55 protein-coding genes and 1 riboswitch (1 of these 56 cut by a window edge) are annotated in these 57,671 nt (G+C 37.4%); of the genes, 33 read left to right on the forward strand and 22 right to left on the reverse strand.

Going from position 1 to position 57,671, the window contains the following annotated elements; translation table 11 throughout:
* Positions 1-41: 41 nt before the first annotated feature.
* From BMW36_RS08405 to BMW36_RS08420, 4 genes are all read left to right on the forward strand, one after another.
* Positions 42-707 (forward strand): hypothetical protein, encoded by a 666-nt coding sequence (locus BMW36_RS08405; protein WP_089740429.1) that lies wholly within the window; start codon positions 42-44, stop codon positions 705-707.
* A gap of 179 nt (positions 708-886) precedes the next feature.
* Complete coding sequence (locus BMW36_RS08410) at positions 887-2,443, forward strand: BCCT family transporter (protein ID WP_089740430.1); 1,557 nt, start codon at positions 887-889, stop codon at positions 2,441-2,443.
* A gap of 356 nt (positions 2,444-2,799) precedes the next feature.
* On the forward strand, positions 2,800-3,984 hold the full coding sequence (locus tag BMW36_RS08415) for an MFS transporter (protein WP_089740431.1): 1,185 nt from the start codon (positions 2,800-2,802) through the stop codon (positions 3,982-3,984).
* Between the two features lie 69 nt (positions 3,985-4,053).
* Positions 4,054-4,824, forward strand: a complete 771-nt coding sequence (locus tag BMW36_RS08420) for a TerC family protein (RefSeq protein WP_089740432.1) — start codon at positions 4,054-4,056, stop codon at positions 4,822-4,824.
* A gap of 33 nt (positions 4,825-4,857) precedes the next feature.
* Here BMW36_RS08420 and BMW36_RS08425 read toward each other — a convergent pair whose 3' ends face one another.
* Complete coding sequence (locus BMW36_RS08425; RefSeq protein ID WP_089740433.1) at positions 4,858-5,772, reverse strand: DMT family transporter; 915 nt, start codon at positions 5,770-5,772, stop codon at positions 4,858-4,860.
* Positions 5,773-6,011: 239 nt separating this feature from the next.
* On the opposite strand from BMW36_RS08425, the gene BMW36_RS08430 reads away from it, so the two are divergent.
* The 7 genes from BMW36_RS08430 (at position 6,012) to BMW36_RS08460 (ending at position 12,764) form a co-directional block, all read left to right on the forward strand.
* On the forward strand, positions 6,012-6,320 hold the full coding sequence (locus tag BMW36_RS08430; RefSeq protein WP_089740434.1) for a PTS sugar transporter subunit IIB: 309 nt from the start codon (positions 6,012-6,014) through the stop codon (positions 6,318-6,320).
* A gap of 22 nt (positions 6,321-6,342) precedes the next feature.
* Positions 6,343-7,632, forward strand: coding sequence for a PTS cellobiose transporter subunit IIC (celB, locus tag BMW36_RS08435; protein ID WP_089740435.1), 1,290 nt, complete (start codon positions 6,343-6,345; stop codon positions 7,630-7,632).
* A gap of 22 nt (positions 7,633-7,654) precedes the next feature.
* Positions 7,655-7,960 carry a PTS sugar transporter subunit IIA gene (locus tag BMW36_RS08440; RefSeq protein WP_089740550.1) on the forward strand — a complete coding sequence of 102 codons (306 nt, stop codon included), beginning with the start codon at positions 7,655-7,657 and terminating at the stop codon, positions 7,958-7,960.
* A 14-nt stretch (positions 7,961-7,974) separates the two neighbouring features.
* On the forward strand, positions 7,975-9,363 hold the full coding sequence (locus BMW36_RS08445; protein WP_089740436.1) for a glycoside hydrolase family 1 protein: 1,389 nt from the start codon (positions 7,975-7,977) through the stop codon (positions 9,361-9,363).
* Positions 9,364-9,561: 198 nt separating this feature from the next.
* Positions 9,562-9,894, forward strand: coding sequence for a DUF4288 domain-containing protein (locus BMW36_RS08450; protein WP_089740437.1), 333 nt, complete (start codon positions 9,562-9,564; stop codon positions 9,892-9,894).
* A gap of 44 nt (positions 9,895-9,938) precedes the next feature.
* Positions 9,939-11,861: a BglG family transcription antiterminator gene (locus BMW36_RS08455; protein ID WP_089740438.1), complete on the forward strand. Its 1,923-nt coding sequence runs from the start codon at positions 9,939-9,941 to the stop codon at positions 11,859-11,861.
* Positions 11,862-12,107: 246 nt separating this feature from the next.
* Positions 12,108-12,764 carry a reverse transcriptase-like protein gene (locus BMW36_RS08460; protein ID WP_089740439.1) on the forward strand — a complete coding sequence of 219 codons (657 nt, stop codon included), beginning with the start codon at positions 12,108-12,110 and terminating at the stop codon, positions 12,762-12,764.
* A 72-nt stretch (positions 12,765-12,836) separates the two neighbouring features.
* Here BMW36_RS08460 and BMW36_RS08465 read toward each other — a convergent pair whose 3' ends face one another.
* On the reverse strand, positions 12,837-13,643 hold the full coding sequence (locus tag BMW36_RS08465) for a VLRF1 family aeRF1-type release factor (RefSeq protein ID WP_089740440.1): 807 nt from the start codon (positions 13,641-13,643) through the stop codon (positions 12,837-12,839).
* A gap of 203 nt (positions 13,644-13,846) precedes the next feature.
* Between BMW36_RS08465 and BMW36_RS08470 the strand changes: the two genes are divergently transcribed.
* Both BMW36_RS08470 and BMW36_RS08475 read left to right on the forward strand, forming a co-directional pair.
* Positions 13,847-14,278, forward strand: a complete 432-nt coding sequence (locus tag BMW36_RS08470; RefSeq protein ID WP_089740441.1) for a YndM family protein — start codon at positions 13,847-13,849, stop codon at positions 14,276-14,278.
* 11 nt (positions 14,279-14,289) lie between these two features.
* Entirely contained in the window at positions 14,290-15,177 is an 888-nt protein-coding gene (locus BMW36_RS08475; protein WP_089740442.1) for a manganese catalase, read from the forward strand.
* Between the two features lie 44 nt (positions 15,178-15,221).
* On the opposite strand, the gene BMW36_RS08480 is transcribed toward BMW36_RS08475, so the two are convergent.
* The 5 genes from BMW36_RS08480 to BMW36_RS08500 form a co-directional block, all read right to left on the reverse strand.
* Positions 15,222-16,574: an amino acid permease gene (locus tag BMW36_RS08480; protein WP_089740443.1), complete on the reverse strand. Its 1,353-nt coding sequence runs from the start codon at positions 16,572-16,574 to the stop codon at positions 15,222-15,224.
* A gap of 60 nt (positions 16,575-16,634) precedes the next feature.
* Positions 16,635-17,261, reverse strand: coding sequence for a LysE family transporter (locus tag BMW36_RS08485; protein ID WP_089740444.1), 627 nt, complete (start codon positions 17,259-17,261; stop codon positions 16,635-16,637).
* A 155-nt stretch (positions 17,262-17,416) separates the two neighbouring features.
* Complete coding sequence (locus BMW36_RS08490; RefSeq protein WP_089740551.1) at positions 17,417-17,983, reverse strand: DNA-3-methyladenine glycosylase I; 567 nt, start codon at positions 17,981-17,983, stop codon at positions 17,417-17,419.
* 122 nt (positions 17,984-18,105) lie between these two features.
* Positions 18,106-19,965 carry an FtsX-like permease family protein gene (locus tag BMW36_RS08495; protein ID WP_089740445.1) on the reverse strand — a complete coding sequence of 620 codons (1,860 nt, stop codon included), beginning with the start codon at positions 19,963-19,965 and terminating at the stop codon, positions 18,106-18,108.
* A 15-nt stretch (positions 19,966-19,980) separates the two neighbouring features.
* Positions 19,981-20,745 (reverse strand): ABC transporter ATP-binding protein, encoded by a 765-nt coding sequence (locus tag BMW36_RS08500; RefSeq protein ID WP_089740446.1) that lies wholly within the window; start codon positions 20,743-20,745, stop codon positions 19,981-19,983.
* Between the two features lie 185 nt (positions 20,746-20,930).
* Here BMW36_RS08500 and BMW36_RS08505 point away from each other — a divergent pair, with 185 nt between their 5' ends.
* A complete protein-coding gene (locus tag BMW36_RS08505) occupies positions 20,931-21,497 on the forward strand; it encodes a TetR/AcrR family transcriptional regulator (RefSeq protein WP_089740447.1) in 567 nt (188 codons plus the stop codon).
* A 59-nt stretch (positions 21,498-21,556) separates the two neighbouring features.
* Entirely contained in the window at positions 21,557-24,661 is a 3,105-nt protein-coding gene (locus tag BMW36_RS08510) for an MMPL family transporter (protein WP_089740448.1), read from the forward strand.
* Between the two features lie 97 nt (positions 24,662-24,758).
* Here the strand turns inward: BMW36_RS08510 and BMW36_RS08515 are convergent, their stop codons facing one another.
* Both BMW36_RS08515 and BMW36_RS08520 read right to left on the reverse strand, forming a co-directional pair.
* On the reverse strand, positions 24,759-25,394 hold the full coding sequence (locus BMW36_RS08515) for a FusB/FusC family EF-G-binding protein (RefSeq protein ID WP_089740449.1): 636 nt from the start codon (positions 25,392-25,394) through the stop codon (positions 24,759-24,761).
* 90 nt (positions 25,395-25,484) lie between these two features.
* Positions 25,485-25,748: a CD3324 family protein gene (locus BMW36_RS08520; RefSeq protein ID WP_089740450.1), complete on the reverse strand. Its 264-nt coding sequence runs from the start codon at positions 25,746-25,748 to the stop codon at positions 25,485-25,487.
* Between the two features lie 300 nt (positions 25,749-26,048).
* On the opposite strand from BMW36_RS08520, the gene BMW36_RS08525 reads away from it, so the two are divergent.
* The 5 genes from BMW36_RS08525 (at position 26,049) to BMW36_RS08545 (ending at position 31,866) form a co-directional block, all read left to right on the forward strand.
* On the forward strand, positions 26,049-26,750 hold the full coding sequence (locus BMW36_RS08525; RefSeq protein ID WP_089740451.1) for a polyphosphate polymerase domain-containing protein: 702 nt from the start codon (positions 26,049-26,051) through the stop codon (positions 26,748-26,750).
* Between the two features lie 19 nt (positions 26,751-26,769).
* Positions 26,770-27,459: a DUF4956 domain-containing protein gene (locus BMW36_RS08530; protein ID WP_089740452.1), complete on the forward strand. Its 690-nt coding sequence runs from the start codon at positions 26,770-26,772 to the stop codon at positions 27,457-27,459.
* Positions 27,460-27,478: 19 nt separating this feature from the next.
* Positions 27,479-29,605: a carbohydrate-binding domain-containing protein gene (locus BMW36_RS08535; protein ID WP_175480388.1), complete on the forward strand. Its 2,127-nt coding sequence runs from the start codon at positions 27,479-27,481 to the stop codon at positions 29,603-29,605.
* 154 nt (positions 29,606-29,759) lie between these two features.
* The gene (locus BMW36_RS08540; protein ID WP_089740454.1) at positions 29,760-30,437 is read left to right on the forward strand and encodes a response regulator transcription factor; all 678 of its coding nucleotides are present in this window, start codon (positions 29,760-29,762) and stop codon (positions 30,435-30,437) included.
* The gene (locus tag BMW36_RS08545) at positions 30,424-31,866 is read left to right on the forward strand and encodes a HAMP domain-containing sensor histidine kinase (RefSeq protein ID WP_089740455.1); all 1,443 of its coding nucleotides are present in this window, start codon (positions 30,424-30,426) and stop codon (positions 31,864-31,866) included. Before BMW36_RS08540 ends, BMW36_RS08545 begins: the two co-directional genes overlap by 14 nt.
* Before the next feature lie 50 nt (positions 31,867-31,916).
* Here BMW36_RS08545 and BMW36_RS08550 read toward each other — a convergent pair whose 3' ends face one another.
* On the reverse strand, positions 31,917-32,570 hold the full coding sequence (locus BMW36_RS08550; protein ID WP_089740456.1) for a 4Fe-4S cluster-binding domain-containing protein: 654 nt from the start codon (positions 32,568-32,570) through the stop codon (positions 31,917-31,919).
* Position 32,571: 1 nt separating this feature from the next.
* Positions 32,572-34,518 carry an anaerobic ribonucleoside-triphosphate reductase gene (nrdD, locus tag BMW36_RS08555; RefSeq protein WP_089740457.1) on the reverse strand — a complete coding sequence of 649 codons (1,947 nt, stop codon included), beginning with the start codon at positions 34,516-34,518 and terminating at the stop codon, positions 32,572-32,574.
* A 697-nt stretch (positions 34,519-35,215) separates the two neighbouring features.
* On the opposite strand from nrdD, the gene BMW36_RS20185 reads away from it, so the two are divergent.
* Entirely contained in the window at positions 35,216-35,413 is a 198-nt protein-coding gene (locus tag BMW36_RS20185; RefSeq protein ID WP_139180304.1) for a hypothetical protein, read from the forward strand.
* A 299-nt stretch (positions 35,414-35,712) separates the two neighbouring features.
* Here the strand turns inward: BMW36_RS20185 and BMW36_RS08565 are convergent, their stop codons facing one another.
* Positions 35,713-36,651 carry a nuclease-related domain-containing protein gene (locus BMW36_RS08565; RefSeq protein ID WP_175480389.1) on the reverse strand — a complete coding sequence of 313 codons (939 nt, stop codon included), beginning with the start codon at positions 36,649-36,651 and terminating at the stop codon, positions 35,713-35,715.
* Positions 36,652-36,733: 82 nt separating this feature from the next.
* On the opposite strand from BMW36_RS08565, the gene BMW36_RS08570 reads away from it, so the two are divergent.
* From BMW36_RS08570 to BMW36_RS08580, 3 genes are all read left to right on the forward strand, one after another.
* Entirely contained in the window at positions 36,734-37,090 is a 357-nt protein-coding gene (locus tag BMW36_RS08570) for a nuclear transport factor 2 family protein (RefSeq protein WP_089740460.1), read from the forward strand.
* Between the two features lies 1 nt (position 37,091).
* On the forward strand, positions 37,092-37,853 hold the full coding sequence (locus BMW36_RS08575; protein ID WP_089740461.1) for a DUF817 domain-containing protein: 762 nt from the start codon (positions 37,092-37,094) through the stop codon (positions 37,851-37,853).
* Between the two features lie 233 nt (positions 37,854-38,086).
* Positions 38,087-39,052, forward strand: a complete 966-nt coding sequence (locus BMW36_RS08580; protein ID WP_089740462.1) for a LacI family DNA-binding transcriptional regulator — start codon at positions 38,087-38,089, stop codon at positions 39,050-39,052.
* A gap of 36 nt (positions 39,053-39,088) precedes the next feature.
* Here BMW36_RS08580 and BMW36_RS08585 read toward each other — a convergent pair whose 3' ends face one another.
* Complete coding sequence (locus BMW36_RS08585; RefSeq protein WP_089740463.1) at positions 39,089-39,619, reverse strand: YceI family protein; 531 nt, start codon at positions 39,617-39,619, stop codon at positions 39,089-39,091.
* A 137-nt stretch (positions 39,620-39,756) separates the two neighbouring features.
* On the opposite strand from BMW36_RS08585, the gene BMW36_RS08590 reads away from it, so the two are divergent.
* Together BMW36_RS08590 and BMW36_RS08595 are read left to right on the forward strand one after the other, a co-directional pair.
* Positions 39,757-40,080, forward strand: coding sequence for a winged helix-turn-helix transcriptional regulator (locus tag BMW36_RS08590; protein ID WP_089740464.1), 324 nt, complete (start codon positions 39,757-39,759; stop codon positions 40,078-40,080).
* A 219-nt stretch (positions 40,081-40,299) separates the two neighbouring features.
* Complete coding sequence (locus BMW36_RS08595; protein WP_089740465.1) at positions 40,300-40,974, forward strand: uracil-DNA glycosylase; 675 nt, start codon at positions 40,300-40,302, stop codon at positions 40,972-40,974.
* A 77-nt stretch (positions 40,975-41,051) separates the two neighbouring features.
* Here BMW36_RS08595 and BMW36_RS08600 read toward each other — a convergent pair whose 3' ends face one another.
* A complete protein-coding gene (locus BMW36_RS08600) occupies positions 41,052-41,837 on the reverse strand; it encodes an ion transporter (protein ID WP_089740466.1) in 786 nt (261 codons plus the stop codon).
* Between the two features lie 95 nt (positions 41,838-41,932).
* Here BMW36_RS08600 and BMW36_RS08605 point away from each other — a divergent pair, with 95 nt between their 5' ends.
* The 6 genes from BMW36_RS08605 (at position 41,933) to guaA (ending at position 50,452) form a co-directional block, all read left to right on the forward strand.
* On the forward strand, positions 41,933-42,379 hold the full coding sequence (locus tag BMW36_RS08605) for a hemerythrin domain-containing protein (protein ID WP_089740467.1): 447 nt from the start codon (positions 41,933-41,935) through the stop codon (positions 42,377-42,379).
* 108 nt (positions 42,380-42,487) lie between these two features.
* Positions 42,488-43,855 (forward strand): TrkH family potassium uptake protein, encoded by a 1,368-nt coding sequence (locus BMW36_RS08610; RefSeq protein WP_089740468.1) that lies wholly within the window; start codon positions 42,488-42,490, stop codon positions 43,853-43,855.
* Positions 43,856-44,109: 254 nt separating this feature from the next.
* Entirely contained in the window at positions 44,110-45,063 is a 954-nt protein-coding gene (locus BMW36_RS08615; protein WP_089740469.1) for an AAA family ATPase, read from the forward strand.
* Positions 45,060-46,331, forward strand: a complete 1,272-nt coding sequence (locus BMW36_RS08620; RefSeq protein ID WP_089740470.1) for a DUF58 domain-containing protein — start codon at positions 45,060-45,062, stop codon at positions 46,329-46,331. The genes BMW36_RS08615 and BMW36_RS08620 overlap by 4 nt, the downstream gene beginning before the upstream one ends.
* A complete protein-coding gene (locus BMW36_RS08625; RefSeq protein ID WP_089740471.1) occupies positions 46,328-48,538 on the forward strand; it encodes a transglutaminase TgpA family protein in 2,211 nt (736 codons plus the stop codon). Before BMW36_RS08620 ends, BMW36_RS08625 begins: the two co-directional genes overlap by 4 nt.
* Before the next feature lie 185 nt (positions 48,539-48,723).
* A riboswitch (purine riboswitch) is annotated at positions 48,724-48,825 on the forward strand.
* A gap of 106 nt (positions 48,826-48,931) precedes the next feature.
* Positions 48,932-50,452, forward strand: coding sequence for a glutamine-hydrolyzing GMP synthase (gene guaA, locus BMW36_RS08630; protein WP_425431936.1), 1,521 nt, complete (start codon positions 48,932-48,934; stop codon positions 50,450-50,452).
* A 56-nt stretch (positions 50,453-50,508) separates the two neighbouring features.
* Here guaA and BMW36_RS08635 read toward each other — a convergent pair whose 3' ends face one another.
* The 7 genes from BMW36_RS08635 to BMW36_RS08665 all read right to left on the reverse strand — a co-directional run bounded on the left by BMW36_RS08635 (position 50,509) and on the right by BMW36_RS08665 (position 56,086).
* Positions 50,509-51,720, reverse strand: a complete 1,212-nt coding sequence (locus tag BMW36_RS08635; RefSeq protein ID WP_089740473.1) for a site-specific integrase — start codon at positions 51,718-51,720, stop codon at positions 50,509-50,511.
* Between the two features lie 38 nt (positions 51,721-51,758).
* A complete protein-coding gene (locus BMW36_RS08640; protein ID WP_057987222.1) occupies positions 51,759-51,944 on the reverse strand; it encodes a DUF3173 domain-containing protein in 186 nt (61 codons plus the stop codon).
* Between the two features lie 515 nt (positions 51,945-52,459).
* On the reverse strand, positions 52,460-52,714 hold the full coding sequence (locus tag BMW36_RS08645) for a helix-turn-helix domain-containing protein (RefSeq protein WP_089740474.1): 255 nt from the start codon (positions 52,712-52,714) through the stop codon (positions 52,460-52,462).
* Positions 52,698-53,135, reverse strand: a complete 438-nt coding sequence (locus BMW36_RS08650) for an RNA polymerase sigma factor (RefSeq protein ID WP_089740475.1) — start codon at positions 53,133-53,135, stop codon at positions 52,698-52,700. Before BMW36_RS08650 ends, BMW36_RS08645 begins: the two co-directional genes overlap by 17 nt.
* 435 nt (positions 53,136-53,570) lie before the next feature.
* Complete coding sequence (locus BMW36_RS08655; RefSeq protein ID WP_089740476.1) at positions 53,571-54,473, reverse strand: protein-ADP-ribose hydrolase; 903 nt, start codon at positions 54,471-54,473, stop codon at positions 53,571-53,573.
* 13 nt (positions 54,474-54,486) lie between these two features.
* The gene (locus BMW36_RS08660; protein WP_089740477.1) at positions 54,487-55,332 is read right to left on the reverse strand and encodes an SIR2 family NAD-dependent protein deacylase; all 846 of its coding nucleotides are present in this window, start codon (positions 55,330-55,332) and stop codon (positions 54,487-54,489) included.
* Between the two features lie 115 nt (positions 55,333-55,447).
* Positions 55,448-56,086, reverse strand: a complete 639-nt coding sequence (locus tag BMW36_RS08665) for an NAD(P)-dependent oxidoreductase (RefSeq protein WP_089740478.1) — start codon at positions 56,084-56,086, stop codon at positions 55,448-55,450.
* A 188-nt stretch (positions 56,087-56,274) separates the two neighbouring features.
* Between BMW36_RS08665 and BMW36_RS08670 the strand changes: the two genes are divergently transcribed.
* A complete protein-coding gene (locus tag BMW36_RS08670; RefSeq protein WP_089740479.1) occupies positions 56,275-56,709 on the forward strand; it encodes an Rrf2 family transcriptional regulator in 435 nt (144 codons plus the stop codon).
* Between the two features lie 388 nt (positions 56,710-57,097).
* Here the strand turns inward: BMW36_RS08670 and BMW36_RS08675 are convergent, their stop codons facing one another.
* Positions 57,098-57,671, reverse strand: partial view of a conjugal transfer protein gene (locus tag BMW36_RS08675; RefSeq protein WP_089740480.1) — the 3' portion only. 338 nt of this gene lie beyond the right edge of the window; 574 of the gene's 912 nt are visible here — the last part of the coding sequence; its start codon lies off the right edge, out of view — the gene reads right to left on this strand; it ends in the stop codon at positions 57,098-57,100.

The raw sequence follows: 57,671 nt of genomic DNA on the forward strand, positions 1-57,671 counted from the left end.
GAAAAATTTGAGCGAAGTCGATCGGAAGCGGTCTGAAATCCGTGGCGTCCAGAAAAATTCGAGCGAAGGAGTTCAGGTATGGTCTGAAAGCCATCGCGCCCGGAAAAATACGAGTGAAGTCGTTCAGATGTAGTCTGAAAGCCTTCGCGCCCGGAAAAACACGAGCGAAGTCGTTCGAAGATGGTCTGAAAGCCTTCGCGCGCGGGAAATTTGGAGCGAAGTCGTTCGAAGATGGTCTGAAAGCCTTCGCGCGCGGAAAAACACGAGCGAAGTCGTTCGGAGGCGATCTGAAATCCGTGGCGTCCAGAAAAATTCGAGCGAAGGAGTTCAGGTATGGTCTGAAATCCGTCGCGTCCGGAAAAATTGGAGCGAAGTCGATCGGAAGAGGTAAAGCCGTCGCGCCCGGAAAAATACGAGCGAAGTCGTTCGGAGATGGTCTGAAAGCCTTCGCGCGCGAGAAATTTGGAGCGAAGTCGATCGGAAGCGATCTGAAATCCGTCGCGCGCGAGAAATTTGGAGCGAAGTCGATCGGAAGCGGTCTGAAATCCGTCGCGCCCAGAAAAATTGGAGCGAAGTCGATCGGAAGCGGTCTGAAATCCGTCGCGTCCGGAAAAATTGGAGCGAAGTCGATCGGAGGCGGTCTGAAAGCCATGGCGTCAGAAAAATCGAAGCGAAGGCATTCAAACGTAAGCACTGCAAACCGGTGACAGAGAATCGAATATAAATCAACAAAAACTGGTGGTTCCAAGCGAATTTTATTGCTCGGAACCATTTTTTTATACGGTATTTGCTGGTTATTTTCCAGCTTCTTTTTTTGTTTGAAATTTTCTTTGAAGTGGTATCAGTTAACTATGCGAAATACCAATCACAGTAAAGGAGAGATAGAATGAATAAAAGGAGTATATTTGAGAGTTGGAAATTAATTGATTTTCGTATATTCATTCCTGCTATGCTATTTATCATCGCAATCTGTATTCCTTTCTCCTTATATGAATCAGAGTCACTTGAATTATTAAATGCTATATTTGATAAATTAGTTGATGTTTTTAGCTGGGGCTATATCTGGTATACGATTATCCTGTTAGGGGCAGGTTTATATTTGTCCTTTTCAAAGTATGGAAAAGTAGTACTAGGTGATCCGAATGAGAAGCCGAAATTGTCTTTATTTGAATATGCGTCCATCCTGATTGCAATGGGTGTCGGTTCGACTATCATGCGGACAGGTATGGTGCAGTGGACACAGGTTGCTATCGATCCGCCGTTTGGAATTGAAGCAGGTTCGCAGCAATCGCTCTTATGGGGGAATGCTTACAGTATGTTCTTATGGAGCTTTCAAGTATTTGCAATATTTGTTATGGCTGCACCGGCAATGGCTTATGTCATTCATGTGAAAAAGCGTCCGCTTATGAGAATTTCTGAGGCGTGTCGCACCATTTTTGGTGATCGTTTTACAGATGGAATTGGTGGAAAGGTGCTGGATGTATTATTTCTTGTTAGTATCCTGTCAGGGGCTGCGGTAACATTGGGACTAGGTACACCTATTATTACATCAAACGTATCCAGTCTGTTAAATATGGAAGTTACATTTGGTTTAACAATGACAGTGACCATAATCTGGGTTCTGCTTTTTTCTATTAGTGCATATTTAGGTATTGAAAAAGGTATTAAACGATTGAGTACGTTTAATATTTACTTAGCTGGCGGTTTGGCAGTATTTATCTTAATCGCAGGACCGGGAATTTTTATTTTAGACTTTTTCACAGATACAGTCGGTCATTTGTTTTCTAATTATTTCAAGCTTTCATTTTATACAGATTCTGTTGCAATGGAATCAACGACTCATATACAAAGCCATATGATTTTTTGGTTTGCTTACAGTGCGACATGGGCAATGCTTCACAGTATATTTGCCGCAAAGATCTCCAAAGGACGAACGGTAAAAGAAATGATCCTGACATATTTACTGGCACCTACCATGCTGTCATGGGTTGCCACAGGAGTTCTCGGGGGGCTGGGTGTGCATCGATATTTAACAGGAGAAGTGAACGTGCTTGATATAGTACAAAGCACTGAGGCAGTCAATGTTATACCGGAAATATTGATGACCCTGCCATGGTCCGGACTAATTATGTTAGCATTTGTCGTTGTATCAATGGTTTTCTTAACTACAACATTAGATTCAACCACTTATACAATTGCCGCTTATTCAAGTAAAAGAGATATGAGTAAATATGAGCCATCTCGTAATTTAAGAATCATAGTTGCAGCTATTATTACTGTACTTGCACTAATATTAATGCAAATAGGTGGACTCGCCCCATTGGAGGTTATCTCCGGTTTAATGGGTATTCCGATCATAATTATTCAATTTTTGACAATATACGCTGCAAAGAGAATGATGGATGAAGATAAAGCATGGATATACAATGTGAGAAAAAAATAACTCTGATTAGTAAGAAAATATCCTATGATAATAACATCATATAATCTAAACATATAGGAGGAATAAGAGCTCTTAACACATCAATCAGCAGGTTGGTGAGTTAGAGCTCATTTTTTCTTTATGCCTGCCATATTGATAACGCGATTCTCTCCCTTTGATGACCGAACTCATAGATAAATTCCTGAATGTTGTGAAAAAGACCGAAAACGTGCATTTTATTTCCTCTTTGTCGAAAAGAGGCGTAAAATATTATTTAGGGTATCGAAATTTATTTTATTTAGCGCTGAAATAAATAAAAAAAAGAAGGGGTAACCATTTTAAATCAGGAACAGTTAACAAAACGCAATCTTGGGATTATGTGGTTCGCAAATTTTTTTATCGCCTCAAGTATGACAATGGTCATACCTTTTCTGTCCTTATATATTGAAACATTGGGCAATTACTCTGATGACTTTGTCCAAAAGTGGTCAGGCTGGGTGTTTGCTATTACATTCTTCACAGCATTTATTGTTTCACCGATATGGGGTAGATTTGGCGATCGACATGGTCGTAAGAAGTTTTTGATGATAGCAGGGTTTGGTCTTGGAATTTGTGTTTTTCTAATGGGGTTTGTGACAAATGTTTATCAACTGTTTATTTTACGCTTCTTCATGGGGTTTTTCTCAGGATTCATTTCCATGTCTCAAGCATTTATTTCTACACAAACACCGAAACATATTGCAGGTAAAGTATTGGGAACATTGCAGACAGGTAATGTCACAGGGAGTTTACTTGGACCGCTGATCGGTGGAGTACTGGCGGATTCCATAGGATATGCGGCTACTTTTCAGCTGACATCAATTACATTGTTTGCAGCTTCTTGTTTTGTTTTATTAGGTATTAAGGAAATTAGAGTGGAAAAACCGCCCGGGGAAAAGGCGAACTATTCCTCTGCAGCAGTTTTGAAACATATTATTTATCAGCCTGTGCTTGTGATGGTGATGGTCGTATCAATGTTTGTCCAAATCGCTAATTTCAGCATACAGCCAATATTGTCTTTGTATGTTGATCAGATTCATGGTTCCGCAAATATTGCGTTTTTCTCCGGAATCGCCTTTTCAGCAGCAGGGCTAGGAAACCTGTTTATGTCAAGAAGTTGGGGTAAATTAGCAGATCGGGTAGGGTATGAGAAAATTATTATCTTACTCGTAATCTTATCTGCTCTATTCTTCTTTCCGGGAGCTTTAGTAACGGATATATGGCAACTGATCATTGTTCGTTTCCTGCTGGGTATGGCCATTGGTGGTATCATCCCGCTCCGGACCGCTTATATCAGGCAAGTAACACCACTGAATATGCAAGGAGAAGTATTGGGATATAACACAAGCATCCGGTTTTTAGGGAATATTATAGGCCCAATTTTTGGTGGGTGGGTCGCAGGATTATTTTCCATATCAGCAGTATTTTATTTTAGCAGTGCGATCTTACTCTGCAGCGGGGCAGCATTCTGGATAACAGTTAAAAAACAAAATAATGCACAGGATTCTTTATTGCATTCCTGAAATAAATAATATCAGTCCAATAGTTGAAACTAATGGTTAGAAGGAAGTTTAAAAGAGGGGGAAAGCTAGTTGGAGTCAATATGGTTAGAATATGGATGGACTTTACTCGTGTTAATAGGTTTAGAAGGACTGTTATCTGCAGATAATGCACTCGTATTAGCAGTTATTGCAAAACATTTGCCAGTAGAACAAAAGAAACGAGCGATTAATTATGGGATAATGGGGGCATTCGTTTTCCGATTTGCTGCATTATTTGTCATTTCCTTTATAGCAAATGTCTGGCAGGTACAAGCGATAGGGGCTCTCTATCTTATCTACTTAGGTCTTAAACATATATTGCCACGATCAAACAGTGCGGGTGATGAAGAGGAAAAAGAAAAGCTGGCAAGAGGGAAAGGTTTCTGGCCAACAGTGGGACTGATTAGTTTAGCAGACCTGGCATTTGCGGTTGATTCCATTCTCGCAGCCGTAGCACTTGCCTTAGCTCTTCCGGATTCACCATTACCAGATTTCGGCGGGATGGATGGTGGCCAATTTATCATCGTCATACTCGCAGGTATTTCTGGTTTGATCCTCATTAAGTTTGCCGCAACATGGTTTGTAAAATTGCTTGATACAAGACCGAGACTGGAAACTACCGCATATGCGATTGTTGCATGGGTGGGGATTAAGTTAGCGGTTATTACTCTATCCCATCCAAAAGTAGGTATACTGGATGTGCATTTCCCTCATAGTACAATCTGGACAGTGATATTCTGGGGTGTCCTGGCTGTAATTGCTGCAAGTGGCTGGATTTTGTCAGGAAAACATCCTGTGAAAGAAGATGAGGGAATTATCTGATAAAAGCTGTCCTGAGCTGAGGACAGCTTTTATTTATGAATTAATATTCCACATATTAGAATGGACAACTTTTCTCTTGCGTTGAAATACTATGATAAAGGTAGAAGAGATGACAAGGATAATTCCACAAAGTTGGAGCATCGTTAATGTATCTTTAAAAACAAGGACACCGACAAGAACAGCAACAATGGGCTCCATTGCTCCGAGAATTGCGGCCTTACTTGATTCAATATAAACAAGCCCGCACGTATAAAGCAGATAGGCGAAGATCGTTGATACAATAGAAACACCGATGATATTACCTGCTACTTCCATTTTCTGCATCACTTCAAATTTCCCCCATATACCACTGACTGGAAAAATAAAGATGCTTCCCATCATGAGCGCATACACCGTAATTGTAAGGAAGTTATAGTGATGGCTGACAACTTTCCCGATAATACTGTATAAAGCACAGAAAAATGCAGACAAAAGTCCCAGGATAACACTTTGAAAAGGTATTCCTGCATTCCCGCCAGGTATTAGCTGAATGGCTAAGGCACAGCCGAAAAGTGTGAACACAAGGGAGACCGACTTCCTTGTGGTGATTTTTTCGTTAAAAAGAATATGAGACAGAATAGCAACAAACACGGGAGACGTATAGAGTAAGACAACAGCAATCGATAAGGAGGTTTGATCTATCACTGTAAAGTAACACCAATTAAATATGACAATACCCAGAACCCCTAGACCGATAAAATGAGGAAGATGCTTTATATTAATTTTTAAAAACTTCGGTGCGAACAATCCTAATAATAATACAAGGATGAGAGCAGAAGTTGTTAATCGAAGTGCAACTACTTCCCATGCAGAAAATCCATACTGATAAAGTCCCTCTACAAATAACCCTGTTAATCCCCAAAAGCTGGCACCGGCAATTGTCATGAAATAAGCCAAATAGTTTTTCATACGTTCCACCTTCTTTTCTCTCTATTTACAAAAAGGTTTCTGTATTCTCTGTTTCTTAAGTATTGGCATTATAACATATATAACGGTTAAGTAAATGAGATATATAAATAAATTGGATTGTAACCGTTTGTAATGATTTCCTATTCATGACGGAAAAACAATATGTTCAAATCGATTTGCATTCGATTTAAAATATGATTAAGAACAAAATACTACAAAAAATTCAGGAGGAATTATTCATGAAGAATATTTTATTAGCATGTTCATCAGGAATGTCTACAAGTCTATTAGTGTCTAAAATGGAGGAAGCTGCGAAAGAGCAGGGGATCGAAGTGAATATCTGGGCAGTAGGTCAGGATAAGGCCACAACAGAAATGGAGAAAGCAGATGTTTTGTTAATTGGCCCGCAAATGCGTTTTATGAAAAAGAAATTTGCTAAAGTTGCTGATGAAATCGGTTTACCTCTAGATGTTATTGATCCGGTTGCATATGGCAGGGTTGATGGAGAAGCAGTACTAAATAAAGCGTTAGAGCTTATCGGTGACTAAGACCTATAAGGGGGAGAAAAAAATGAATAAATTTATGGAGTTTTTGGAGAACTTTTTACTGCCAATTGCAGATAAATTAAATAATAATAGATATTTATCTGCATTGAGAGATGGCTTCATGGTTGCATTACCGCTTATAATTTTCGGATCAATTTTTGTGGTTATTGCAAACTTTCCATTTCTGGATAAAATTTTAAGTGAAGATGCATTGGCAGCATATCAAAATGCTTTAGGGCCTGCATCTGCTGCAACACTTAGTATTATGGGGATTTTTGTTATTATAGGAATCGGCTATAAATTAGTAGAACAATATGAACTTGATGCAATTTATGGTGGGGTTGTTGCACTTGCAGCTTTCTTAATCCTGACCCCGCAGGTTCTGGAAGGTGTTTCGGGAGTTATTCCTACATCTACATTAGGCGCGCAGGGGATGTTTTTAGGTATCTTTACAGCCTTTATTTCAGCAGAACTGTATCGCTTCTTTGTTCAAAAAAACTGGACAATAAAAATGCCACCAGGTGTCCCGGGGGCAGTATCAAGGTCATTTAGTGCACTAATACCTATCACATTAACATTATCGGTATTCTTAATTATTCGTATTATTTTCAGTTATACGCCATTTGAAACAGTGCAGAATTTCATCTATACCGTTATTCAGGAGCCATTAACAGTTTTAGGAAGTGGTTTGCCAGCAACTATTGTTGCAGTATTGTTAATTCAAATATTCTGGTTTTTCGGATTACATGGCCAGATCATTATTAACTCAGTATTTGATCCAATCTGGTATGCGTTAAATGATGAAAATCTGAAAGCGTTCCAGGCAGGTACGGAATTACCAAACATCGTTACGAAACAATTCATTGATACATTTTTAGTAGGTATGGGCGGGTCTGGTATGACTCTGGCTGTTGTTATACTCATTTTCATGATTGGACGAAGCAGACAATTGAAAGAGTTAGGTAAACTCGGCGGTCCGGCTGGTTTCTTTAATGTAAATGAACCGATTATCTTTGGTTTACCAATTATTATGAATCCAATTATTATCATTCCATGGTTGCTCGCACCTGTGGTGATAACAGTAATCACCTATTTTGCTATGGCAATTGGTTTAGTACCACCACCGGCTGGTATTATTGTTCCATGGACTACACCACCAATCTTAAGCGGCTTTCTTGCAACAGGTAATGCATGGCAAGGGGCAGTTCTGCAAATATTCAACTTATTTGTTGTAGGTCTCATCTGGTGGCCTTTCTTAAAAGTATTAGACAAGAATTACTATGAAACAGAAGTGAAGAGTGAAAAATCAGCATAAAAAGAGTATTAGAGGTGAAGGAATGGATACAGTTACAGAAATCGCTTTTCAAATAATATTGTATGCGGGGAACGGAAGATCCAGTGCTATGGAGGCTATTCAACAGGCGAAGGATAACGACTTTGAAGGGGCAGACCGGTTAATTAAAGAGGCAACAGAAGAATTAGGAAAAGCACATGGTTACCAGACAAAACTTTTGCAGGAAGAAGCAAGTGGTGAAGGTGCTAGTGTTAACGTGATCCTGGTTCACTCACAAGACCATTTAATGACAGCAATGACTGTACGTGATTTAGCGATTGAGATTATTGAAATATATCGCAATAAATAATAGGAGGGGAAGGAATGACAGTACAATACAAATTTCCGGAAGGATTCTGGTGGGGCAGCGCAACATCCGCCACTCAGATCGAAGGTGCAGCAAATGAAGGTGGTAAAGGTAAGAATATATGGGACTACTGGTATGAGATTGAATCGAATCGTTTTTTTGAAAATATAGGACCTGAAGTAACCTCAGATTTTTACCATCGTTACAAGGAAGATATCAAGCTGATGAAGGAAATAGGTCATAACACCTTCCGTATGTCTATTTCATGGGCTCGGTTGATTCCTGGTGGACGGGGAGAAGTTAACCAGGATGCTGTAACTTTCTATAATAATGTGATTGATGAACTGCTGGCAAACGATATCGAACCATTTGTTAATTTATTCCATTTTGATATGCCTATGGAATTGCAGCATGAAGGTGGATGGGAAAATAGAAAAGTGGTAGATGCCTTTGTGGAATATGCGAAAGCAGCATTTGAGTTATTTGGTGACCGTGTAAGTAAATGGTTTACTTTTAATGAACCGATTGTACCTGTAGAAGGTGGATATTTATATAATTTCCATTATCCAAATGTTGTTGATGCCAAGCGTGCAGTGCAAGTAGCTTACCATACTGTCATTGCAAGTGCTAAAGCGGTGGAAGCATTCAGAGAATTTAATATTGCTAATGGTAAAATAGGTATTATACTAAACTTAACGCCTTCTTATCCGAGAAGCAATAACCCTGCAGATATGAAGGCATCAAGAATTGCTGATCTGTTCTTTAATCGGAGTTTTCTAGATCCTGCGGTTTTAGGAGAATATCCTCTCGAGTTAATCGAACTGTTAAGAGAGCACGGGCAATTACCTGAGACACAGCCAGGAGACAAAGAATTAATTAAATTGAACACTGTAGATATTCTAGGTGTGAATTACTACCAGCCACGTCGGGTGAAAGCGAAGGAAACATTGCCGAATCCGTACAGTCCGTTTATGCCGGAATGGTTCTTTGATCATTATGAAATGCCTGGACGTAAAATGAATGTTTATCGCGGATGGGAAATCTACGAAAAAGGTATTTATGATATTATGATCAATTTGAAGGAAAACTATGGGAATATTGAATCCTTTATATCTGAAAATGGTATGGGAGTCCAAGATGAACAGCGTTTTATCCAAGATGATGAAATTCAGGATGATTACCGGATCGAGTTTATTCGTGAACATTTAAAATGGCTGCACAGAGCAATTGAAGAAGGCTGTAATGCGAATGGATATCATTTATGGACTTTTATGGATAACTGGTCATGGTCAAATGCTTACAAAAACCGTTATGGTTTTATTTCGGTGAATATAGAAACACAAGAACGCACATTAAAGAAAAGCGCACACTGGTTTGAAGAAGTATCGAAAAACAATGGATTTTAGTTATCGTAATAGGAGAAAAGGGGGCTGATTTGTATGATCAGCACCTTTTCTGTATAAAATAAAATTTTCCAATTATACGACAACTCTTAACGAAATTGAAATTATGCCAAAAATGGTAATGCACTCGTGCAAGAACAGTAAAGAAATTGTTAAAAGAGAACAGTTTAAAAGATGATTTTTTAATATAGGAGAAAAAGCATGAAGATATACTCAGTAAAAGTACTCTTTGAATCTACTGTAGTACCAAACATTCATTCATCTAAAACATTCGAAGAAAGGATAATATTGATAAAGGCTCGAAAGCGTGGTGAAATAGAACCCAAAATTCGTAGTCAATTTGTTGATGATACTTACAAAAATGCAGAAGGTGGAAAAACTACATGGACTTTGGTAAGAATTCTCGATATATTCGAAACTGTTGATACATTTGAAGGAGATATTAATTTCAAAGAAGTTTACAGCCGATTTTTACCGTTTGATAAGCATATTGCTGCGAATGAAGTAATAGAATTGTATTCCCTCGACAAGTAAGTAAGAACGGTGTTTATGCTATGGAATGAAAGGAGAGTGTCTGTATGTTGAACTCTCGGTTGAAAACGATCTTACGTGAATTAATGGCAGAGGGCGGTCCTGTTACAAGTACTTATCTCGCTAATATTAACAATGTTACTGCACGAACTACCAGAGATGATATGAAGAAGCTTGATGATATATTGAAAGAATACGGTGCTGCAATAGAAGCAGTAATGGGAAAAGGATATCGCCTGGAAATAATTGATGATAATAACTTCAGGCAATTTCTGCAATCAATCTTTAAATATGAAGAGAAGAATAATAATAATTTGCCAAAATCGCCGAAGGAACGGGCTGCCTATATAATTAAGCGATTACTGTTAATAGATGGCTACCTAAAGCTTGAGGATTTAGCTGATGAATTGTTTATAAGTAAATCCACTATTCAAAATGATATTAAAGAAATAAGAAATACATTATTGGACTATGGTCTGTCACTGGAATCCAAGCCGAATTACGGTTTAAGAGTCGAGGGAAATGAAGTGATGCTCAGATTTTGTATAGCTGAATATGTCTTTGACCGGAAAGCGCCAATTCCAGAAGTACACTTGGACTCCATTTCCCAATCTGATATTGAAAAAATATCATCCATTATCCTTAAAGCAATTGAGATAAATCATATTACTTTATCAGATATTGCAATAAATAATTTAGCTATCCATATTATGATTGCATATAAGCGGATGAACAGCGGTTATCAAGTTACACTTGTTCATCAGGATATGAAGGAAATTACTGAACAGGCGGAATATAAAGTGGCTAAGGGAATTGTTCAGGAGGTGGAACAAACCTTTCAAGTGAAATTTCCGGAAGTAGAAATAGCTTACATTGCTATTCATTTACTTGGCACAAAGATGTTGACACAATCAAGTGAGTTGGTAGAACAAGTAATGGATCAGTCGGTACTCGATCTTGTTAACATTGCACTGGAAAAAGTTGAGGAAAAATTGCAGCTGGGGATAAAAGATGATAAAGAATTGATTATGGCCCTGCACTTGCACCTGAAACCAGCAATTAATCGCTTTAAATTTGGAATGAACATAAGGAATCCCATGCTTGATGATATTAAAAGGAACTACCCACTTGCCTTTGAAGCAGGAATTATTGCAGGATTGGCAATTGAAGAGGAGACTGCTACCAAGATCGACGAGAATGAAGTAGGATACTTAGCGTTGCATATTGGTTCTGCTATTGAACGGAGAAATTTAAAAACCGGCCCGAAGCGGTGTTTGATCGTCTGTGCATCCGGATTAGGAACTTCACAATTAATTTACTACAAGCTTAAATCACAATTTGGCCAGCATCTGGATGTGATTGGATCAACGGAATATTATCAACTGCATCAATATAACCTGCAAGAAATTGACTTCATTGTTAGTTCCATTCCTATTCCAAAGAAACTCTCCGTTCCAGTAATAGAAGTAAATGCCATTCTGGGCGAAAATGATATTAGTAAAATTGAAGAGCTCGTATTAGAAGAAAAGCAAGCAATTGATCATTTTATACGGAGAGAACTAACTTTTGTTCATCATCCAACACTTGACTCCAAAGAGGCTGTACTCGAATATATTGCGTCAAGGTTAACAGAAGCCGGATTAGTGGATGAGGGCTTTCTGGAAGCTGTTTATGAAAGAGAGCAAGTTGCACCAACATCATTTGGTAATTTGGTAGCGATTCCACATCCGATCACACCTAAGACGGAAAAAACGTTTCTGACGATCTGTACGCTGCCTAAACCAATAGTATGGCATGATAAACCTGTACAATTTGTTTGTCTGCTATGTGTTAAGAAAAACAGCCAGGAAGATCTGCAGGCAATGTACAAGTGGCTTGGTAAGATTATCGATAGCCGTACAATCGTCCAGCAATTAATTAAAGCAAAAAACTTTGATGAAATCAGAAGGATATTAAAAGAATATTATTAAAAAATAGAGACTTACAACTATTAGGGAACATAGTGGGAGTCTCTTTAATTTTTCGGTTTCTAAAAAGAAACACAGATGAAGTTTTGATAAAATAGTAAGGGGAAGATAATATACAGGTTATATCCCGTATAACAGTGAAAATACACACCGGGTATTAAATTCAATTAGATTTAATTATTTAATCTTTTTTGTGACATAATATTACAGAAAAATTCTCCTCTATGGAGGACAGGGTGGTTTATAGAAATGAAAATCCGTTTGGAAGTAAAATATCGTACAACGAATGGAGTAGTAACAGAATTTCAATCATCGGAAATGAGTCTGGAAAACAGTATAGCTGTTGCGGAAGACTTAATGAAACTAAACCGGTTAGCGGACATCCAAATGACCGATTCATATAACAGCAGCTGGACATTAAAAGAACTAAAGAAGTACCTGGAATCATTGGAGGAAGAACCACATGATATACATATGTATTTTGATGGTGGTTTTGATCGTAAAACAATGAAATCAGGTCTTGGTTGCAGTATATACTATAAACAAAACGGGAAAAATTACCGAATAAGGAAAAACGCTCTGGTGAGTGAACTGGGTACAAATAATGAAGCAGAATATGCGGCATTGCATTTTGGCCTGAAGCAGCTGGAAGAGATGGGTGTCCATCACATGCCTGTCAAGGTCCATGGGGATTCCAAAGTAGTTATCAATCAGTTGACAGATGAATGGCCCTGTTTAGAAGATACATTATTTGAATGGATGCAGAGGATCGAGAAATTGATAGATAAATTAGGTTTGGAGCCTGAATACCATGCCGTTTCAAGAAAAAAGAATCAGGAAACAGATCAATTAGCAACACAAGCGTTACAACAAATTGAAATAGATAGCAGGAAAGAAGTGGAATGACAAAACAGGAGAGTCTGCGGGACATCAGCCGGGGGCGAAACCCTTTCACAGCCGGGTTTCGCCCTTTCCCAATTACTTCAATACAACTTCATTAATGATTTTCATCTCTTCATGATCAAGCATGTTCTTACCAACTACTTTAGTTACTTTTTTATTCATATTTTCTTTTAAATCATTTACTTCCTCTTTATCCCCAACTAGATAAATGTTTTCCCAATTTAAGCCTTTTGCAAACCGGTCCAGTGTAGAGGCAAGACTTTTATACCAGCGATATCTGTTCGCATCGAATCGCTCTTTGAATTGGTCTGGCTGTGAGTTTCTTCCACCAGGTCCTAATGAAGCTTGTCCGCGCGGTGGCCCGGCGTATTCCCGCCAGTCTTCAGTTTCTATATCAAATTCGAATACATGGGAATCCTTTAATGATCCTAATTCCGTATCGAGAACTTTGACAGCTTCCTTTTGAGTAAGAATAATCCCTGATTTCGGGAATGTATCGTACATTTCCTTCAGCTGGTCTGTGTGTGCAACATCATCCCATTCGAATACTGTCTTTACTGGTAATTGGAACTTCTCCGCAAACCAGATAGATCCATCTCCTGTAGCAAAAATGACTACACTTTTTGCCAAACTCTGTTCATTTTCTTTTATATACTTTTCAACTTTCTCTTTAACTGCCCAAAAATTCCTTTTTTCATCAGAATCGCCATCTTCTTGTAAGTAACTTTCAAAATTTCGTAAGCCATTCTTTAGATGAATTTTCCATTCTCCACCTTGTTGTTCAGGATCAGCACGGTCTGTATTCAAATACATCGTAAAGATTCGATTCGGTTTTCCTAATCGAACATTTTCCAACTTCTTTATTTCTTCGTGAAGGTTCATTAACGCACTACTCCTTTTTAAATAATTTTGCTTACATTTTACTTGTAACCGGAAAGCACGGGAGTGAAACCTAAATAACTGCAAATGTTTATATTAACTGATACAGAGAATTACGGAAATATTCGAAATAAAATTCAGTATTTTTGTATATGACAAAGATATATACAAAAGATAGAAAAGATAAGAAATGGAGGTGTCAATTTTTGAATCATATAAAATTAATGATGGTAAAATTTCTGCTCAGTTTAGTGTTACTTTTTATTATCTTAGGAATGGGGTTTGATGTATCATTCGGAAATGTATTTCTTATCACTCTTGTACTGGGGGTTGTCTCATACTTTATTGGTGATAGGATAATTTTGCCTAGAACAAACAATATGGTAGCTACATTATCCGACTTCATACTCTCATTTGCTGTTATTTATTTGATGACAGATGCACTGACAGTAGGTGATGGTGTGCTTCAGGCGGCTTTTATTTCATCTTTAGGAGTTGCTTTGTTTGAATACTTCTTCCATAAATATGTTGCAGCTAATAATAAGGAAGAAGATGAAAGGATCTCTGTAGACACTCGACAACTAAATATGGAATCTTCTGAAGAGATTTACCCATATGAAGAAGATAAAAAAGAGTAGGAGGTTGGAACATGTTTTATCATGTGAAAGAATTGCAATATAATGCAAAGCCTGCAGCCCCTGATCCTGTTTATGCCAAAAAACTGCAGGAGATATTAGGTGGGCAATTTGGTGAAATGTCTGTTATGATGCAATACTTATTTCAAGGCTGGAATTGCCGTGCTGAAAGTAAATACCGGGACATGATTCTGGATATTGCGACAGAAGAAATTGCTCACGTGGAAATGATTGCCACAATGATCGCTCAGCTGCTTGACGGAGCTCCTGCAAATGACCAGGAAGAGGCAGCTAAAAATCCCGCAGTAGAAGCGGTGCTAGGTGGAATGAATCCTCAGCATGCTATCGTTAACGGGTTAGGAGCACAACCGAACGACAGTGTCGGTTACCCATGGACAGCTAGATACACTATAGCAAGTGGTAACTTGTTAGCAGATTTCCGCGCAAATTTAAACGCGGAGTCTCAGGGACGCTTACAGGTATGCAGGCTTTATGAAATGACGACAGACACAGGTGTAAGGGATATGCTTTCATTTTTAATTGCCAGAGATACAATGCATCAGAATCAATGGATGGCAGCGATTGAAGAGCTTGAACAAACACAGGGAGCAATTGTACCTAGCTCATTTAATCAGGAATATGAAAAACAGGAAGTTTCCTATTCTTTTATGAACTTTTCTGCAGGTGAAGAAAGCAGTACAGGAAGATGGGCAAACGGTCAGACATATGATGGACAAGCAAATTTCGAATATGTACAGAGTCCTCAGGCAATGGGGCAGAAACCAGCTTTACAGCCAGCACCACCCTATATTCATGGAACACCACCATTGGATTTAAGAAAAGCACAAGGTGCAGGAAAGCTGGAACCAAATACTAATCAAAACCAACAAGGATTCCATTAAAAAAAACCACCAATTGGTGGTTTTTTTGATTGGGGTCCGAATTTTTAAGCTTCTTTTTTCTTATTCCATCTTCTGTTCATCCAGACAGTGATAGCGCCAATAACAGCGATCAGCAGCAGACTAATCCAGAAACCGGGACGGACACTTTTTTCCATTAAAGTACCTGAAACAGCAGCAGCAATAAGTACTAAACCAATTATTGATACTGCTTTCTGAAGCAGGCGGGGCTTCTCTAATACTTTTAAAGAGGAGATGATGATAAAAGCCCAATTATAAAGAAGCAATATCCCGGCAGCTGTTGTTATATATTCATATATCTTTTCAGGCAAAAGTAAAGCTGTGATAACAGATACAGATAAACCGCCTGTTGCAAGCAATAATGAAGGCAGAGGTAATTCCTTCCACCTTTTTATCTTTTTAGAAAAGACCTTTGGTGCATCCTCATCTTTCGCTAATGTTACAAGCAGTGTAACCACCCCGAACAGTGCAGCAGTCATTGTAGAAAAACCGGCGATGATAATTGCCCCATTAAAAACATGAGGGAAAAAGGCTAATTTATAGTCAGCTAATGCTGTAACAAATGGACTTTCTTTCTGATCAAACGCACCAACAGACACCATAGCCACCGCTAGTCCGAGGGATAAAATATAAATGAATGTGAGTAAAGAAAGCATAATCTTCCCAGCTTTTGGGGCATCTTCCTTGTTTTTTAAACGGATGGTCATAAGGCCAATGACTTCTATACCCCCAAACGCATAAAAGGCATAGATTAGGGAAGCCCAGAATCCTCTAAATCCTTCAGTGAAAAACTTATCTGCAGAATCCGGAAGTCCGGGTTTTTCGTCAGGACCACCCGGAATCCAGCCAATTAAGGCAATAATGGCTAGAACGATAAACATAAAAATAGCTGCTGTTTTAATAATAGCGAACAAGTCTTCCACTTTATCAAAACCCTTTGTCCCTAACAGAATGACTGAAATAGAAAGCAAGGAATAAATAGCGGCAAAGACCCATAATGGCAAGTCAGGAAACCAGAGCCGGGTTAGAATTGATAATGCAATAAGCTGGCTACCCATAATAAGAATACTGGAACACCAGTAATTCCACCCACAGCTGAAACCCGCCCATTTCCCGTAAGCTTTTTCTGCATAGTAACAGAAAGATCCTTCCTGAGGATCCTTTGCGGACATTTTTGCGAGTAAATTAAATACAATATAGGTCCCAGTGGCGGCAAGTAAAAATGATAAAACAATTGATGGTCCAGTGAGACTTATCCCGATGCTGGAACCGAGAAAATATCCTGTACCGATCGTACAGCCGACACCGGTTAATGCTAATTGCCACCATTTCATGTCACCTTCATTAGGGGAAGGCTTCTTCCTGGTTGCTGAACTCATGATTATTCTCCTTCTTAGCTGTAATTAATCATTATAGTATGTCCCCAGTAAGGCAGCTTATTAAGAAAATAATAATTGAAAAGCCTGGTAACCAAAATACACAGCAAATCCGATCAGTGAAATACCTGTAGTAACAGAAATAACTTTTAATGTTCGATTTGTTAGAAAATGACGGAAACCGCTTGAGACAAGAGCCATGGTGAAATCCCAGATAATTAAACCAAGGATGATGGCGAACGTGTACAGTAATAAGTGTAAATGATCATACTTATTTATTGTGTTAGCTAATACAGAGCCATAAATCCCTAACCAGAATAAAATGGATAATGGATTACTTATCGTAATCAGAAATCCTGAAGTAAAGGTTTTTAGCAGGCTGTCTTTTTCACGGTCATGGTTCATCTCGATTTTTTGTGAGCTATAAATACTTTCGATACCTGTGTAAAACAGTACAAATGCACCGAAGGACCATAAAAAAGTTTTCACAAATGGAGTTTCTAAGAAATGAACCAGTCCCAGAAATACTGCAAGAATAAAGAACATTTCTGCAAAAAGTGCCCCTATGGCAATTGTCCAGGAATGGAGAAAACCGTTTTTAATTCCTTGATTTATTTGAGCTGCATTCAATGGCCCAATTGGTGCAGCTAAAGACAAACCGAGGAAAATATAACTGAGAAAAATTGCCAATTGTATACCACCTCTCCAAAAATATAGCTAGTCCCATTTTTATTCATTTTGTCAGGAACATAGAACATATTTAATAATGGAGAGGAGTTATTAGGGGGCAGGATAGGGGATGCATTGCTGACCCAATGACGTGGTAAAGTGGGAAAATTAATTTTTTAATTTTTTCTATTTTTTGTATGATAACTGCAGCTGGTTATATGATCATCAACCATTCCAATTGCCTGCATAAAAGAATAAATGATGACAGGGCCGACAAACTTAAAACCCTCTTTCTTTAAGTCTTTGCTGATCTGCTTAGATAATTTAGTTTCTGCTGGTATATACTGGTCAGTTTCCCAGTGATTAATAATTGGTTGATGATTCACATATTTCCATAAAAAGTTGGCAAAACTTCCATACTCACGTTGTATTTCTATTATCGCATTAGCATTATTCCTAACTGAATCAATTTTCTTTAAATGTTTAATTATAGAATAATTTTCTTTAATATAAAGTAAATCATTATCTGATAATTTGGAACAATATTCTATGTCAAAATGATGAAATGCCTCTTTATAGCTGTTCCGTTTAGACAGAACAGTGTTCCATGATAACCCTGCCTGTGCTCCTTCAAGTGTCAGCATCTCAAATATGTATTGATCATCCTCAGAAGGTACACACCATTCTTTATCATGATATTCCACCATTACTGGATTATTTCCTGGCCATAAACATCTTTCCATTAGCATTCTCACTTCCATTCTCATCTTTTGTTCTAACTATAACATGAAGAGGAAATATTAAAAATAACCAAGCTTTCCCTGCCAGGAGAAGCTTGGTTATTTATAGGGGGCTGGATGCCCGTCTATGATTTCTTTGGTAACACAATTCTTTTGTACATTTGAACTGTCAGCAGATAATATGTTAAATAAATAACAAGGAACAGTAATATCGGGATCCAGATTTTGGTATATGGTTCAATTAATATAATCGAGAACATTTCCATCCCTACTATTACATGAACAAAACCAAGCAAGCCGGGGAACAGGAAAATGAGAAATAACTCTTTATAAATGGAAGCAGATAGCTTCGAACGTCTCACACCAATTTTTCTCAGCATGTTATACCGGCTAGTGTCAGCAGTTGCACTTGATAGTAATTTAAACATCAGCACACTTGCCATCATCATCAGAAAAGCAATACCTAGAAATAAACCCATAAAGATAGTTCCATTGGCAATTGCCTTTAAAGAAGTATAATTTTCATATTTGCTACCGGTCATATCAGGTATTGAACCGGTATATGCCAAGCTGACTTCCTGGTTGTGTTCATCGATTTTTTCTAAAGCAACACTCTTTTCTGTAAAGTTTTCCAAACGCCCAACAGTTACTGTCTCTATTTCCGCATCTATCGCAGAGAACTTAGTCTCATCGACAATATATATTGTTCTGTCTCCAAATATACGAGATGTTGCTAACAATTCACTTCGTAAAGCTGTTGCCCAGTCGTCTGATATCATTCTTTCTTCTGTTTCTGCTGTATCAGAATATTCATCAAGAGGGAGTGGATCACTAACCCTTACAGTTCTGGTGAGTTCCTCCATATTACCTGTAAATTGTTGAATGAACGGAGGGTTATTCAGTAAATCGTCTTTTAAAAAGTATACACCTTCATCAGATACTTTATATGTGTAATCGTTCTTTTCCTGAAAGTCCCAATTCTTAAACTCCTGAAGCTGTTCTTCTGTAGGCTGATAGACAGCGACATCATTCGCATACATCAATGATGTCTGTATCTCTATATTGTGGTAAAAGGATAAACTTGCTGCCATCGCTCCCAATCCCAGAGCAACTAACATAGTAACTGTACCTAATACTTTTGTCAGCTGGCTGATCCTGAATTGCAATTGAGCGAAAGTAAAGGAATTTAACCCTTTATCATTCAATGTTCGAATCGACTTCAACCTTCTGATGATAAACGGTAATAAAGACATAAAGAAAAAGTAGGTACCAAATGTAATGGTTATGGCAGCAGCTATGACACCGAAATGAAGAAAAGTTCCCATATTAATCATTACATAGTACCCAACTCCGATAAGGATGATTGAAATTACTGTTCCCGCAAAGATTTTCCATCCTTTTCTCATTACAGGATCTGCCTGCTGTGGAGCACGGACTAAGTCCAGAACAGATTTACTGGCAATCTTCAAAGCATTTACAAATGCTGTTAGCATGAAGAGAATCGCATAAAAGATAACAGTTGTAATCAATGAGGAGGAATAGAATGCTTCAAATCCTTCCCCACTGAAATTAAGCTGGTTCATTAACATCCTTGCAGTCAATTGAGATAGACCAATACCAGCCAATATACCGATGATTAAGGAAATAAATCCAATTAATAATGTTTCAAAGAACATCATCTGAGTGACTTTTCCTTTTTTTGCGCCCAATGTCATATACATACCGAGTTCTTTTTGCCGTAATGTTAAAATGAAGGATGTAGCATAAAATATATAAAAAATGGTAACCATCGCTAAAATAAATGTTCCAACATGAAAGACAAATACGATCGAAGTTATCAGGGCATTTGCCTCAAGGAAGGATTTATTCTGAGCTAATGTTTGAAACATATAAAAAATTGCAATGGAGACAGTTAATCCAAATAATAATACAATATAGTCTTTCCACATTTTTCTCATACTTGATGTGAGCAATTTCCATAACATAATTGTACGCCCCCCTTACGCCTGATCTAAGCTGCTGAATTCAGCTAATACATTTAGAATTTGCTGGTGAAAAGCAGCTTGATCTTCCGTGCGGCGTATTTCTTTATAAATTGTGCCATCCTGTATAAATAAAATCCGTTCACAGTAACTGGCGCTTAATGGATCATGGGTCACTAACATAATAGATACACTATGATGCCTGTTTAAATGTTCCATAGTCTCCATTAAACTGCGGGCATTTTTTGAATCGAGCGCTCCGGTAGGTTCATCAGCTAATATTATTGCAGGTTCGTGAACAAGTGCTCTAGCGGCTGCCGCTCGTTGTTTCTGTCCTCCGGAAACCGCAACAGGGTATTTTCCTAATATGGATTTAATACCAAGTTTATCAGCAACCTGATGGACTAGTGGCCTTATGTTCTTTGATGCCACTCCCTGAAGAGATAATGGTAATGCAATATTTTCATAAATCGTTAAGTTCTCCAATAAATTAAAATCCTGAAAGATAAATCCGAGTTCTGCTGAACGGAAGTCAGCTAATTCATTTTGTTTCATCATTGTGATGTCTCTTCCGGCAATTTCGATTTTCCCTGAAGTTGCTTGATCTAATGTTGATACTACATTTAATAGCGTTGTCTTCCCTGCACCAGATGGACCCATAATACCGACAAATTCACCTGGATAGATGTCAAAAGAAACACCATCGAGTGCTTTAAAGCTGTTCTCAGATTTTCTTCCGAATATTTTTTCAACATGGTCGACATGCACTACTGGTTTTGTCATAATTAAATACCTCCTGAAATGTTCATTCGCTTATGGTAACATTGTAATAACAACAGGCAGGAACACCTATTGATTTTTCTTTCAATCAGCTTACAATTTTGTAAGGTAGCAATCTTTATTGACTTTTATTTAAAATTGTCTATAATAAGTGAATGAATATTCATTCCGGATAGGGAGGCGAGAATATGTCTAAAAATAAACAAGAGGATATTTTTCAGGCTGCTATGGAACTGTTTGGTAAAAGGGGTTATGATGGGACAACCGTACCGATGATAGCAGACAAAGCTAAAGTAGGAGCTGGAACTATTTATCGTTATTTTGAAAATAAGGAATCTCTCGTTAACGCACTTTTTGTAAAGTGTGTGGAACAGTTTTTTGATGCAATCCGCAAAGATTTTCCTCAAAATTCTGAAGTCAGACAGCAGTTTAATCATATCTTCAGGAGAATGTTTGTTTTTGCCAAGGATAATAGTAATGCATTGCAGTTTATTAATTCACATGATGAAGGATATTATTTAAATGAGAAAAGCAATCAAACCTTTCAGGATTTTCTCGGATTCTTCCGCAATGTAATCGAGGAAGGGATTGACCAGGGAGTTATCCGTCCTCTGCCAACGAATGCACATATCGCTATTGTATATGGGGCTTTTGGTATGCTGTTCAGTCATATTCAGTCAGGCAGGATGGAAGAAACACCGGAATTGTTAAATGAATTGGAAGAAAGCTTATGGAATGCTATCAGAGTCAATTGATTCTGTAGCTATATTTAAATAGGAATGAATATTCATTCCTGAAGAAAGGTGAAAATTAAATGCACAAATTTAAAAATTGGAGAAGTATTTCTTTTTTACTATGGATAGCAATCTCTGTCATAATGCTAACCACAATGCCGAACATGAATCAGTTAGTCCAGGAAAAAGGACAAATAACTATTCCCGATACTGCACAAAGTTCTGTAGCAAATGAAATGATAATAGATATGCATGAAGATGGCGGCGAAAGTTATGGGATAATCGCAGTTTTTCATAGCCGAAGTGAAGCAGCACTGACTGAAAAACAGAGAGGTGAAATTGCTGATACCATTAACAAGCTGTTAGAACAACAAGAAGAACTTGGTATTACGGAAATTTTAACACACTTAGATAGTGAAAAAATGGAAGAGCAGCTTGTCTCAGAGGATGGAACGACTATTCTGGCACAAATTTCTGTAAATCAAAATGTTGGAGAAATTGACGAGGTTGCTGATTCATTAAATAAAGTAATCGATACAAACGGGGTGGAAACTTATTTAACAGGAAGTGAATTAGTAAGTAATGATTTTGCCAATTCCACTCAGGATGGTGTGAAAAAAACTGAGATTATTGCAGTGATCTTTATATTAGTTGTATTAATTATTGTTTTCCGTTCACCAATTGTACCAATTATCTCGCTATTAACTGTCGGGGTGTCCTATTTGGTCTCAATGGGTGTAATCGCACAAATTGTAGATAAATTCGATTTTCCTTTTTCTAACTTTACCCAGGTGTTTGTTGTCGTAGTCCTGTTTGGTGTAGGGACAGATTATAATATTCTTCTTTACACCAGGTTTAAGGAGGAATTAAGCAGGCAAAATAGTGCCTATCATGCAGCTAAAGTAACCTTTAAGTCTGCAGGAAAGACCGTTTTATACAGTGGGCTGGCAGTATTGATTGGATTCTCCTCATTAATCCTTGCTAATTTCTCTCTATATCAGGCGACATCAGGGGTAGCGATTGGTGTTGCTGTATTGTTACTGGTATTAACAACATTAAATCCATTCTTTATGGTTTTATTAGGAAAGAAAATGTTTTATCCGATCCGAAATTTTAAAGGACATGGTGAAAGCCGACTATGGGGATTTTTGGCGAAAAATACCATTTTGCGACCGTTTCTCGCCGTTATTCTTGTACTTGTGATCACTGTTCCCTTCATTTTTAAATATACTGGAACACTTAACTTTAATGATTTGTTTGAAGTAAATGACAAGTATGAATCCAAACAAGGAATTAATGTGATTGAAGAACATTTTCCACCAGGGTTTTCTTCACCTGGGACATTAGTTATCAAGTCTGATGACAAATTGAATCAAGCAAAAGCTATGCAGACAATTGATGAATTAACTGAAAAAATTGCCAAGTTGGATGGTGTAGCAGAAGTATATTCGGCAACACGTCCAACTGGTGATAAAATTGATGAATTATATATAGATAAACAGGCAAATGAATTAGGCTCAGGGATCGATGATGCGAATAATGGAATAGGTGAAGTGAATAATGGATTATCATCGGCACAGGACCAAATGAGCAGTAATAAGACAGAAGACCTTGCCAATGTGCAGAAGTTAATTGATGGAACGAATGAATTGGAAACCGGAGTGGTGAGTTTAGGTGAGGCAATAGCACAGTTGACAGAAGGATTTAATGGCGGGGTGACTGGTGCAGAGAGTCTTGAAACAGGATTATCAACCGTTCATGATAATGTAGAAAAGTTATCTGGTGCCACTTCTCAATTATTGGATGCTTACAGCCAGTTAGAAACAGGGTTGAACAATTACAGCGAGTACTTTGACAGTATGGCACAGGCTATTGATGGCGCCATTTCGGGTTATAACCAGATTGAATTATTAATGAGTGGTTTTGTTGAAGCAAATCCCGATATGGCAAATGATGAGAGTATTCAACAAACGATTGGCATCGCAATTTCTGCTCAAGAACAATTAAGTGAATTAGCAGAACAGTTGGAGCAGTTATCGATACAACATCAAACGGTTATGGCATCTTTTGCGGAAGCAAATGGCTCGCTGTCAGTTCTAAATGACGGGCTTATCCAGTTGCAAACTGGTGTGGAGGAATTAGAAACAGGGGCTACCGAATTAAAAGAGGGTCTAAGTAAAGGAGCGGAAGGCTCAGGACAGATTGTTGGAAAAACTGGTGAACTTCAGGCAGGTTTAACGCAAATTAATGATGGCCAGACGCAACTGTTAACTGGTTTAAGCAGCTTACAAGATAAAATGGCTGAATTGCAAACTGGTTTGGTTGCAAGTACCGATGGTTTAGCAGAAATTAGTGATGGACTAAATGATGCGGAAAGTTATTTAAATGATTTAAGTGAATCGAATAGTAGTGAAAAATTCTATATTCCAAAAGAAGTGTTAGAGGGAGAAGAGTTCCAGGAATCTTTAGACACATACATGTCGGATGACCGGACGATAACAACCCTTAGAATTATTCTGGATGTTAATCCTTATTCAAGAGAAGCAATGCCAATTGTTGCGAATATTAATAATTTGGTTGAAACACAGCTTGAGGGTACTGAGCTTGCTGATGCGGAAGTTGCTATTGCAGGAACTACCGCTACGAATGCTGATTTAAAAGAAATAACAGAACAGGATTTTCTCAGAACAGCAACCATCATGTTGATTGGGATAACACTTGTATTGATGTTAATCACATGGTCGGTCTCCCATTCACTATTTATTATTGGTTCATTAGTTTTAGTTTACTTTACATCACTTGGAATTAGTGAACTAATCTCTACGCACCTTTTAGGTGTGGATATGTTAAGCTGGAATGTGCCTTTCTTTAGTTTCATTATGATTATTGCATTAGGGGTAGATTACAGTATCTTTTTAATGATGCGCTATAATGAAACAGACGGAGACCCGTCAACAAAAATACTGGAGGCATCTCGGCATATAGGTGGTGTAGTATTATCCGCAGCACTTATCCTTGGTGGGACATTTGCTGCACTGATTCCTTCAGGTGTATTGACACTAATTCAAGTCGCTGCTGTAGTAATTACAGGGTTAGTCCTGTTAAGTATAGCGGCAATGCCAATATTACTGCCAGGCTTAATGGAAGTAACAAATAAATTAAAATTGTTTAGGAAGAAAAAATAAATGAGGAGGTCCCGATAAAACAGAATACCAATATCCGAGCGTTCGGATCAACATCATCTGATCGCTCGGAAAAATTGTGGTTAACCTAATTGACTGGTTACTTCAAATTCTCTAAGAAATCATGCAATTTATCTTTACTTTTCAGGTTGTGATTACATACAGCACTATCTTTACAAATATAATTTCCTTTTTTGGAATATGTCCCCCGCATTTTTCCTTTTTTCTCAATCGTAAATAGTGAAACTTCCTCTAGCCCATTACAAATGGAACAGATCCCTTTATGGGCAGAGGGTTCCAAAAAACCGGAAATCCCAGCTAATTTATTCTCTTTTGGAATGAGCATATAAGTTCTATTCGTTCCCAGGTCCTCCCATCGGAGATAGACCGTTTCTTTTAAGTCGACCAGATTCAAATCAGGCTGTTTTAATTTTTTCACTTTGGGAAAAGCCTTTTCCACCGTTTTTTCAGAAACTAAAGGAAACGGTATAACAAACTGTTTCACGTATTGAAGGAAACTCTCATAGTCTTCTCTATCCTGAATAGATTCCATTTTAATCAATACTTGCTTTTGTTCATCCGTTAATTCATCAAATAGATTCATCGTTCGTTCAATTGACATTTCCCTGACTGCGTTTACCACACCTTTGTCAGTTGAGTTTGCTTTTGCTTGCCCAATTGTACGTGCTTGTTCCTTAATATAATTAAATTGATCTGCTTGTATAAATGCTTCCATCTTTGACACCCTTTCTGTTTATTATTGTAACAAATCCCAACAAAAATGCTATGGCAAGAATGTATCTAAAACATTCCTGCCATAGCGATTCTATTTTTTGTATACAATTTTTTTAATGGTCTCGATGGAAAGTGCGTATTCGTCAGCTAAATGATCAATTAAGGCACCTTTACGAAAAGCATTCCTTATTTGTTTATTGCGTTCATCGTAATATTGCCGATTTCCGGAACGGCTTCCCCAACTTTGCCGGTCAGATTCTCTTTTGGGTATATAAATCATTTCCCCCTGAATATATTCCTGTAACCTTTCCAACAACTCTTCCGGCAATACCTCATGTGCTTTCACATATTTCATAATTGGCCAGCTCCTTATATTATTCTTTCTATAAGGGCAAAGCCTAGTTTGTAATAAGGCGATCTCTACATTTGGCCCATACAAAGTATCGCCTTAACTTCCAGGCTCTGCATGGGCAAGCAATAACTCTGGCAATGAGAAACAAATTGCCATAACCAACACCTCCATTTTATTTAATTTTACTCCATCGAACCGTAAATGTGGAGTTTCTGTGTAAAACTTAACAAAGAATTTACTTGACATCTTCCTGACGTATTTCTCTTGTAAAGTATATTTTGTAAGCGAAAGGGGGAAGAAATAATGCCTATTCAAAGCTCCTTTAACCCAAAAGGAAGGCAAGAGATGAAACATGCTATTTCTGTTGCAGAATACAAAGTATTACGAAATAAATTACGTCATTTTATGCAAATAGATTCTAATGCAGGTGCTGACGGAAAATATTACATTCGTTCTGCTTATTTCGATAATTTCGAGAATAAAGTGCTAACAGAGAAAAAAGAAGGCTATCTGGATCGAGATAAGTATCGGGTAAGAATTTATGGGAAAAGTGATGAAACTATTAATCTCGAAAGAAAAAGTAAGAGAAATAACCTTACGTTTAAATCAAAATGTCAGATTTCAAAAAAAGAGTATGAGAAGATGCGGGCAGGTAAGATTGCCTGGATGGAAAATGATCCACGTCCGCTGATCAGAGATTTATACTTCGAAATGTACTACCATCAGATCAGGCCTGTGACAGTAGTCGATTATGTAAGAGAACCGTATATTTATCCATTTGGAAATGTCCGGGTCACATTTGATCTTAAAGTTCAGACAAGTATAAGAAATACAGATATGTTTCGGATAAATCTGCCAATGGTTGATGTGCTGGAAGGTCATCTTGTTATATTAGAGGTGAAATATGATGAATATCTACCGGAAGTAATTAAACACTTGCTTCAACTATCAGATACGAGACAGGAAGCATATTCCAAATACCAATTAAGCAGAATGTACATTTAAATAAAAGGAGAAGAAAAAAATGAATACAGAAACAACAAATTTTTCAGATATATTTAAATCCAGCTTTTTAGAGAATACTGCATCTTTCTCAATCGTTGATGCATTACTGGGCTTAGCAGCCTCTTTTATCGTCGGATTGTTTATTTACTTTATTTACAAGAAAACATTTAATGGAGTGATTTATTCCCACTCTTTTAATATCTCACTCGTGATAATGACAATGGCTACATCTCTTGTCATTATGGGAATCAGTCAAAACGTGCTGTTGTCACTCGGTATGGTTGGTGCATTGTCAATAGTTCGTTTCCGTACACCAATTAAAGACCCGATGGATTTAGTTTACTTATTCTGGTCAGTAATCGCAGGTATTTTAAGTGGAGCCGGTTTTATCCTTTTGGCAGCAATTGGCTCAGCGGCTATCGGTCTTATCATTGTATTGTTCGCTAATAAAATCAGAGTGGAAAATCCTTATTTATTAGTGGTGAAATATACGGACGATGAAGCAGGAACTGAAGTAGAGCAATTAATACAATCATATGCAAAAAAATTCAGCTTAAAGTCAAAATCTATTATGCAAGATAGTGATGTGGAAGTAACTTATGAAGTCCGCGTGAAGGAGAATGATAGTCAGATACCTGCGGAAATTTCAAAAATCAATAGTGTTCAGTCTGCAGTTATGTTGAGCTATGATGGAAACTTTACAGCGTAATCGGAAAGGAAGAGGTAGGATGCTTAATCAAAAATTGAAAATAATCTTTCCTTTTCTCAGTTTGATCATTGTCTCTATGATTATCTTAAATGGCTGCAGTAACAAAGCAGCTGAAGAGATTAATGTGGTTAACAGTATCGTCTCCTATGACGGAGACGATACATATACAGATTGGGAAGAGGATGAAGCAACATATATTAATTTGGATGAGAATGATATTACGGTGGAGGACAATAATAGTATTTTAGTAAATGATAATCAGATAGAAATCCATACATCTGGAACATATGTATTGGAAGGAACATTAACAGATGGACAAGTTGTCGTAGATGCAGAAGATGATGGTACGGTCCGTTTAATTTTAAATGGTGTAACGATGGAGTCAAGCACCAGCTCACCGATTTATGTGAAGCAGGCAGAAAAAACAGTTATCTCTATAGAAGAAGGGACTGAAAACTATTTGTCTGATGCTGCAGAATATATCTACTCAAGTGATGAAACAGAGGAACATTCGGCAGCCATTTACAGTAAAGATGACCTTACAATAAACGGTGCAGGAAATTTGACAGTAGAAGGGAATTTTAATGATGGAATTACAGGCAGAGATGTTCTGAAAATAGTTGGAGGAACAATTAATATCACTGCAAAAGACGATGGAATCGTAGGGAGAGACATCTTTGCTTTAAAAGATGCTGATATCACCATAACAGCACAAGGTGATGGAGTGAAATCAAGCAATGATTCTGATGCAGATAAAGGAAATGTTGTATTAGAGAATGGTTCATTGACGATAGACGCTGCGGGTGATGGAATTCAGTCAGAAAATACCGTTACAGTAGTTGAAGGTGAATATAATATCACTGCAGGAAGAGGAAGTCCTGAGACAATAGAAGTGCAAGAAACAATGGGTGGTGGATTTGGTGGCGTAAGAAGAGGGGATTTTTCAGCTGAAGATGGAGAAATACCTGAAGAGTTTCAGGATGGCGAACGTCCAACCCCACCTGCAGGAGAAGGAATGATACCGCCTGAAGGTATGGAGGCAGGTGAAGTACCGGAAGCTTTTGCGGAAGGAGTACCGCCGACAGGAACATCAGGTGAGGAGCAGTCATCAACTGAACAGACGGAAGGTGATATTTCGACTTCTACTGATTCAACAGATGAGGGAACAACAGAAACAGAAGAAACTCCGAGTACAAAAGGGATCAAAGCAGTGAATGAACTGACTGTTTTGGGAGGAACAATTTCCATCGATTCATATGATGATTCAGTGCACAGTGATTTAGATGTTATCATTGAGGGTGGAACAATGGAAGCTTCAACAGGTGATGACGGAATTCATGCAGATGGTAATGTCACCGTTGCAGGTGGTAATATTGCGATAACTAAAAGTCTCGAAGGAATTGAAGGAACTGACATTAGTGTAACGGATGGCAAGGTTTATGTTACAGCAGAAGATGATGGGTTTAATGTAAGTGGAGGAAGTGACGGTTTAGAGATGGGCCAAATGGATATGGATGCAACGAATTCCACCACAGCTGAATTAGAATCTACAACAGAAGAAAGTGGCCAGTTATTAATTGAGGGTGGTTACATTTATGTGAATGCCAATGGAGATGGACTGGATTCAAATACGAGTGCAACAATGACTGGTGGTACAGTATTAGTATACGGGCCAACCAATTCAGGGAATGGAGCACTTGATTATAACCAATCATTTGATATAACTGGCGGGACTTTGATTGCAGCTGGAAGCAGCGGTATGGCACAAGGCGTTTCTGATACATCCAGCCAGGCAACCGTGATGATGACATTCTCTGAAATGCAGGAAGCTGCAACATCCGTCTCTATCACAGACAGTAATGGAAATGAAGTAGCGGCTATTGCCCCGGAGAAAGAGTTTCAAATGCTTCTTATTAGCAGCCCCGACTTAGAGCAAGGTGAAACTTATACTGTTTCAACAGGCAGTGTATTTACTGGTGAAAGTACGGATGGACTATATATAGATGCTAATCCTGAGGGCGGGACTGATATTGTCGAATTCACGGCAGAAAATGTCATGACATATGTAAATGAATCAGGAGTTACAGAGCAATCCGGCGGGATGCAAGGTGGCTTTGGAAGAGGTATGGCAAGACCAGGAGAATAGATAAAGATGAGACGTTTCCTGTATCAGGAAGCGTCTTATTATAATTTAGAAAACAACACAGATAACCATCCACCTTTGTCCTCTAACATCCTCTCGACATATTTCTATGTTAAAATAGCAATTGATAAGTTGAAGGAATTGGAGAGCGCGAACAATGGAAAAAATTCTGGTTGTTGAAGATGAAGTTGCGATAAGTAAGGTTTTGCAGGCATATTTAAAAAAATCCGGTTTTGAGATAGAGATAGCAATGGATGGTGTGACAGCATTAAATAAATTTACAGAAACTAAACCGAAATTAGTTTTATTAGATGTAATGTTACCAGGAAAAGATGGCTGGCACGTTCTAAAAGAAATCAGGAGTATGAGTGAGTGTCCTGTCATTATGCTAACAGCTTTAAGTGATGTAAACTATCGCTTAGATGGATTAAACGGGGGAGCAGATGACTATATTGCCAAGCCATTTTCGGGGGAGGAAGTGGTTGCAAGAGTACATGCAGTCTTACGCCGTTATGAGAAGGGAGATCGCCCGATCAGGCGTTATGGTCATTTGCAAATTGACCATGAAGCTCATCGGGTAGTCCTCCATCAAAAAGAAATTGAATTAACACCAAGAGATTTATCGTTATTAATATTTTTATCAGAGAATCCAAACAAAACTTTCACGAGAGAACAGCTAATTGAACATGTATGGGGCTGGGATTATGATGGTAGTGACAGGGCGGTCGATTTATCAATTAAACGACTAAGAAAAGCTCTAAAAAACTGGCCGGAAACAGAAGGAGAAATAAAAACACTTCGAGGAGTGGGGTATCAGTTAAGTGTTCACGAATAATAAAAAAATACCATTACAACGTTATTGGACATCACGTTTTTTGTTAACATTAATTATTGGGTTGGCAATAATAGCAATAGTATCTGCTTTTTGGATCAAGCATACAACTTTGGAAAATCGTCTGAGGATTATGGAGTTTATGGCAGAAGAAACGGCGAGAAGGATTGCTAATATGGATGAAGAAGAGTTGCCTCCCGGCATGGATATGCACCGCTTTTTAGAAGGTGAGGGCAAATTTTTTGATATGGAAGGAAAGCCTAGTATTTACGTAACAGATACAGATGGGACAATTATCTATGAAAATTTACGGGAAATGCTGGAGAATGAACAAATACAACCATCACTGATAGATAATGAGGAAGAAGTTCAGAAAGTTAGCGGTAATGATGTGACTGGTGATTTTTATGTCATTAAAAAACCGATTGAAGAAAATGAAACAATTAGAGGCTGGGTTTTTTATATAGAGTATAAAGAAAAGCTGGCAAAAGTAGATCAGGCATACGGTCAATTAACAGTGATGATCATCAGCCTGCTCATTTTAGGATGGATTGCAATATATATTCTAGCTGGACGATTAGCCAAACCGATTAAAGAAGTAGCTAATGCAGCTAAACAGATTGAAGAAGGAGATTACCAAATTGAACTTTTAAATGAAGCAAAAGAAGAAGAAGTCGATACTTTAATTCAATCTTTTAAAGAAATGGCGCAGAAGCTGGAAAAATTAGAAGCGTTAAGAACGGAATTACTGGCTGGTGTATCACATGAGTTAAAAACACCAGTAACTTCCATCAGTGGTTTATTGAATGCAGTAAACGACGGAGTAGTGGAAGGGGACGAAGCGAAGGACTTCCTGGAATCATCTATTAAGGAAACGGAAAAAATCAAAAAAATGGTTGAGGATTTACTTGCTTTTAATACCTTTGCAGCAAATGCTGTTCCGGTCTCCATCGATAATTTTTTAATCAATGATCTTATTAAAGAGTCTGTGAGTTTATGGGAGAAATCACAAGGCAAGGAGTCTGCAACATCAATTGAGATGAGTTTACTTCAAGATGATTTAGAAGTAGAAGTTGATCCGGTCCGTTTCCAGCAGATTATGACTAATTTGCTCAATAATGCGACTCAGGCAATGTTGGAAAATAAGCAAATTAAGATAGCAGTTACTTCAAGTGAAAATAAAGTCCTTATCGATGTGATGGATAATGGGATGGGAATCCCTGAAGCGGACCAGCTGTATATTTTTGAACGTTTTTACCGTGGAGACAATAAGAAACACAAAGTCGGCGGACTTGGCTTAGGATTGCCTTTTAGCAAAATGATCGCACAAGTACTCGGCGGAGATTTAGTTCTGATAAAAAGTGATCAGACAGGAACGGATTTTCGGGTTATTCTTCCTGTTTATTCCGGAGGTGGAAATGAGGTATTTTAGGAGAGCATGGGAGGAAGATACCATGCTCTTAATTGATATGAAACGTTTCATTAAGGATGCATAAATTCATTAAGGAAATAAGGTACACTACTTCTAAAATGATCTTTTCTTTCTTCAACATAATTTCTAATCTCATCAAAAAAGATATCTGCTAAAATAGGATATTTTACTGTCCGAATCTGATCTATGGAAGAGTTATGTTCAATTACATGATCAATACTTAGAAGCAGTTTTTCTATCAGTCTTCTGTTTGGAGTTATCCCCATAACATCCCGGAAGATTTGCTTGTCATTTTCTGCGTTTAATACGTGATAAGGCAACTTCATATCGATGTGAAAACCGTCTGCTAAGTTTTCTGTTAGCAGTTTCTTTATCTTATCAGGATATACTCCACATGTAGTTATAATAATCTTACCGTTAAAAATATTACGGACTTGCTGGAGCAACTTCTCTATCTCACTCACTTTATCTATTAAAAATTCCCCGCCGCTAAACATGATAGCATCAAAGAGAAATCCGCTTTTTTCTAAATAATTGAGCAATTCTTCTTCGGTTTTATACTGTTTTGGTGTATTGGCGACGATTTCCTCATAGTTATGGCAGCCATAACAATGCAGTAAACAGCCTGAAAGGGAATGAACAAGCAATGTTGTGTGATCTGGTAAGTCAGTAAATGTCCGGATAAAATTGTTATAAAACTTCACCTTATCTCACTCCATGTGAAAAGGAGATTTCCTTTTCTTTCAATCGCTTCCGCTCATTCCAATCATGTCTTCTTGCCTTTGACCAGAAATTATATTTTCCTTCGTAGTAACCTTTTTCATTTACTGCGATATTATTTCTGGCAATCATTTTTAAATAACCAATCACACGACTAAATGTAGCAATATCTGTTGATTCACAGGTTGGGCATGCATTAACATTTTTTGCATCCTCAGCGATAATCTTTTGTCCGCAGTCCATGCAAGAAGTTATTGTTGGAGTTAATGTAATATAGTTGATCGGTTTTTGAAAGATTCTATCAATATAATGAGCGAGTCTTTCTGGAGAAACCTTTGCTTCCAAGAAGTGGTGGAGGACACTTCCTGATGTCGCATATCCCTGAAACTCTGCACTGTTTTCTAACTGGGCCAAGAAATCCTCTTCAGAAAATGGTGTCATACAGCCACTTGTTAAATAAGGGTTTTCGCCTTCACCCTGTGTGAATATTTTTCTACCATTCTTCTCTGCCCATTTTTTATCGTGTCTCGCTAATTTGATCGCAGCATTTTCTGCTGGCGCATATTCTATGCCGCAAGCTACTTTGTCCCGGATAATAAAATGGTTCACAATTTTCGTCATGTATTGCATTAATTCATGCGCAACCAGTTTTCCATGAGAATCTTTTATTCCATTTTCATAGCCAAGATTAATTAAACCTTCATGCATCCCGGTAACCGCAAAAACATTGAAATAGTTTTTCAGATTATGATTATATGAGAAAAATGTTGGGAATAATTCTTTATTCTGCTCAATCCATTTTCGTTTAGCCATGTGGGCATCCTGCATCACTTCCATGAATTCTGCCATTTTTTGTTTTGCTAAAGATATATCGTCACCATACTCGATTAAGAGGCGATTCATATTCAGGTTGAGGACTTGGACGGCACCAGTTGAACCGGTAGATGAACCGAAAATACCTCCTCCAGCCTTTGATAATGTTTCTAGATTAATTTGCAGGCGACAGCATAAGCTTCTGCTGACTTCTGGATCCTTCGGCTGAATCATTGGGTTAAGCTTTTTGTAATAAGCATCCTCAAAAGGTTTAGATTTGAAATTCTCAAAATAAACACCGCCCCAGTTATACATCTTATCAAGCAGCTCAAGGAACATCGGATTATTATAATTGAACTCATCATCGATTTGCACGGTTAACAGCGGGAAGGTAAATGGAATGCCGTCACTGCCTGTCCCTTCGCTCATTACATCTATAATGGCCTGGTTGATGTAATCAAAATATTCACAAGGAATATCCTTATATTTTATCGGTTTTGGTACACCGCCAATCACGACATACTCCTCTTTTATTTCTTCAGACGGTTTGCCAAATTCCAGCGTAATATTAGAAAAGCTGCTTTGGGCCCCTGATCTAAGTGGCATATTTAATTCCCAAATAAGACTCTGGAACATTTGTTTAAGCTCGTCTTTTTCATATGTATGGTTGTGGAGTGCTTCATCATGTAAATAAGAAGCAGCTATTGTTGATAATTGTGCGAGCATTACAGCCCCTGATACTTGCTGGGATATGAGTGTAACAACATTACTGAAATGTCTTAATAAGATGGATAACCGTTTTGTTGGCTTTGATGTAATCATGTTTTTTGCAAGAGTAGGAATCCCCTTCATTGCAATGTCGAGACAACTAATGGATACGCAATACGGAGCAAGTTGTTTATCGTGCACATATACTATTCCCTCGTCATATAGTTCTTTTATTCTTGGTGGCAGAACGTTTTGAAATAAAAACCGCTCCTCTGCGTAATTGTTGAGATTGTGTCTAAGAAGTGGCAGAGAATAAACGTAATTACTATTTTCCCGCTTCAGGTAGTCTGCTTTTTTATCCTCTGAAGCTGAGGTGAATTTCTGGATAATCTGTTCACTATTTTCAAACATAATATAACTCCTTCCTGTTTTCTGTGAATTTAATTTAACACAATATATTGTGCGTGTATGTGATAGATATCACTATATGTGGTTTTGGAGCTGGGTGTAGATAGTTAGAAGTTTTGCAGAAGAGCGTGGTGGGAGTTGCAAAAAGAGTAGGTGAAACGCAAGAAGAGAGCGAAAGTTGCAAGAAGAGCGCTGAAGTTGCAAGAAGAGCGCTGAAATTGCAAGAAGAGCGCTGAAATTGCAAGAAGAGCGCTGAAATTGCAAGAAGGGAGCGGAAGTTGCAAGAAGAGCGCTGAAATTGCAAGAAGGGAGCGAAAGTTGCAAGAAGAGAGCGAAAGTAGCAAGAAGAGAGCGAAAGATGCAAGAAGAGAGCGAAAGTTGCAAGAAAAGCGCTGAAATTGCAAGAAGAGAGCGAAAGATGCAAGAAGAGCGCTGAAGATGCAAGAAGGGCGCTGAAGTTGGAAGAAGAGAGCGGAAGTTGCAAGAAGAGAGCTGAAAGTTGCAAGAAGAGAGCGAAAGTAGCAAGAAGAGAGCGAAAGATGCAAGAAGGGCGCTGAAATTGCAAGAAGAGCGCGAAAGTTGCAAGAAGAGCAGGTGAAGTTGCAAGAAGAGCGCTGAAATTGCAAGAAGAGAGCGAAAGTTGCAAGAAGAGCGCTGAAATTGCAAGAAGAGAGCGAAAGTTGCAAGAAGAGCGCAGAAATTGCAAGAAGAGAGCGAAAGATGCAAGAAGAGCGCAGAAATTGCAAGAAGAGAGCGAAAGATGCAAGAAGAGCGCAGAAATTGCAAGAAGGGCGCTGAAGTTGCAAGAAGAGAGCTGAAATTGCAAGAAGAGCGCAGAAATTGCAAGAAGAGCGCAGAAATTGCAAGAAGAGCGCTGAAATTGCAAGAAGAGCGCTGAAATTGCAAGAAGGGAGCGGAAGTTGCAAGAAGAGAGCGAAAGATGCAAGAAGAGCGCAGAAATTGCAAGAAGAGCGCTGAAGATGCAAGAAGAGCGGTGAAGATGCAAGAAGAGCGCAGAAATTGCAAGAAGAGAGCGAAAGATGCAAGAAGGGCGCTGAAATGCAAGAAGGGAGCATAAGTTGCAAGAAGGGAGCAAAAGTTGCAAGAAGGGAGCAAAAGTTGCAAGAAGAGAGCGAAAGTTACAAAAAGAGAACAAAAACTGCAAATAGAGCACGAATTTGCAAAATGTAATAACATTTATTTTTTTTGAATTAGAGGGGATAGATCATATCTTCTAAATTTATATCCCCCAGTTGATGGCAGCTCTAGCTGATTCAACATTCTGCTGGTTGTATATACGGAATCCAGCTGTAAGAACCACTTTGCTTGTTTATTATTTATCATATTGCCAAACAAGTAGTAAAAATCTTTCAATGCAGAGATATGAGCTTGATGGTCTCTAAACTGGCATTTGCGGCAAATCCATTTTCCGTAATACCATTTCATTAAAACAGGTTTGCAATTGGGGCAAAATACGCCATTCCTTATAGAGCGGAAGTCTGTAATAAAGTCATATTTCCTGTCTTGATGAAGTGAGAGAAGTTTTTTTCCTAACCCTCGTAATTGATCAATTGATAATATGGGATCACGGAACATCTTACTCAATTCCGTTAATCGAAAAGGTAATCTCTGGAGAGGGAGCATGTCTTCATGGTGGAAGGAAAGATGGGCTTTACGATGCGTAAATGCTACTAATGTGTAAATTGGGATGGGCGGGTAACCTAGCTGATTTAATAAAGAGGTTAACTGCTGTTTTTGCAGTTCTGCCTGTATTAAGGGGTGATCATAAATACTTTCTTCTTCCGAATCTTTCAGCTGAATGAGCTGATTCGCTTCATTGAAATACAGCTTTCCTTTAAGGTGTTTTGCTTCAAGGATCAATAGGAAGGTACGGAATAATAGCAAACTATCCATTTGAAAAAAATGTCCATTGTAAGGAAGTCTTAATCCATAGAGATCTTGATGAGAAGGAAGTGTAGCTAAATCAATAAAGTAAGGTAAACTGGATTCTCCAAGAAAACCTGCAAGTTCTTTTCCATATGCTAAAATTCTCTCAGGTTCCAGCTCATGGGAGCGGGATTGCAAAATTTCCAAGTGGCTTAGGTGGGGAGTTTTTTCAGGGGATTTTAAAATCAAAAACATCTCTCCGATCTTTTTTCCATATTATAACACAGGGCTTGGATATGATATACTAAAATCAAAAATGGGAGTGAGATAAATGGAAACAGAAAAACAAGCTTTTTTCCGTGAGTTTAACGAAGCATTTGTAAAAGGAGATACAGATCTCATTTTATCAAGTGTGACTGATGATATTACATGGCGTATGGTCGGAACAGATACGATTAAAGGAATCGATGCATTAAGAGAAGCATTGCAGGGGATGGAAAGCAGTAATCAATTCGAACTGGAAATTGAGTTTATGATTACAAATGAGAAAGAAGCAGCGCTCAATGGATTGATCCATTCAACTAATCGGGATGGCGAACAGCGACATTACAGTTTTTGTGATATATATCGTTTAAAGGAGAAGGATGGAAAAATAAACGAGATTATTAGTTATGTTTTAGAGGTATAGGATGAAACAGCTTTGGACATTCGGTATAGAACAAGCAAAATCCTGTTTGTTTGCTGTAGTGATCTTTTCAACATTGGCGATCACACAAATGATCGAGCTCTCTAATCGCTATGACTGGATTTTATTAATTTGTATCATTACACAAATAATTATGCTGGTAACTCATCTGGAAACATGGGATGAACTAAAGGTAATCTGTGTTTTTCATATAATTGGGTTGGCATTAGAGATTTACAAAGTACATATGGGATCATGGAGTTATCCGGAAGAAGCTTTTACGAAAGTTTTCGGAGTTCCACTATATAGCGGGTTTATGTATGCGAGTGTAGCAAGTTATTTATGCCAGGCTTGGCGTAGGCTGGATGTGAGACTGGTAAAATGGCCGCCAAACTGGACAGTAGCTATATTGAGCGCGGCAATTTACTTTAATTTTTTTACCCATCACTTTATTTGCGATTTTAGATGGTTCTTAAAAATTGCGACTGTTCTTTTATTCATCAGAACAGTTGTATTTTATAAAGTAAATGATAAAGTCTATCAAATGCCTGTTGTCCTATCGTTTGTATTAATTGGTTTCTTTATCTGGATTGCAGAAAATATCGCCACATTCTTTGGTGCATGGCAATATCCTAATCAGTCGGATACGTGGCAAATTGTCCATTTTAGTAAAATAAGTTCATGGCTCCTGCTAGTAATTGTAAGCTTTCTGATTGTGGCGATGTTAAAACATATAAAAGGAACGAATAAAGAATCGCACACATAATGGAACGATTCTTTCATTCGTAAACCTAACATTTATAAAATTCTAAGTAGTTCTCCGTTTTCGCAGGATGTTTTTCCAAAGAGGCAAGATTTGTGAAGAATAAAATACTGCCACACATCATTATCCAGACGAAAATACCTGTGATAGCGCCCATTAAAATCCCTCCTTACTCGGAGCATAATTGATGAAACGCGTTTCAGAGCAAGAGATTTTTTTGAATTTAGGTGAATTAAATGACAAATATAAAGGATATAGCCAGAATTGCCGGTGTTTCAGTATCAACAGTTTCTCGTGTAATTAATAACCACCCATATGTTAGTGAAGAAAAGAAAAGTGCTGTCTTAGAAGCGATGGAGAAGACTAATTATCAAATTAATATGAAAGCAGTGCATTTAAGCAAAGGTAAATCGCAATTAATTGGAGTGGTCGTCCCCTTCGCTAATCATCCGTATTTCGGTCTATTAGTGGAAGGGATTGCTAACAAAGCGGTCAGTTATCATTTTCATTTTGTTCTCATTCAAACAAACTATGAGGAAGAACGGGAAAGAGAAGCATTAGATATGTTGAAACATAAGCAAATTGATGGACTGATCATCTGTTCGAGAATATCAGAGATGAAGCAGATTAGAGAGTATACCAATTACGGAAGAATAGTTCTGTGTGAAAATGCAGCAAATTATGATTTTGTATCATCTGTCTATATCGATCATTTTCAGGCATTTTATGATGCGCTTACCTTTTTATATCAAAAGGAATATCGGAAAATTGGATATTGTATTGGACGGGAGTCAGGCTCCAATTCCTATAATCGAAAAAAGGCTTACAAACAGTTTCATGAAGAGATGGAGTTAGTATGCAATAAACAATATATTTTTTCAGAGAATTATTACTTGGAAGATGGAGAAAAAGTTGTCCGTGAAATAAGGCAGATGGGAAACCCGCCTGAAGCACTGCTTGTAACGAGTGATGCAGTGGCAGCAGGGATATTGATGGCGTGCGAAAAGAATGGAATCAAAGTACCAGGTGATATGGCGATAATTGGGTTTGGTAACCAACCTATCTCCAAATCTATGGAAATTACTACATTTGAAATTCCTCTTGTTAAGATGGGTGAAAGACTATTTGAACAAGTAATCGGTAAAAATCAAATCAAGCATGAAGAATTAAAGATTCAATTAATAGAAAGAAATACAGTATAAAAAAGCCAACGCAGCAATTGCGTTGGCTTAATTTATTTACTCTTCAATTGAAAATTCGAAAGAACCGTGGAGTTTAACTTCTTTACCGATTAAAACACCACCAGTTTCGAGTGGGGCATTCCATGTTAAACCATAGTCTTCACGGTTGATTTTTCCGTCCACATCAGCACCTGCGACAATGTTTCCGCTCATTGGGTCTTTTGCTTTACCATTATAGTCGACAGTGAATGTTTCTTCATTAGTTACACCTTTAATTGTTAAGTCACCAGTGACTTTATATTCAGAGTCACCTGCTTTAGTTACTGATTTACTTTGGAACGTAATATTCGGGTGATTCTCTACATCAAAGAAATCTCCTGATTTTAAGTGTCCGTTACGGTCTTCATTGTTTGTTTCAATGGAAGCTACGTTTACTGTTACTTTAATGCTGGCATTTTCTAAATTGTCAAAATCTCCGTTGAAATCAATATCGAAATCCTGGAATTCACCTTTTGCTTTAGAAACCATCATATGCTTTACTTGAAAATTTAATGCACTGTGCACTTTATCTAATTTAACGTTTGTCATAGTTTAAAATCCTCCTAAATAATATTAACTTACTTTATGTAACTAAGTATACAAATATTATTTAATTACGTCAAGTAAATTAGTTATTTTATTTCTGCATGAAATTCTGCTATAATATACCTAAAGAGGTGAATATGATGAAAGATAAGACAATATGCCCGCGATTTGAATCTGCTTTAGATATATTAAATAAACGGTGGACTGGTTTAATTATTTTTCAATTATTAGAAGGAGCACAGCGCTTCTCTAGCATAGAGTCATCAATAGGTATAAGTGGACGTGTTTTGTCAGAACGGTTAAAAGACCTCGAAAAATACGGAATAGTGGAACGTAAAGTGTATAATGAAACTCCTGTAAGAATAGAATATGGATTAACCGAAAAAGGGCGGGCACTGGAGCCAGTGCTTAACAGTATCCAGCATTGGGCAGAAGGCTGGATAGATAATGAAACGTTAATTTAGTAAAAAAATTCCCGAAAAAAAAATGTTTAAACACATGGCGAAGAGAAACTCTTCGCTTTTTTGTATTCTAATATATAATAGAGGTGATATTAACGAGTAGATCATATCTGAGAGGGAATAGAAAGAAACGTAACAGATTTGTCAGAAGCAGTTTTACCAACATCCTGAAATCCGCTGTATGCTTTTAAAATACAAATAGGTAAATGTGGAGGGGTAGTAATGGCAAAAAACGTTTTGCGAAATGATTGGGCAGATATACTTGGACAGGAATTTGAGAAAGAATACTATATAAGGTTAAGGGATTTTCTGAAAGAAGAATACAAGCAATTCACGGTATACCCGAGTATGGAAGATATATTCAATGCTTTGCATTATACGCCATATGAAAAGGTGAAAGTGGTGATTTTAGGGCAAGATCCATATCATGGACCGAATCAAGCTCATGGACTCAGTTTCTCAGTTAAACCCGAAGTAGCTATACCGCCATCGCTGAGAAATATATTCAAAGAGCTTGCTGACGATATGGGATATCCCATTCCTAAACATGGTTATCTCACTAAATGGGCGAAGCAAGGGGTGCTTCTGCTGAATAATGTTTTGACAGTGAGAGCGGGGGAAGCACATTCTCATAAAGGGATGGGCTGGGAACGATTCACAGACGAGGTAATTATGAGTTTAAATGACAGAGAGAAGCCAGTCGTTTATATTCTATGGGGCGCGGCAGCACAAAAGAAGCAGGCAATTATTGATACTTCCAAGCATTTTATAATAACATCCCCCCATCCAAGTCCTTTATCAGCACGCAGAGGTTTTTTCGGCAGTAAACCCTTTTCTAGAGCTAATGATTTGCTTAAGAGTGCAGAAGAAGAACCTGTTGACTGGCAAATTGAGTGAAGAAGTCGTTTTCAGCAGGCTTTTAAAATAGGAAATGTGAAAAAGCGCATCAATAAAAAAGGAATAGCAAAGTTATGCTAATTCCTTTTTTCCAGCAGTATTTGTTTCAACTCATTTATTTCATTTCGTAATTCTTTCATTTCACTTATTTCCTCTTTGATCTCTCCAGTTTCTTCCTCAATGTTCTCTGATAGCTTCTGTGCATTGTTAACAATTTCCCCGACTATTAAATTTATCATTATAAAAGTAGTAATTACAATAAATGAAACAAAATAAAGCCAGGAGGAAGGGGATTGTTCGAAAATGGGACGGAATATTCCGCTTGCCCATGATTCCAATGTGAAAACTTGAAACAGTGTAACAGAGCTTAAGAAAATATCCCCGAAATATTCAGGTGATATATCTCGGTAGAAGCTTGTCCCTAAAACAGCATACACATAGAATATTATGGCCATAATTAGCAAAACACTGCTTATTGTAGGTATTGCCATAAACAGCGCCGCAACAATGCGGCGTAATGTAGGGACTGTTGTTATTGTCCGGAATACACGCAGCACCCGGAAAATTCGGAGAACACTGACATACGGGGTACTATAAAGGATGACACTTCCCAGAACGATAACGAAATCGAAAATATTCCAGCTGTTCTTGAAAAACTTTCCTCTTAGAACAGTGATTTTCAATAATACCTCTAATGTGAAAATAACGAGTATTGCTATATCTGCAATGAAAAATAGGCTATAATAGTTAGAATAAATGGTCGGAATTGTTTCTAAGCCGATTAATATTGCATTAACAATAATGAGTCCGGTAATAAACCGGTTAAATCGTTTTTCCATCACAATTTTATGCAACTTATCCATTAAATAAATATTCTCCCTTACTTTTAACTGCTAATGATATTTTAAGATGAAAATAGCAGAAACACAAATTTTAATAAAAGGAGTTGTGAATTTCTATGAAGCGTCATGAAGCATTGCATCCGTTATCCCACCACCATCATCATACGCTAGTATTGGCACAGCAGATGAAAAATGCAGACGATAGCAGCAGTATTCAGCAAATGACAAGAGATGTTATTAAGTTTTGGCAGGAAGACGGTGAGAACCATTTCAGAGATGAAGAGGAAGTTCTTTTGCCATTATATGCTCAGTATGGTTCAGTGGAGAAAGACGAAATCCGTGAAATGCTTATACAGCATGTTCAAATCCGCAGTTATGTTCATCAAATCCGGTCAATGAGTAGAAAAGACAGGAAAATCTTTAATGAGCTTGGTGACTTGCTGCAGAAGCATGTTAGATTAGAAGAACGAGTTATTTTTCCGATGATTGAAGAAGCGGTGCCGGAAAATTACTTGTATCAGGCAAATGGCAGGTTCCACCGTGACTCATACAGCGGTTTTTAATCTCATCATATATTTTAATCATCATATTGTCTGATAAAGTGATGAATATTAACCGGAATTATGGTAAACTATCGTCTAGTTTCAATACATTGAGGGAGAATATTTACAATGGCACTTCTAGGTAAATGGAAAAGTATATTTAAAAATTGGTCTGCAATTCATCATATAGTGACATACTATTTATTAGCAGTCATTTTCTCAACAATTGTCGTCAGTTTACCAGTATTTCATAATGAGGGAATAGAGCTTTCACTTATTGAAGCGATGTTTACAGCAGTAACTTCAATAAGTGTTACAGGCTTAACGGTTGTATCAATCGCCGATACATTCAATCCTGCAGGTCAAATTGCGATTGCAGTCATTTTACATTTAGGCGGAATTGGTATTATGACAATGGGGACATTTATCTGGGTAATCCTTGGGAAAAAGATTGGGATTAGAAGCCGGAAACTGATTATGGTTGACCAGAATAGTAAGACATTGGCCGGGTTAGTCAAACTGATGCTGGAGATATTTAAGCTGATACTCGTTATTGAATTTATTGGTGCATTGATTCTGACTATCCATTTCCTAAATTACTATGATACTGCTCAAGAGGCATTGCTTCATGGAATCTTTGCTTCGATCAGTGCTACAACAAATGGAGGATTGGATATTACGGGTGCTTCCCTGATACCTTTCGCTGAAGATTATTTTGTTCAGTTTATTAATATAATATTAATCATTCTGGGAGCAATTGGCTTCCCGGTATTAGTAGAAGTACAAGAAGTGTTACAGGGGAAAAAATATGCATTTAATGATCGACATAAGTTTTCCTTGTTTACTAAAATAACGACAATCACTTTTTTCTGGTTAGTAATGATTGGATGGGTACTGATTTTTGCACTTGAGCGAAATGCTTTTTTTGCTGATAAGAATTGGCATGAAACTTTTTTCTATAGTCTGTTCCAGTCTGTTACCTCCAGAAGTGGCGGTTTATCCACAATGGATATTTCTGAATTTTCCCTGCCAACATTGTTCTTAATTAGCACTCTGATGTTCATAGGGGCTTCACCGAGCAGTGTGGGTGGAGGGATTCGAACAACAACCTTTGCCATTATGTTGTTAACTATATGGAATTATGCGAAAGGGAATTCCAGTGTGAAAGTATTTGGGCGTGAAATAGATCAGGAAGATATCCTGCGTTCTTTTATTGTCATATCCACTGCTTTAATGCTTTGTGTTTCATCTGTTATTATCCTATCTTATACCGAAAGTTTTTCACTTATCCAAATTGTTTTTGAAGTTTCCTCTGCTTTTGGAACAACAGGTTTATCAATGGGGATTACACCAGAATTATCAACATTTGGTAAGTGTCTGATTATGTGTCTGATGTTTATCGGAAGAATCGGGATATTTTCTTTTCTGTTTTTGATCAGAGGAGATGCAAGTCAGGATAAATTCCATTATCCTACAGAACGAATTATTATTGGTTAACCTCTCAGTGAAGTCTGAGAGGTTTTTTTAGCGATGAAAAAGTTATCTGTTGCTAAGTTCCCGTAGAAGTCTTACTTTATCTCCTGCGAATTAGTTAAGATTATTTTCTGGATAATTCCACAAGCTTCCTTCTTCTAAAAAACGTATGGGAATGGTATGCTAGGGATAGAATAATTTATAGAAGATTAATAGTATATTTAAAAAATAACGCATCGAGATTCCTATACTAGCATAATAGAGATGGAGGCCGAGAAATGACAAAATACCATAAACAAGTAAGTGAAATACTTGATAATATTCAGAAAGTAATTATTGGTAAAGAAAGAGAAGCAACCCTTAGTTTAGTTGCACTATTAGCAGATGGGCATGTTTTATTAGAAGATGTCCCTGGCGTCGGAAAAACAATGCTTGTACGTGCATTGGCTAAATCCCTTAATTGTGATTTCAAACGAATCCAATTCACTCCTGACCTGCTTCCATCTGATGTGACTGGTGTTTCCATTTATAATCCGAAAGAAATGGTATTTGAATTTAGAGAAGGGCCTATTTTTGGCGATATTGTCCTCGCTGATGAAATAAACCGGACTTCACCGAAAACGCAATCCGCCTTACTGGAAGCGATGGAGGAGATGAATGTAACGGTTGACGGGATAACGAAATCACTAAATAAACCTTTTTTCGTCATGGCAACACAGAATCCGGTTGATTATGAGGGAACGTATCCATTACCGGAGGCGCAGCTTGACAGATTTATTATGAAGTTAAGTATGGGGTATCCGGATGAAGCGGATGAACTGGAGATGCTGAATCGAACGGATAGAAGACATCCAATTGATGAAATATACCCTGTTATTGATAAGACTCAGCTAATTGAAATGCAAAGTATGATTGAAGATTTGTATATAGATCAGTCAGTCAAGCAGTTAATCGTTCAGATTGCCTCTGCAACTAGAAAAAATGACTATGTACAGTTAGGTGTCAGTCCGCGTGGTTCCATTGCATTAATGCGCGCAGCAAAAGCATATGCCTTTATCCATAATCGTGATTACGTCATACCGGATGATGTACTGTTTTTAGCTCCATTTGTATTGACACACCGCATTATTCTAAGACCGGAAGCAAGGTATGAAGGGATGACCCAGGAAAAACTGCTTGCCAACATTGTAAACTCTGTAGATATTCCTGTTAGAAAGGAACTTCATGGATGAAAAAAACAGCACAACGTCTGGTCAGAGTAGTACAATTGTGTCTGTTTATTGGGATACTGTTTGCATTTGCTATGTTTCAGGGGGGATTTCTTAGCTGGTTTTTATTTTACAGCTTTACTCCCATTCTCCTCTATATGCTTATCATTCCTTTCTATCCATTTAAGCTTTGGGATGTGCAAAGGGACTCTTCTGCAAACTATGTACATGCAGGAAGTTCAGTAGAATTAGAGATTACGATCAAACGTAAAACGCGTTTTCCTCTTTTTTATGTCATGGTAGAAGAATTTTGTCCGGAAACTCTTCGATTCAAAGATATTGGGGATAAAAAATATCAGTATATTGCGGATCAATCCTATTACTATGAAAATCGCCAGTTTAGAAAGATACTTTTCCCCTATTTCAGAAAACAATTTACTGTATCTTTTCAGCTGGATCACTTACCACGCGGCAGGCACGAATTTTCAACGATTAAAATAAGTACAGGGGATCCGTTCGGGATTGTATCGAATGAATATCATATAAATACCGGATCTCAAATGGTCGTTTATCCGGCTGTTCGTGAAATCAAATGGCAGTTAAGAGCGAATAGCTTAGAAGAGGGCAGCAACCCTGCTAATATGTATGATGACAGGTTAACGAATGTGGTATCAGGAGTTCGAGAGTATATACCAGGTGACCGTTTTTCCTGGATTGACTGGAAAACAACAGCTAGAAAGAATATGGTTATGACAAAAGAATTTGAACAGGAAAAGGATGCTCATTTGGCAATACTTTTACTGGTAAATAATACAAAAAGTGATTTACCGATGTCATTGGAGGCTGCAATCGAACTTAGTTTATCCATTATGAGTATGATGAGGAAAAAAGGACAGCATCTTAGTCTTCATATTCTGTCAGATCAGGAGAAGCATTTTACCTCTCAACAGATTCAATCACAATTTCCGAATATACAAAATTATTTAGCTGCATTGAGACCGGATGATCAGTCCCATGACACAATGAGACTCCAACGCACAGTCCAATATTTACCCAAAGGAACTCTGGTGTTAACTATAATCACCAATTTAGATCAGGAATTGGTTGACAGTTTAATAGCAAAGAAAAAGCTGGATTACCAGTTAGCTGTTTGTTATATAACTTCAGAAAAACAAATGACATTAGAGAATCAGCGAATGATCCAGCAGTTAAGGTTAAGTAATATTACTGTTCAGACAATGACAGAAAAAGACTTAGTTAAAGAAAAGTGGGAGGTGAGTGCAACAAGATGAACCGAACAAAATACAATTTTTCCTTCTCTTCTTTATTAGTACTTGTGGCAGGGTTTTTTTTATTTTGGGAATGGTTACGGCCGCTTGAACAAATAACTGATACTGGCAGTATGTATGTGTTTATAGTTTATACAGCGTTTTGCTTTGCTGTCTCCTTTTTTGTGAAAAATGGGTGGTTAAAGTTCTTTTTAAAAGCGGCTGGCTTAATTTTTGTGATCGATTACTTGTTTCTGCCGAAATTTTTCCTCAGCAGTGAATCGATTGCTCAGTTGTTTGAGGAATTACAGTTGAATTTCCAGGTGATTCAACATGCGGCATGGAATGAGATGACACCAATTTTTCGGAGTTTGTTATTTCTGACGCTTTTATGGTTAATGAGTTATTTATTGCATTACTGGTTTTTAATCGCAAATAAATTCTTTCTCTTTGTTGTGCTTACAATCTTTTATCTGGCGATTCTCGATACTTTTACTGTCTATGTTGCAACATTTGCTATTGTACGTACAGTACTAATTGCGTTTATTGCCTTGGGTCTTAGTCGTTATTTACAGTTGCAGGACTTAAGTTTACCCGTTGACAGGAATGGACGAAGTTTCTTTAGGTGGATGACCCCGGTGACGGTCATTGTTTTAGTTGCTGTCGGACTTGGTTTACTGGCACCTAAACTGAGTCCGCAGTGGCCGGATCCTGTTCCGTTTATTCAGAGTACTGCAGGGCATGTGGGATTTGGAGAAGGGAGTTCTGTACAGAAGGTAGGGTATGGTGAGAATGACTCTACTTTAGGTGGTTCCTTTATTCAGGATGATACCCCGGTATTTGAAGCGTATGCTAAGGAAAGGTTGTACTGGCGTATAGAATCAAAAGATGTTTATACAGGTAAAGGGTGGGAGAGATCGACACAACTGGAGTATGTTCCACTGAGGACAAGCAGCTTCCGGTTCCAGACTTTCTCAATTAATGAAGTGGAAACAACTCCATCAGAAGCTACTCTTCGTTATTCGCCTGAAAGCAATTTATCCAAAGTTCCCTTTCCTTACGGTTCCAGTTTTATAATGGCTCCGAATGGCGCGAACCTGTTTCAGGACAGGATAACGGGCATGATGGAAGTGGAGACAGGAGAAGGGAATTTAATTAACCAATCTTTTACAATACTTTATGAAGATCCGTCTTTTAATATAGATCGGTTGAATCAGGTGAGTGAAAATGATTCTCCAGAAATAAGGAATCAATATCTCCAGCTTCCTGACACACTCCCTCAGAGAGTCAGGGATTTAGCCGCAGAAATAGTGAAAGAAGAACAAACGAGGTATGGAAAAGCAAAAGCGATTGAAAATTACTTTAGTGCAAATGGGTACACGTATCAGACGGAAGATGTATCAACCCCGGAACAGGGGGAGGATTATGTGGATCAGTTCTTATTCGAAACAATGGTTGGGTACTGTGATAACTTCTCAACCTCCATGGTTGTTATGCTTCGGTCGCTGGATATTCCGGCACGCTGGGTAAAAGGGTTTACTGGCGGCGAACTTAAGCCTGATCAACCGAGCTTGCCAAATGGATTTCATTTGTACGAAATTACAAATAACAATGCCCACTCATGGGTAGAAGTATATTTTCCTGGAATTGGCTGGGTTCCGTTTGAACCGACAAGCGGTTTTACTAATCCGACAGAATTTTATCAGGAGACATCTGGTGAGGCTTTGACACCGGATGAGCCCCAGGAAAGTACAGAGCAACAGGAGGAATTAGAAGAACAAACACAGCCGGAGTTAGAAGAAAACACTGCAGAACAGGAAGAAAGCAGTGAAACGCTGGCTGGAAATGATACAGGCAATGGGAATGTTATCTGGGTGATGATTGTTTCGGCAGTTTTCCTATTCATAGGGGCAGTAATCGGTTTGATGAAGCGCCGGGAAATTAGGGATTGGTATGACAAAAGAAGATGGGCGAATATCTCCAGACAAATGGAATTGGATAAAGGATATCTGTATGTCTTAGACGCATTAGCGAAAAGGGGATATCAGCGCCAGAAAGGTCAGACTTTAAGACAGTATGCTCGTTCAATTGATGAGCAAATGGGTATAAATGAGATGATGGAACTTACATTAATCTATGAGCGTTATTTGTACCGAAAATCAGACCATGATATGGATAGAGATAATTTGCGTCATCTATTCCAGAAGATAATTGATCAAATATTTGCTTGACCAGAAAAACGTCGATTGATAGAATAAGATGAAATTATGTCTGGTCCATACAGAGATGAAATCGGACAGCTATAACTGAGTAGCTGTGCTTTTTCTATCAATGTGCGAAGCATTCTGATAATACCCAGTGCGAATGGAAAATCTTACTGGGTACAAGTCTCACTTTACCGGACTATGTTGAGTGGAGTTAATAATTAATTGACCTTCATATATGTTTGGGAATATGGCCCAGATGTCTCTACCTGAACACCTTAAATGTTCAGTCTATGAAGGTAGAGGTCTGCATGATTTCTGCCTTTCTGAAATGATTAAAAAGGAAAGGCAGTTTTTCTTTATCACAGGAGTTTTGTTAAAATCTCAAAGGAGTGGACAATCTTGGAAGTAAATAATGAAATGATTTTAGTACTCGATTTTGGAAGTCAATACAACCAGTTAATAACTCGCCGAATTCGTGAGTTTGGTGTATACAGTGAACTGCATTCTCATCGATTAACTGTGGAAGAAATTAAGGAAATGAATCCAAAAGGCATCATATTATCTGGAGGACCACATAGTGTGTATGGTGAAAACAGCTTTCGATGTGATGAGCGAATTTTTGATCTAGATATTCCGGTACTTGGAATTTGTTACGGAATGCAATTAATGACACACCACTTTGGCGGAGTAGTGGAACGGGCCAATGAACGTGAATATGGCAGAGCTCAAATAAATGTGAAAGAAGGAGCTGTGCTGTTTGAAGGGACACCTCAGGATCAAATTGTGTGGATGAGCCATAGTGATAAAATTTTGGAAGCACCTGAAGGTTTCCAGATAGAAGCAACAAGTTCATCTACACCCGTAGCTGCAATGAGCAATCCGGAGAAACAGTTTTATGGCGTACAATTCCACCCGGAGGTACGAAATTCAGAATATGGTAATGACTTACTTAAAACATTCGTTTTTCAGGTTAGCAAATGCTCTGGTGATTGGACGATGGCAAACTTTATAGATATGGAAATAGATAAAATCAGAGAACAAGTTGGTGACCGTAATGTTCTTTGTGCATTAAGCGGTGGTGTAGATTCATCTGTTGTAGCTGCATTAATTCATAAAGCAATCGGTGATCAGTTAACATGTATCTTCGTTGATCACGGTTTGCTTCGTAAGGATGAAGCAGATACTGTAATGGAAACATTCCGTGATGAATTTAAGATGAATATTATTAAAGTGGATGCACAAGAGCGATTTATGAGCAAATTAAAAGGTGTTTCAGATCCTGAACAAAAGCGTAAGATTATTGGGAATGAATTTATTTATGTGTTTGATGATGAAGCAGCAAAGCTTGAAAACATGGACTTCCTTGCACAAGGTACATTATATACAGACATCGTAGAAAGTGGTACAGAAACAGCACAGACAATAAAGTCACACCACAATGTTGGCGGGTTGCCTGAAGATATGGAATTCAAACTTATTGAGCCATTAAATACTTTATTTAAAGATGAGGTGCGAGCGCTTGGTACAGAGCTTGGCTTACCTGATGAAATTGTATGGCGACAACCATTTCCTGGCCCAGGTCTGGGTATTCGGGTACTTGGTGAGATAACACCGGAAAAAGTGGAAATCGTTCGTGAATCTGATGCAATCCTGCGTGAAGAGATCCAAAAAGCAGGTTTGGATCGTGACATCTGGCAATATTTCACTGTATTACCCGATATCCGGAGTGTAGGGGTGATGGGTGATGCGAGGACATATGATTACGCAATTGGAATCAGAGCAGTTACTTCCATTGACGGAATGACATCTGACTGGGCTAGAATCCCTTGGGATGTACTGGAGAAAATCTCTGTACGCATTGTTAATGAAGTGGATCATATTAACCGTGTCCTGTATGATGTAACAAGTAAGCCACCTGCAACAATAGAGTGGGAATAGTAGAAGGAGAGTTGAAACCCCTTTGTTTATAAGGGTTTCGGCTCTTTACTCTATTTTCATTGCATTGTTATTGCATTATTTGTTTTTAATCCTTTACGTAGGTAACGAGCAGTGAATTGATTCTTGGGTGAAGTATCTTCATTTTCTGTTGCTGTTTGGTAAGACATAATACCCTCTAATTTATGGGCTACTTCAAAATTACTGTTAGGATACAAATGTCCGTAAGTGCCTAGTGTCGTTTCAATATCTTCATGCCCTAAGCGGTCTTTAATGATTAATGGGTTTTCTCCCATACTGATGAGCAGGGAAGCATGAGAATGTCTTAAAGCATGTAATCTAATTCGATGAACGCTAGCTTTTTTGGAATAACGTGTAATAGCATGTGATAATGTATGCTTTTGTGTTGGAATGCCATTATAGCTCATCACAAAATTGGTTTGAACGACAGATTGTTGCACGTCCTTCCATTCGCCGAGTAAAGTTAATGTATCCCCATCTAATGCAATATGACGAACGCTAGCTTTTGTTTTCGGTTCTACAAAAGAATAGTTTTCTAAATTCTTATAGTAGAGTGTTTTATCAATAGATAACACACCAGCGTCAAAGTCAATGTCTTCCCATTGAATTGCCGTGGCTTCTCCAATCCGCATACCTGTCATAAATAAAAACCATAACGAAATAAATAAAAAATGTTGATAGTAATCTTCCTTATAAAAAAGAGAGATGACTTTTTCAAACTCTTCTTTGGTCCAAAAATCTATTTTTGTCTTTGTCTTTTTCACATTTCCAACAATTTTAGATGGATTACTTTCAGCTAAACCTAAAACAACCGCTCGATCCATCGCCATGGAAAATAAACCTTGAACATTTCTAATATAAGAAGAACGATACTTCTTTTTTGATAATGCTAATTGCCATTTTTGCACATGAATCGGGGTAATTTCAGTAGTGATTAAACTATTAAAAAAAGTGAAATGTTTTCTTACGGTCGGTAATCGATTTTCGTACGTTCTTTCTTTTACTTGTGTTTTATACCAAGGTAAGAAAATATCTTCAATAAACTGTTGGAACAGAATGTCATCTTGCTTTTCTTCTAATTCATCTGATTTTGTAAGCAGTAACCTCGAATATTCTTCCCTTGCTTCTTTTTTAGTTTTAAACCCACTACGGTACTTCTGAATTTGCTTGCCAGTGATTGGGTGATACCCTAAATTAGCACGAAAATAATATGTTCCGTTCTTTGCTTTTTTGACGATATCTTTAGTCATGATTTCACTCCTTACGCAATTAGTGCAAGAAGTACAAATCACACATCTAAAGTTATCCCTAATACTTCCTCAACAGCTTCTTTAGGAACACGATCTAACTTCTTTGATTGATAATACGTGTGTCCTTTTGATATCATTAGCTTTTTACATTCCTTAATGATATCAGCTGAAAAAGAAGGACCATAACCTAGTGCTACCAAGTCTTTTTTAGTCACTGTGACCATATGAACTCCTTTCCATAGACTAGGATATACTATTTGATATCTGTCTATTATTATATCGCGTTTATAAAATGATTTCTAATACGTTGCGTGAATTTGGCTCTTGCACTAAAAATAAAGATTTTATTGTCATAACTTGATGGTTAAAATTTTTAATCTTGTTAAAATAAAAATCAGACGGCTGTTGGTACAGCTCCACGGGAATTTCACCCCTGCAAGTATTTCTTCCAGCCCTACTCATAGCTTGCGACGCTTTCAACGCTCGAACCATGACGATAGAGGAATATCATTATTCATACTGATGGGTTATCGCCAGCAATCCACCACAATTGCATCAGATTCACAGATAATCGCTCGTTTCTATTGAAAGTCATGGCGTATGAATCAAGTAGCTCATCATCAGCAAAACGCATCTGATTTTTTATTTATACTGCAAGGCGTTATCTCCCTTGCTTTCTTTGTCAAAGAACAAGTTATATGATTAATGAAATGAAAGGGAAAACCTAACCATTATCCATTCAAATCTTGAAAGCTAAAATGGCTTGAATAAGCTTCGACCTTAAACGATCACATGTTTCTTCGTCGATACCCCAATAAGTGTTTCCTTGTTCGTCATAAAGTTTACGCATCGACAAACTTGTCATGTAGCTTCCATAATGCAGAATAACCACTTTCATTGCTTCTGGCTCACCCTTATTTGCAGCAAAAATAATTGGGTATGGTAATAAACCACGTTCGTTGTCTTTTGTGTTAGCATCAATTATCCCAGTCATCTGCGTGTTCCTCCAAAAATCGCTTTAACCATTTAAAAGAGCTTGTCCGTCTATACTGCACTGTACTACGAGGAATCTCTAGTAGTTCAGCAATTTCTACATCTGATTTATCAAAAAAATAGTATAGTAGGACTGTCTTACGCTTTTCTATTGGCAAAGTACGTAGCGCTTTAGTAAGTAATTTCGGAGTGATTTTCTTTCCAGCAACTTGAAAACATTCTCCATCTTCTCCCGTATATTGTTTATCTAGGGTGTAAAGTTGATTTGCTTCTTGTGGTGTGAGATCCGAAAATGTCATTTCCTTTGTTAGCCTTTGTTGCCTTTCGTTATAAATATTAATTGCTTCATTCTTCAATATACGTTTACAAAAGGCGTTAAAAGCACAGCGAACTTGCCACTCGGTACGATCTGGTTCTATCATGCATTTCCTCTCCCTTCGCAACTGCAAAGGTGGGTGATGATTTCCCCTTTCATAACCTTCAACAAGATTTTTTATAAAATGCCAAGATATATTATATATTTTCGGAAAATGAGCAAAATAAAAACAACTGAACTTAATCCAGTTGATTAAATAAGAAAATATAAAACATTTTGAAGACAACAAGTTATTCAGCAACACTATTAGTTTTTATCGACTTATAGTCATAAATTATGCATAACTGTAGTAATAATACTCACTGGATTATTCAAGAACTACCATTGCTGATTGACTGTGCTTCCTTAAATCATTATTTTGTTTATATACTATTCATTTATGATTCTATCAATAAAAACTTTTCTATCAGATGTCGGACTCAACGTATCTTATTGTCATTTATATAGTTCAAAAAAGCAATTAAGCTAAATTGTGTATCAGTCATACTTTATTAAAAACCTTTACATATTCCATCCAGTCTGAATCACTGAAAACATTAAATACTATTTTTTCAAATTTATTGGGATGGGTCAATAACCAGTGATTTACAGTAGATATTGCTATGTTGGCTGCTTCTTTTTTAGGAAAACCAAATACGCCAGTTGAAATAGCACAGAATGCAATACTCTTAATATTTCCCATTTTTTGAGCTAATTCCAAACACTTTATATAACAAGAAGCTAATTCACTTTTTTGTTTGTCAGTTAAAGGTGTTCCTTGTGGGACAATCGGTCCAACAGTGTGTAAAACATAGCGAGATGGTAAATTGTAAGCTCTCGTTATCTTAGCATGTCCAGTATTCTCTAATTCCTTTTGTATAGACATAATTGTTTCACAATCATTCCTTAATTGTGGTCCAGCGGCTGAATGAATTGCATTATCAATGCAAGCATGCAAGGGCTGAAAGCAACCTAACATTTGATTATTTGCTGCATTAACAATTGCGTCCGTGTTTAATTGCGTGATATCCCCTTGCCATAAATAAAAATTATCACTATTAGAATAGGAACAATTGGGAAACATGGTTGCTATTGATTCTAGTTTCTCTATCTTAACGATTCCTTTATTTTTTAATTCTATTTGTAATAATGTATCTATCTTCTTAATTAATTGATCAGTTAATGGTTTTGGTTCTCTAATATTTAATAATGATCTTAATAAATTGCGTTTTTCATTATAAGTGTCAGGAAGTCTTACTTCTGCTGGTGCATTAGGCTCTTGTAATAACATATTTATTAAATCGTCAACAATATGTTCAGTACTATTTTGTAATGTTTTATTAGGCAGAAACTTTTCATTTAACTGAATGGATGAAGAATAATCCTCTAATTGGATTTGCGACATTTATACAACCCCCTTATGTCATAATTGCAGAGACAATATCCTGTATATCTTGCATAAATACAATTGTTTTATCCTTATTTTCTTTTATACCAACTGGATGCGCTCTGTTAAATCGTATTAATGTTGCATGATTATTTTGGTACGTCATTTGTTCAAATGGATAACGAATGATTCCAGGCGTATTAAACCCAACCCCCATTTCGAGAAAAGCTATTTTCTTGCCCTCGGTATTCTGTAGAAACTGATTGTATAATTGATGTGACTGATACCATTCTTCGTTTTGTACAAAGTTCTCATTGATTCTTAAATGTGGATCCATATTTCCACCACAAATAGGGCATTTGGGGACTAGGTTTGAAGGTATTTTACAATCCTCTGTTTGATCAATCATTTCTCTTACCAATGTTTCATTATAATAAACGTTATCATGGCATCTCTTCGCGCACTGTAGGTAACCATAATTACCCTGAACCTCAAACACTTTCTCATTAGGAAAACCAGACTTTTCAAACTGACTATCGACATTGGTAGTAATGACAAAGTATTCTTTTTCCTTCACTAGTTGGAATAGATCCTTGTAAAGGTTAGTTGCACCAAGTTCAAACCTGTTTACATAAATGTGTTTAGCCCAGTACGCCCACCGTTCCTCCTGTGTGGGAAAAGGGTAAAAACCGGAGGAATACATGTCAGTCAATCCATATTTTTTTATAAAAGGACTAAAGTTCTCAGTAAATCTTTTCCCGCTGTATTCAACCCCTGCAGCAGAAGATAGTCCAGATCCACCGCCTATTATTATATATTCCGCATTCTTTATAGCCAACTTAGCTTCCTTTATATTTGTCTTTAAAGTTTTATTCATAAATTCATCACCTGTATTAGAAATATTGAGAATAAAAATATGATGACCAAATTACTAGATAGAAAAATGCCATTAGCATACGCACTAACGGCATTTTCAATTTTTTTACTACAGATTATTCTGCTTCACCAACAACTGTAAATCGTTCATTTATATGTTGTGGATTTTCAATTTCATCCAATACAGCAATAGCATAATCAGCATAGCTTATATAGCTTTCACCTTTTGAGTTAACTAGAAGGTTATCTTTTCCTGATTGATACGAGCCAGTTCTTTTTCCGTCAGCATCGAATACTGCGGAAGGACTAATAAATGTCCATGTAATGTTTGAGGTTTCTTGTAGTTCTTGTAAGTTTCTTCCTTGACCTTTAGCAGTTGGAATAAATACGTCTGGAAATTCAGGTGTATCTATTAATGGAATTGTTTTATCCTCATCAACATAGAGACTTCCAGCTCCACCTACAATAATTGCTCTTGTATCTGTTCCTTTTAATGCTTCAATTAAAGCATGTCCAGCGTCAACGTGAGGCTGTTCTTCACCTAAAGGAGCACCAAAGGCATTTACAACTACATCAAATTCTTTCACATCATTCGATGTTAAATCTAAAATGTTTTTTTCAACAACAGAAATATTTTTTTCTCCTAACTTTGAAGCATCTCTTACAATTGCAGTTACTTCATGTCCACGATTAACTGCCTCTTTTAAAATAAGACTTCCAGCTTTACCACTTGCTCCAATAATACCTACTTTCATTTTATCTCCTCCAAAATGTCATTTGTAACCATCAAGGTTACATGTAACTATCATAGTTACAATTGTAGTTTTTGTCAACACTTAAGATTTTTAAGTGAATAATCAAATTGGAACAAACATAATTGTAATCATACAGGTTACAAGTGTGTTATAATTATGTTGATAGAATTAATTGAAAAGGTGATAGAATGTCCATTAGTAGTAGGTTTTCGGTAGCTATTCATATATTAGCGCTTCTTGAGATAAATAAAGAAGGGGTTTGCACGTCGGAGTACTTAGCTGGGAGTATCAATACAAATCCAGTTGTTGTTAGAAAAATAGTAGGTATGTTAAAAAAGGCAAATTTGGTAGAAGTACGCCCAGGGATTGCAGGAACGGAACTTGTAAAAGAGTTATCTGAAGTTACACTATTTGACGTCTATAAAGCAGTGAATGTTGTAAATGAAAAAGAGCTGTTTTCTATTCATGATAATCCAAATCCTGAATGTCCTGTAGGTAGAAATATCCAAGATACAATTGAACCATTTTTTATAGCGGCGCAAGTAGCGATGGAAGAGGTATTAAAAAGTCATACTTTAAAAAATATTGTGCAAGACATCGTAACTAAAGAAGAGATGTATTGAAAATGCAGATATATAGTTAAAGATATGCTTCTTTAGTTTGGATATAATTACATGTTATATCAGCCTTATTTTTTCACTAGGTTATTGCTTTGATTCTGCTATTTTTGGTTTAATAATCCATTAACAAGCTTTAACAGATTTTATATAATTTGATAAGTGATTATTTTTGTATTATATGTCTTTTATTCCCGTTTACATGGCAAAATGAATTTACCCTAGAACTGAATCAAATTGATAAATATTATTAAAAAGGACATCCTATACTATACTGGATGTCCTAATTTATAAGAGATATTCGAATTATAGTGTAGCGATAATTAAAGTTTACTAAGCCACCAATAGTTCATCATCGTTGAACCAATGGCGAGTTTGAAATGTGCAAATTGTTTTATTCTATAATAATCCAATTTGTATCTTTTTCAACAGTTAGTACGTATTGAGAAATTGATATTTTTTTAGTCACTTCATCTAGGTACTTGACGGCCACCCAGACTTGCATTTGGTTCTCTGACTGTTGGAATATAGGGTTAATCAATTCTGAAAATGTATAGTCTTTATTAATTGAAGGTAAGGCATTGTTTTTTACATAATAAGTAAGTTCTTTATCAGTAGCGGTTGGATAAAATGCAAAGAATGTCTCCAAAAACTCTGTTATCTCCTGTACAGTATTAGAATCGACTGTGCCATTACTCTCAGGTTGTTGTGGCTCATAATCTGATTTATTTGGTGCACCCCATAAAGTAGGATTTTGTGTAATTACTAAATTTCCTACATTATCTTGATGGAGCAAAATTCGATAGGTGGAATGAATCGTTTCACTATTTTTTTCTTCAGTAATTTTTTGTTCTACTGAATAAACAACCGCATAGGTATCATCATCTTCTTGTAATACCGACCAAATATCAATATCACTCACACTAGAACTAGTGGGAATATCTGCTCTTACTGTATCAGTATTTAAA

This window comes from Gracilibacillus ureilyticus, assembly GCF_900111195.1.
Taxonomy (GTDB): domain Bacteria; phylum Bacillota; class Bacilli; order Bacillales; family Amphibacillaceae; genus Gracilibacillus; species Gracilibacillus ureilyticus.

Bases quoted from the DNA above. Each gene is read 5' to 3' on its own strand.
- BMW36_RS08410 (WP_089740430.1), top strand. From the start codon at position 887: ATGAATAAAAGGAGTATATTTGAGAGTTGGAAATTAATTGATTTTCGT.
- BMW36_RS08415 (WP_089740431.1), top strand. From the start codon at position 2,800: ATGTGGTTCGCAAATTTTTTTATCGCCTCAAGTATGACAATGGTCATA.
- BMW36_RS08425 (WP_089740433.1), bottom strand. From the start codon at position 5,772: ATGAAAAACTATTTGGCTTATTTCATGACAATTGCCGGTGCCAGCTTT.
- BMW36_RS08430 (WP_089740434.1), top strand. From the start codon at position 6,012: ATGAAGAATATTTTATTAGCATGTTCATCAGGAATGTCTACAAGTCTA.
- celB (WP_089740435.1), top strand. From the start codon at position 6,343: ATGAATAAATTTATGGAGTTTTTGGAGAACTTTTTACTGCCAATTGCA.
- BMW36_RS08440 (WP_089740550.1), top strand. From the start codon at position 7,655: ATGGATACAGTTACAGAAATCGCTTTTCAAATAATATTGTATGCGGGG.
- BMW36_RS08445 (WP_089740436.1), top strand. From the start codon at position 7,975: ATGACAGTACAATACAAATTTCCGGAAGGATTCTGGTGGGGCAGCGCA.
- BMW36_RS08450 (WP_089740437.1), top strand. From the start codon at position 9,562: ATGAAGATATACTCAGTAAAAGTACTCTTTGAATCTACTGTAGTACCA.
- BMW36_RS08455 (WP_089740438.1), top strand. From the start codon at position 9,939: ATGTTGAACTCTCGGTTGAAAACGATCTTACGTGAATTAATGGCAGAG.
- BMW36_RS08460 (WP_089740439.1), top strand. From the start codon at position 12,108: ATGAAAATCCGTTTGGAAGTAAAATATCGTACAACGAATGGAGTAGTA.
- BMW36_RS08465 (WP_089740440.1), bottom strand. From the start codon at position 13,643: ATGAACCTTCACGAAGAAATAAAGAAGTTGGAAAATGTTCGATTAGGA.
- BMW36_RS08475 (WP_089740442.1), top strand. From the start codon at position 14,290: ATGTTTTATCATGTGAAAGAATTGCAATATAATGCAAAGCCTGCAGCC.
- BMW36_RS08480 (WP_089740443.1), bottom strand. From the start codon at position 16,574: ATGAGTTCAGCAACCAGGAAGAAGCCTTCCCCTAATGAAGGTGACATG.
- BMW36_RS08490 (WP_089740551.1), bottom strand. From the start codon at position 17,983: ATGGAAAGATGTTTATGGCCAGGAAATAATCCAGTAATGGTGGAATAT.
- BMW36_RS08495 (WP_089740445.1), bottom strand. From the start codon at position 19,965: ATGTTATGGAAATTGCTCACATCAAGTATGAGAAAAATGTGGAAAGAC.
- BMW36_RS08500 (WP_089740446.1), bottom strand. From the start codon at position 20,745: ATGACAAAACCAGTAGTGCATGTCGACCATGTTGAAAAAATATTCGGA.
- BMW36_RS08505 (WP_089740447.1), top strand. From the start codon at position 20,931: ATGTCTAAAAATAAACAAGAGGATATTTTTCAGGCTGCTATGGAACTG.
- BMW36_RS08510 (WP_089740448.1), top strand. From the start codon at position 21,557: ATGCACAAATTTAAAAATTGGAGAAGTATTTCTTTTTTACTATGGATA.
- BMW36_RS08515 (WP_089740449.1), bottom strand. From the start codon at position 25,394: ATGGAAGCATTTATACAAGCAGATCAATTTAATTATATTAAGGAACAA.
- BMW36_RS08520 (WP_089740450.1), bottom strand. From the start codon at position 25,748: ATGAAATATGTGAAAGCACATGAGGTATTGCCGGAAGAGTTGTTGGAA.
- BMW36_RS08525 (WP_089740451.1), top strand. From the start codon at position 26,049: ATGCCTATTCAAAGCTCCTTTAACCCAAAAGGAAGGCAAGAGATGAAA.
- BMW36_RS08530 (WP_089740452.1), top strand. From the start codon at position 26,770: ATGAATACAGAAACAACAAATTTTTCAGATATATTTAAATCCAGCTTT.
- BMW36_RS08535 (WP_175480388.1), top strand. From the start codon at position 27,479: ATGCTTAATCAAAAATTGAAAATAATCTTTCCTTTTCTCAGTTTGATC.
- BMW36_RS08540 (WP_089740454.1), top strand. From the start codon at position 29,760: ATGGAAAAAATTCTGGTTGTTGAAGATGAAGTTGCGATAAGTAAGGTT.
- nrdD (WP_089740457.1), bottom strand. From the start codon at position 34,518: ATGTTTGAAAATAGTGAACAGATTATCCAGAAATTCACCTCAGCTTCA.
- BMW36_RS08570 (WP_089740460.1), top strand. From the start codon at position 36,734: ATGGAAACAGAAAAACAAGCTTTTTTCCGTGAGTTTAACGAAGCATTT.
- BMW36_RS08575 (WP_089740461.1), top strand. From the start codon at position 37,092: ATGAAACAGCTTTGGACATTCGGTATAGAACAAGCAAAATCCTGTTTG.
- BMW36_RS08580 (WP_089740462.1), top strand. From the start codon at position 38,087: ATGACAAATATAAAGGATATAGCCAGAATTGCCGGTGTTTCAGTATCA.
- BMW36_RS08585 (WP_089740463.1), bottom strand. From the start codon at position 39,619: ATGACAAACGTTAAATTAGATAAAGTGCACAGTGCATTAAATTTTCAA.
- BMW36_RS08590 (WP_089740464.1), top strand. From the start codon at position 39,757: ATGAAAGATAAGACAATATGCCCGCGATTTGAATCTGCTTTAGATATA.
- BMW36_RS08595 (WP_089740465.1), top strand. From the start codon at position 40,300: ATGGCAAAAAACGTTTTGCGAAATGATTGGGCAGATATACTTGGACAG.
- BMW36_RS08600 (WP_089740466.1), bottom strand. From the start codon at position 41,837: ATGGATAAGTTGCATAAAATTGTGATGGAAAAACGATTTAACCGGTTT.
- BMW36_RS08605 (WP_089740467.1), top strand. From the start codon at position 41,933: ATGAAGCGTCATGAAGCATTGCATCCGTTATCCCACCACCATCATCAT.
- BMW36_RS08610 (WP_089740468.1), top strand. From the start codon at position 42,488: ATGGCACTTCTAGGTAAATGGAAAAGTATATTTAAAAATTGGTCTGCA.
- BMW36_RS08615 (WP_089740469.1), top strand. From the start codon at position 44,110: ATGACAAAATACCATAAACAAGTAAGTGAAATACTTGATAATATTCAG.
- BMW36_RS08620 (WP_089740470.1), top strand. From the start codon at position 45,060: ATGAAAAAAACAGCACAACGTCTGGTCAGAGTAGTACAATTGTGTCTG.
- BMW36_RS08625 (WP_089740471.1), top strand. From the start codon at position 46,328: ATGAACCGAACAAAATACAATTTTTCCTTCTCTTCTTTATTAGTACTT.
- guaA (WP_425431936.1), top strand. From the start codon at position 48,932: ATGATTTTAGTACTCGATTTTGGAAGTCAATACAACCAGTTAATAACT.
- BMW36_RS08635 (WP_089740473.1), bottom strand. From the start codon at position 51,720: ATGACTAAAGATATCGTCAAAAAAGCAAAGAACGGAACATATTATTTT.
- BMW36_RS08640 (WP_057987222.1), bottom strand. From the start codon at position 51,944: ATGGTCACAGTGACTAAAAAAGACTTGGTAGCACTAGGTTATGGTCCT.
- BMW36_RS08645 (WP_089740474.1), bottom strand. From the start codon at position 52,714: ATGACTGGGATAATTGATGCTAACACAAAAGACAACGAACGTGGTTTA.
- BMW36_RS08650 (WP_089740475.1), bottom strand. From the start codon at position 53,135: ATGATAGAACCAGATCGTACCGAGTGGCAAGTTCGCTGTGCTTTTAAC.
- BMW36_RS08655 (WP_089740476.1), bottom strand. From the start codon at position 54,473: ATGTCGCAAATCCAATTAGAGGATTATTCTTCATCCATTCAGTTAAAT.
- BMW36_RS08660 (WP_089740477.1), bottom strand. From the start codon at position 55,332: ATGAATAAAACTTTAAAGACAAATATAAAGGAAGCTAAGTTGGCTATA.
- BMW36_RS08665 (WP_089740478.1), bottom strand. From the start codon at position 56,086: ATGAAAGTAGGTATTATTGGAGCAAGTGGTAAAGCTGGAAGTCTTATT.
- BMW36_RS08670 (WP_089740479.1), top strand. From the start codon at position 56,275: ATGTCCATTAGTAGTAGGTTTTCGGTAGCTATTCATATATTAGCGCTT.